Genomic DNA, 57,671 nt, shown 5'->3' with positions numbered 1-57,671 from the left:
TTTTTGAGCACTGCGAACGCCTGAATGACCTCTAACGGCATTTTCTCCGAGCCAATCGGGAAATTTTCCTTACTGCGCTGTGTTTGCGCTCCCCACAAACGGTCTGCCGGTACTTTGATTTCGCCCAACGTATCCTTCTCAATGCGGTAGTTCAACTCATTTCCTCCTCTTGGCCTATGTAATTCAGACAAAATATGGTGATCTTCCTTGCCTATTATACATTAAATTTCAAATGTTATCATATATTTTGCAAGCGCTTTTTTACGATAAGGCCAGAGGAGACAGAAGGAAAATTAAATTATAAGCTTGATTACTAACCTTAGCTAATCGTGATATTCCTTTTGGCTTGGACTTCTTTTCTGCCCAGCAGCTTGTTTAGGGCATCGATATAAGCTTTCGCGCTAGCTTCCAAAATATCTGTACTTGTGCCTCTTCCCAGTGCTGTGTATTCACCTTGCCTCAAAATAGCGTGTACCTCCCCCAACGCATCTTTGCCATAGGTTACAGACTGGATGGAGTAATCCTCCAGCTCCACCATTTCACCACTGGCCTTGTCTATCGCATTGAAAATCGCATCAACAGAACCATTCCCCATCGCTACTTCATCAATCGATGTACCATCTTGCTTATTCAACCGTATGGAGGCGACCGGGACCGACTGATTACCATAAGACACCTGAATAGAATTTAATGTGTAAATTTGAGGAGAGGCATTGCGGCTCTCATCCATCAGAACGAGCAAATCTTCATCCAGCACCTGTTTTTTCTTATCCGCCAAGGCTTTAAATTTGCGGAATGCCTCCTGAAGCTGTTCCTCTGACAACATGTCAAAGCCCATGTCCGCCAGCTTTTCCTTAAACGCATGACGTCCTGAATGCTTGCCTAATACCAGTTTACTTGTCTTGAGACCAATCCGCTCAGGGGACACAATCTCATACGTTGTACGCTCCTTTAGCATGCCGTCCTGGTGTATACCGGACTCGTGTGCAAATGCATTGGCCCCAACAATGGCCTTGTTTCCAGGTACCGACATTCCCGTACGTTTGCTTACCAATCGACTGGTGGCATACAGTTCCTCCAAAACCAGACTCGTTTGTGCACCATACAGCTCGGTTCTCGTGTCAAGGGCCAGCGCAACCTCTTCGATTGGTGTATTCCCGGCTCGCTCACCGATGCCGTTGATGGTACCCTCAAATTGATCTACCCCATTACGTATAGCAGCCAACGTATTAGCTGTTGCCATGCCGAGATCATCGTGACAGTGTGTGCTCAGCTGTATTTTTTCGATACCAGGTACTTGTTGTTTTACAACTCTAAACATTTCTCCAAACTGATCTGGCGAGGCATATCCCACGGTGTCGGGTAAATTGACGACTGTCGCCCCAGCGCGAATTGCCATATCTACAACTTCACAAATGAAGTCCAGTTCGGTACGACTGGCATCCTCCGCCGAAAATTCTACCTTGCTGAAATACTTGCGCCCATAACGAATAGCAGCGGCAGCAGTCTCTAATACTTTCGCTTTATCCATTCGCAGCTTGTGCTGGCGATGAATTGGCGAGGTAGCCAGGAACAAATGAAGACAAGCGTCCTCTGCTCCCCGTAGAGCTTCTCTGACTGCATCAATATCCTGCTCTTTCGAGCGTGCAAAACCAACCAGTGTTGCTTGGGTGACCTGTTTGGCAATCTCCTGCATGCTGATGATCTCACCAGGTGAGGTTGCTGGAAAGCCAGTCTCAATCCGATCTACGCCTAATTTCTGAAGCTGAAGAGCGATTTCCACCTTTTCTGTGCTGGTTAAGCTAACCCCTGGTGATTGTTCTCCATCTCTTAACGTTGTGTCCAACACCCATATTTTACGCATACAGATACCACCTTTGGTTTGATTTTAGGAGATGCTCGTTGATTGAAGGTTTTTAGATCGTTTTATTCATCTGATCATCTGATGTTTAAGAATAAAAAAATTAAGAACTTCCCATATGCTTTTGCAATTCAAGCTTGGTGCCGTCCAAATGCTGAATACTATACAGCTCGGCAGCCTTGCCATCCTGATCTAAGATCGCTTCATAAATTTTTTCATGCTGAAGTGTAAAATGATTTTGCATCGCCGGATCCGTGATAAGATTGTTCAGCGCCTTGCGAATAGCCTCGACAAAGCTGCGGTAGACGTCTGTAAGCACCTTATTGCCTGTAGCTGCTGCAACAGCCAAGTGAAAAGTGATATCCGCATCCAAGTACCCTTTCATATCTCCAGCAGCCAATGTCGCAGCTCGGCGGTCCAGCGCTTCCCGCATTAAGCGTAAATCTTCGTCATTACGACGTAACGCAGCTAATCTGGCAATCTCCAGTTCCAAGACGCTCCGCACTTCATACACCTCAATAATTTCGGCACGGCTTAGTCGGTAATCCAATGGTTCTTGAGAAGTCGTCGGTTGGCAGACAAAGGTTCCGTGGCCTTGCTTTTTCTCTAATAGACCGGCATGCACCAGCACACTAACCGCCTCACGAACGGTAGATCGTCCGACTCCAAAAAGCTTCATAAGCTCGGGCTCGGTTGGAATCTTAGTGCCCACGTTCCATTCACCAGCAGCAATTTTTCGTTGCAGCTGCTCAGCCACTTCATCGGCAATTTGCTTGCGTTTGATGGCTTGAAAAGGCACTGTTTCATAATTCATCTGATCATCTCCTGTTTCGTATCATACTATGACCCATTGCTTTCTGCAACCTATTTCATCTTTCTATCCCCATCATTTTTTAAAATGAGGCCATACCATCCGAAAAAGCCTGCACCGTCCATCACGATGCAAGCTTAGTAGGATAAAGAAATATTAAGATTTCGTTTTATTAGGAGTAACACAATACAGACGGCTGGTTGCTTCGAAAATATGCCCCGGCGCCAGTGCAATTAATCCGATGTCTTCCGCAGGCAAGTCTGGTCGATTTGGTGCATTAATCATGTTCATTTGCGGTTCAGGACAGATGAATTCCTTGTTCGCTTTGTTGTTCCAGATCATCCAATGCTTATAAGCAGTGCCTACATCGTATACGAGAGTAGCACCTGTCTTGCTGTGTGTGAGTTCCATGTAGTTACGCCCATTTTGCGGAGCCGCCGTATAATGATTATCCATAGAGGCAAAATAAGGACTAACTCCTGTTGTCTTCATCAGTTCCTCTTCTGGTGATAACGGTTGGAACTGTCCCGTGGCCAGTAATCGATCTGTTAGCTCGCGCCGTTCACCGATCGTAACCTTAATCTTGTAATCCTCAGGCGAGCTATCGGGTACAAACGGAACCCGAATGGCTGTGTGAAAGGCAAACAAGTTGGGAATCGGTTGATCTCCTTCGTTATGAATCACATAACGCTGATGCAGGCCAAATTCGTCAAGACTGTACGTCAGCTTAATTGTAAAGGTGAAGGGTAGATAACGGAACATAGGATGCCCTTCCCTTACATGTTGATTCATTACCACATAACTACCTTGCTCCCCGGAACCATAGTTTTCAACTTCCCACCGAACGGTGTGCAAAAAGCCATGCAAATGGTTATGGGTAGCCTCTTCATTAATTGGCAGCTCATATGTAACCCCATTCCACAGGAATTTTCCGTCCTCATAACGATTCGGAGGGAACAAAAACGGAATTCCGTAGACGGATGGGCTTTGTTTAAAAGCCTCTATGCTCTCAGCATCCGGCTCACGCAGAAAAGAATATCCCGTCTCATTGTCACGAAAAGAAATCAGATTTGCACCGTTTCCTGGCAGGGCAACCGCTTCATATCGCCCAAATTTAAGACGAACCGCCGGTATTCCATAATAAAGATCACCAATTGCAGTATGCTGTTGTGTCATCAAAAATCCTCCTTGATGAAATGACGATGTTTAATGAAAGCGTTTAGCTTTTGGCTTGACTATACCATGTCCAGCAAAAAAATTCCACGACAATACAAAAAACGATGCCCCGCAAGGCATCGTCCTTCACACACATGACTACACATAGCGGCCCTGCTTGGGTACTGCCATGTGTTCAAAATCTCTAGCTAGTCGATCCAGCTGATTTGTCAGCTCAGTGCCATGCATGTAATGTCCATGCCCTGTAACTGCAATTGCAGGCTTTAAACCGGCCAGCATCTTCACTGACCGCTGTGCAGCTTGCCAATCTGTTGTAAAATACGCAGGCGGCCCGTGGATTTCTTTTTCCTGTAAAAGCACAGCCAGTGCTGATTCCTGCTTTACCGTGATAAAAGCGTCACCGGCCACCATTAAGCGTCTCCGCTCATGAAAAAGCGATACATGGCCAGGCGTATGTCCTGGTGTATGAAGCCACTTCCAACCAGGGGCGCCAGGGACACTGCCATCTTGGGGCAGCGAAGTGATGCGATCATCGAGATCTATAGCATCATTGGGGTACAAAAAGGAAATGCCCGACATCAAACCTCCCCCCACACTGGGGTCAGGTTTTTGATAATCTTTCATTCCTGTTAAATAAGGTAATTCCAAAGGGTGTGCGTACACAGGTGTACCCCAATGCTGTACCAACTCAATAACCGACCCTACATGGTCGAAATGACCATGAGTAAGTACAATAGCAACCGGAGGCCCCGTAAACCGTTCCTCAGCCAGGCGAATAATCGAGTCTGTGAATCCTGCCATTCCCGTATCCACCAGCACCCAAGATCGGCTTCCCGGCTCTCCGATAAAACACACATTTACAAACAGCGTCCGTAAGCTCAGGAGATCGGGAGCAGCCTCTTCATTTGCCGTCATTCCTTCGGTGAACAGATGATTTGCCAAAGCTTCACCCTCCTATTCACATGGAATTTTCTGTTATACTCGACCTTTAGGCTTCCCCCATGTCAGCAGATTATGCGGACACTGCTAAATATAATCCGCTTGTCACGAAAATAGACCATGTTTACATTACTCAGGTAATTTACTCCATGCGGCATCCAGCAAATAGTCGAAAAGATCATCGTTCTCTTCAATCCAGCTATCCATTTGTAGCATCTCTTCCTCCAGGCGTGGCTCTCCCGCAAAATGAAGACTATAATCCCACTCTTTTCCCTTTTTACTGTGGAAGGTAATTTCATATATAGAGCTCTGTCCGTCCACTCCAAATACTACTTGGCCTAAATATACACCATTCTCATCCCTTGTCATTTGTGCCTGCTGAATATGTACTTCTTTCAATTCCTCAGATGAATTTTGCTCTGTCATTTATTTATCCGCCCTTTCATTTTTACCAAAAAGTACCAAAACTGATTTGTGAACCTTTTCGTTACATTGTACAATATATAAGCTATGTGTGGAATTTGCAAAAAAACTGTGCAAGTTACCCTATTCTTATTTGAGGCTTTTTCGTGAAATGGAGGAAAGTTACATGTCAGATTTTCAACAAAAATTGCAGAAATATGCGGAATTAGCTGTTCGTGTGGGCGCTAATGTCCAACCTGGGCAGACACTTATCGTTCATGCGCCAATCTTATCTGCCGATCTCGTGCGACTAATCGTTAAATCAGCGTATACTGTCGGAGCCAAACTGGTTAAAGTAAAATGGAGTGATGAGACGGTTACCCGATTACAGTATGAACTAGCTCCTGATGAAACATTTAATATTGCTCCCAAATGGTACGCAGCTGAAATGACTGAAGAAGTCGAAAATGGCGCTGCTGTCCTTCATGTTCTTGCAGAGAATCCGGATTTGCTCCAAGGGATTCCGTCCAGCAGAATTACGGCTGCCCAGCGCGTGCGATCACATGAATTGCGGCAATACCGTGAATACCAAATGGCTGACAAGTTCAGCTGGTCTCTGATTGCTTATCCTTCAGCAGAATGGGCAGCTAAAGTATTCCCTGATCTGCCAGCTTCCGAACAAGTGGATAAGCTGTGGGAAGCCATTTTTAGCACTGTACGTGTGGATCTGGACAACCCTGTGGAGGCATGGAATGAGCATCTGAAAACCCTCTCCAGCAAAGCTGATATCTTAAACTCCAAACGCTATAAAAAGCTGCATTATCTGGCCCCAGGCACAGACCTCACCATCGAACTTGCAAAAGACCATCTGTGGGTAGCAGCCGAAAGCGTCAACCAACAGGGACATACTTTTGTAGCTAACATGCCTACTGAGGAAGTATTTACAGCTCCACTTAAAACAGGAGTAAACGGTAAAGTCAGCAGCACCAAGCCTCTCAGCTATAGTGGCAATATCATCGACAACTTTTCACTGACCTTTGAAAATGGACGTATTGTCGATGTACAGGCTGAAACCGGCTTGGAGACTCTCCAGCATCTCGTAGAGATGGACGAAGGTTCACACTACCTGGGCGAGGTTGCTCTCGTGCCCCACAAGTCACCGATCTCTGACAAAAATATTTTATTCTACAATACATTGTTTGATGAAAATGCCTCGAACCATCTGGCTATCGGTAATGCTTATGCATTTAACCTTAAAGGCGGTAAGGATATGACTCAGGAGCAGTTGGCTGCCAACGGTCTGAACTCCAGTTTGACTCACGTCGACTTTATGATTGGTTCAGGTGAAATGGACATCAACGGCGTTACTGAAGACGGTACTGAGGAACCGATCTTCCGCAAAGGAAATTGGGCGATTTAACATGGCAAAAAAGGCTCTCACCACTTCATGCGGGAGAGCCTACTTGCTTGATCTTTTAGGATATGCTAAAACTATTTTTACAACGTATTAATCCAATAATTCGCTGCAAGTCCAAATACAATTTGGACTACGCTGATGATGAAAAAAACAATAAAGCAGCTTACAACTCTTCGATTAATGGTTTGATGTAAGGATAAAGATGATTTCACATAGAACATGCTACCTAATATCCCTAAACACAGACCAAAAACGCCTGCAAATAACCATCCTATAACCAAGCTGACCACGACAAAAGCCCAACTCCAGCCCGGAGCCTTACTTACTGGAACATAAGGTTGGTTGGACCCAAGATATATACCGTCCACAGCCAAATCTGCTTTGTTGCCAATGACTACAACATTCACAGCTTTCTCCTTCAATCTTATTGGAAAATCAATCAAGTTTAAAAATGCGTTCTGGCTTTTCACCTTCTGCTCGCTACCATTCACAATGACTTTTCCACCATTAAAGCCACGCTTGTACTCAATCGTATATTGAGTACCTTGATCTTCTACGTTCCATTTTGCCATCGCTAAACTCCTCTCAAATTTTAGGGGAGCCGTAAATATACTCCCGGCTTTTCCTAATTATGTACCATGAAAATCATACCATAAGCTGCAAGTTAAATAATGGAAAAAGGCCGCTTATTAGCGACCTCTGAATCTACTTTATTAGTATGGGGTTAGTTTCTATGACCAATTTTAGCCTTGTAGGCAACGGAATACTGGTCAGCCGCTAAGATTGCATCAAGCACATCATCTGCTGTAACAGCAAATGGTAAATTGTGAGCCGTTTCGCCTTCTTTGGTAGCAGCCTGAGCTACCCGGTACAAATCCTCTCGGGAGGCTTCCTGCAGCTTAATGTCTTCCAGCGTAACAGGCAGATCCAGTTTTAAATAAAAATCAATATACCGCTCCACTTCAGTTAAAGGTCTCTTTTCCAATGCAAGCTGTACTAAGGTGCCAAAGGCTACTTTTTGCCCATGTGTCAGGTGATGAATATCTCCCTCCAGCACAGTAAAACCGTTGTGAATGGCATGTGCGCCTGCCAAGCCCCCACTTTCAAAGCCCAAACCGCTTAGTAGCGTATTGGCTTCCACCACCGCTTCAAGCGCCGGTGTAACGACTTTGCGTTTCACAGATTCATAAGCTTGTAGTCCGTAATCGAAAAGAACTTCCTCGCACTTGGACGCAATGGCTTCTGCCGCCAGGGTTGGCAAGCCGCCTGCCATAGTTGTAGCACGTGCTTCAATGACTGCGCGAGCTTCAATCCACGTTGCCATGGCATCCGCAATGCCTGAGGAGAGGAACAAAGGCGGCGCTTGAGATATGACTTTCGTATCGACCAGGATTAAGCTCGGATTTTTACTGAAAAAGGAATACGTATCAAATGCACCCTCATCGGTGTACAAAACAGATAGTGCACTGGTGGGTGCATCTGTAGAAGCGGTCGTTGGAACAATCACAACCGAGGAACCAAGTAGCTCATTAACGGCTTTGGCGGTATCCAGCGTTTTACCGCCACCTACACCAATGACAATATCGACCTTGTTGCTTCGCCCCTCATCAGCAATACGGTTTACTTCATTTTTGGATGCTTCCCCTTGAAACTCAACCTTTATCGCAGTAATATCGGCCTGTTCCAGACTTTTGACTACCCGATGGGCTGCGATCTCCCAAACCAGCTTGTCCGCAATAACCAAGGCCGTATGACCTAAAGGCTTAACATATTGACCTGTTTTATCAATCACATTTTTCCCTTGCACATATTTACCCGGACTAATAAATATTTTTTCGCTCATCGTTCAACTCTCCCTTCCAAGTTTGTACCATCTCTATTATACGGCTGAAAGGGCACACATCTCAATTTCAAAGCCAAGATCTTCTATCATTTGATGATCAGCGTTAACTTCTTGGCCTTCTGTCGTTAAATAATCTCCTACAAAGATCGAATTTGCTGCATAAAGAGATAGTGGTTGTAATGAGCGTAAATTCAATTCCCGTCCACCTGCGACGCGTATTTCCTTGGATGGACAGATGAACCGAAACAGTGCTAACACCTTCAAAGCTTGGATCGGCGAGACCCGCTGTGCTTCTTCCAAAGGAGTTCCGGGGATTGGATTCAGGAAATTAATCGGAATTGAGTCGGCATCCAACTCTCTTAAGGCATAAGCCATTTGAACGATTTCCTCATTCGTCTCCCCCATACCGATAATCACTCCTGAGCATGGAGACATTCCGTATGATTGAGCCATTTTCACAGTTTCGATGCGTTGGTCATATGTATGTGTGGTCGTAATCGAGGGATAGTTAACCTTGCTTGTATTTAAATTATGATTGTAACGGTGTACCCCTGCATCTGCCAATCGCTGTGCTTGATCTCCCTTGAGAATCCCCAAGCAAGCGCAAATCTTGAGCGGCATGGTACGAGTAATTTCCTGCACAGCATCAATTACCTGATCCAGTTCTCGATCTGTCGGACCTTTGCCAGAGGCTACAATGCAATATGTCCCTGCTTTTCGTGCTATGGCTTCTCTCGCTCCAGCCAATAGTGATTCCTTGTCCAGCATACTATACTTGCTGACAGGTGCTGTGGAAACGATGGATTGAGAGCAGTAACCACAATCCTCTGGGCACAGACCGCTTTTGGCATTCATGATCATATTGAGCTTTACTTTTTTTCCGTAAAAATGATGCCGCACCTGAAATGCAGCTTGCATAATCGATAATAATTCCACATCGTCCGCTTCCAGTACAGCCATTCCTTCTTCCTGTGTCAGATGGCTGAAACGGATCGCTTTTTCAGCCAGCAATCCCCAATCTACACCCTTATCTACACCTTGATTGAATAAATTCATATTTTATCCTCCCTTATTTAAATGATCATGTAATCAGTCGAGATTTCAGCTTAAAGAAACCCGCCCCATTGTCAACTTAATAAAACTCTATTAGGTTGACAATAACACGAATATCATATCAATTCATATTCTTTATGTAAAGAAGACAAATTAAAAAGCGACCCCACATGATTGAGGCCGCTTTCCATATTTATTCCATTAAGAGACTCCTGCTTCCTCCACGACGATAGGCTGTTTAATTAGCCGAATACGTGAAATCCGCTTGTTTTCAACTTCTTCTACAATGAACATACATCCTTCAAACACTACAGACTGGCCTGGCTGTGGAGGAATAACCTCAACATGTGAATATAGCCAGCCCCCTACTGTATCATAATCCTCATGATCAAGATCCAATCCAAAGCGATCGTTCACTTCATCAATTAATAACATACCGTCAATGGAAAATTCATCGTCATTAATCCGCTCACAACTCGGACGTTCCTGATCGAACTCATCCTGAATTTCACCGACGATTTCTTCCATTATATCCTCCAGCGTTACCATACCCGATGTGCCGCCGTATTCATCAATCAAAATTGCAATCTGCGTCTTGCTACGTTGCATGCGTTTGAGCAGATCACTAATTTGCGTTGATTCCGGAACAGCAAGGATCGGTCGAATCATCGTACGAGTATCGAGCGTGTTCGCACGTAGAAGATCTTTAATATGGATAAAGCCGATAATATGGTCCTTATCTTCGGCGCAGATTGGATAACGTGTTCTCATGCTTTCCGTCGCAATCGCGAGATTTTCTTCTGTGGACTCATTACTGTATAAACAGATCATCTCCGTGCGCGGAATCATGATTTCCCTGGCGGTCGTGTCGGCAAAATCAAATATATTATCAACAAGCGCCAATTCCGTATTATCAATTAGTCCGCTCTTATTGCTTTCTTTCATCAGAATGCGTATTTCATCCCCTGTATGCGCGGAATCGTCGTATTCGGATACCGGCTCCAGACGGAATAAACGCAGCAAGCTGTTCGCCATTCCATTCAACGCCCATATGAATGGATACATCAACTTGTAAAACCAAGTCATCAGCATGGCTGAATACAGCGTAATAGTTTCAGCTTTACGAATAGCTATCGTTTTGGGTGCCAATTCACCCAACACAATATGCAAAATCGTAATGACAATAAATGCAATGACCACGGCAGTACCGTGCACATATACCGCTCCCAAGCCAGCGGCTGTAAATACAGGTTCAATCAAATGTGCGATGGCCGGCTCTCCGATCCATCCCAGTCCTAATGATGCTAGGGTAATGCCCAATTGGCAGGCAGACAAATAAGCGTCCAGATTGTGTATCATATTGGCGGCGTATACGGCCTTTTTGTTGCCCGCCTCCACCAAGGTTTCTATACGGCTGCCCCTGACCTTAACCATGGCAAATTCCGCAGATACAAAAAAACCATTTAATAATACTAATGCAAAAACAATAAATAAGTTAAACATACTCGGTAAAGGGTCACTCAATATGCTCCCCATCAGCCGTCATTACGGCAGACAGGCGCACCTCCTTCGGATAGTTTCATCATAGACAGAACGATAACACATCATAAGCAGCGTCAACTTCCCAACACATTCACCCCTTCCGGCTTCCCTAAGCCATATTCCGCATAAATGATTCAATCATTTATCAGCTTATATTTAATTATATAACTATACTCTATACAGTCAAACCACAAGCCATGTCAGAAAAATCAACTCCTCTATCATTTAGGTCGGAAAGCTCTCGTTTTCGCCTGTTACCACCAAGAAAGCAACTATATTTGAGAAAGAATATAAACAAAATACATCCCCTGCCGTCTGGCAGAGGATGTAGACTCATATATATGAAGGCATCAGCGAACCGGGGATGATCCCGGGTTCCCGATGACGCCGGGATATTGGTACAATAACGGCTCGTCAAAAGTTGCATAATCCAGGTTTAACATCAGTAAAATAGTCCGTTTGCCTGTCGCCGGATCACTAATAATAATGTGATCTCGACCAGCTGCTTCCAGAATACCCTTGAATATTTTCGCATTCCATTCACGGTTATTTTCATAGGTCATATAAAAAGTTCCCGTTTTGCCCAAATTCAAGCGTAAAATATTCTCGATGTATGATTGCTCGTATTGCGGAGTCTGAACCTGCACTACCGAACCCGTTGGTGTCATAGGGCTACCACTGCTTACTGAAGGTGGAAAGCCAGTCATAGGCTGCATGGTTTGGACTGGAGCCATCCCTCTTGGCCATTCGGGGTATCCATTGCCGGAAGCATAGGGTACGGGACGGTAAGCTTGCTGTGAAATCATGTAAATTCCTCCTAAAATGGTTTTAATTTAATTTTAAATCTTCGAGCCATTCTGAAAGGTGTCTAATATACATTAGGGCAGTCCTCTTCAGTCGGGCTAAAAAAGCAGTGGGCTTTAAAGCGCCCGGTATTGGTCTGGTTATACCAGGTATCCGGACATTCTCCAGCTGGTCTGAAAAACCACAATGCATTGGATGCCGGACGTATTTTTTCACCATTGACTACACGCTGGGCAAGTCGAACGTCCCGATCACGAGCTCTCTGATAAAAATACCCCTTCTGAGTAGCTTCAAAACCTCCGGGACTTTGAAACACCATGTCATTCATGAGGCGTATCCCTTGGAAATCCAGGCAATTGGCTAAAATTCGGTTCACACCGACGTTGCCAACCATGAGCATCCCCATCTCGCCTTCACCTTCAGCCTCAGCCCGCATCAGCCGGGCAAGGGTCCTCACATCTTCTGTGCTGGTCTTGATTACAGCCACCGCGTCCCCTCCTTACTTCTCAATCACATACCCTATCCTATGGTACAAATGCCCAATAAGTGACAGTCCAAAAAATAAAAAAATAGCCCCAGGCGGGGACTACTCTTTTAGGCTTTTATCAAGGCTCGTAAATCATTTTACGCGTCATCCCGCCATCAACCACGAGATTCGTACCTGTTACAAAATCATTGCCGGGTTGTGTCAAGTATAGACAGGCTCGTGCGATGTCTTTAGGAGTCCCTACTCGACCAGCCGGATGCTGTTGATGGTCTTCCGCACGCAATTGCTCGTAATCCCCGGTTTCAATCCATCCTGGACTGATACAATTGACTCGAATCCGGTCCTTTCCTAGCGATATGGCCATCGCATGTGTAAGGGCGACTATAGCTCCTTTGGATGCCGCATAGGCTTCCGTGTCCGGCTCTGACATGAAAGCTCGTGTAGAGGCCATATTAACCACTGAGCCACCTTCCGCGTTTCGCTTCATTATCTTAGCTGCTTCTCTTGTTGCAATAAAACAGCTGCGTACGTTTGTATTCAGAATGTCATCCCATTCTGCTACAGTTAACTCATATGGAGATTTCCATCTGGACACGCCTGCATTGTTAATCAACGTATGAATCGTACCGTATTCTTCTTCCGCGGCACGGATCAGCGCTACAAGATCTTCTTCCTTGCGCACATCACAAGGAATAAAAATGGCCTGCTGGCCTTCGTTCCGGGCGGCAGCAGCAGCTGCCGCGCCTTCTTCCTCATTGTGGTCAGCAAACACGACTCTGGCCCCCTGAGCAGCGTAGGCAAAAGCGACCTCTTTACCGATGCCATGCGCTGCTCCTGTTACTATAACAACTTGTCCTTCAAATGACACGACTCATTCCTCCTCTGCACTACTCTGTTTTAGTATATATGTACCAAAATGTGCCGTACAAGAAACATGCACAGCCCCCTACCCTGGTTCCTCGCAGAAGGCTGTTAAATGACCATGAACATTTTGACTGAATTCTACATTTTAACCTGCTCCAAGCTATAGCGATTAAGACGCTGAAACCCGATATACCTTGTACCTTGAAAAGTAAGCCGTCCCTCATCCCCTTCAGCACATTGACCGTATTCTTCCCCAGATACCTTGAACTCCATTCTGTCGCCACTCTCCACCTCAAAGGTTACATAATAAAAGGTATACGTCCGAGTCCCTTGTTCCTCCTGGCGTCTTTGTTGGAGATGTGTCCTTCTGGCCGTAATTCGGGAACCCACCGTCAATACAGGCTGTCGTTTGTTCCTGCTCCATTCCATGACTTCCCTGCCCGCAGACAACACGACAATACCCAACACAACTACGAAAAATACGGGCAATACCGTACCCAGCCAATCGAACATCCATAATGACTCAAATCCCATGCACCGCACTCCTCTCCGCCAGGCATTCCACAGAGAAACCACCGGGCATCCTGACCTGCCTTTAGCCTTCGGTAACAGTATATGTATGTTGCCGCCCAAATTTGATAGCAACCCTTAAGAACGCCAAGAGCCTCCACGGAATAATCCGGGAGGCTCAAAATATGGCGATATCAGAATAGCTCATCGATTTACACATGTACAAGTTGGAGATAACGTTGTGTTTCATCCAGAACTTCATATTCTTCTTCGGCGTAACGCTCTGCGCATTGCTTGCAGTCCTCTTCAGTCGTGCAACCGTAGGCATCCTGACAAGTGTAGCAAAATTGAAGGTAGTATTGGGTTAACATATGATCCTGATTCGCTCTCATGATTATCACTCCTATCGTTGTTTACAGGTTTAGTATAACAGTGGCTCATTTGTTGGTTTGTGATTTTTTTCACATGTCGTCATATAAAATTTAAATTTTTAAAAATAAAACGCCCCGGGGTATTTCCAGGGCAATTACTTTTTTTATGATTATAAAATTTTCCAGTTTACACCGCCGTCTGTTGTTTTTAACAGCAGTGATTTCTTGTCGTCGAGTCGTTCCAAAAGCAGCCAACCTACTGATGAAGAAGCAAAACGCAGCTTGACTGATCGCGGATAGTCTTTTAGCTTCGAAGGCAGCACCTTATTGCCTTTGAGACTGATCCACGTCTTCCCTCCATCCATTGTACGGCTCATTCCGTTATCGGTTAGGACCCACCCTTCCTTATCACTTAGAAAGGTACGCCCGGGAGTTATAGAACTACTATTACTACTCAGACCCAAAGACACATCGTTCCATTGTGTTCCTGTACTATTCGTAAACAGTCCGCTATATTTTACACCTTTTTCCCCATAGCAGAGAACCGGAATCCAAAATGAGGAACTGTTGCCTTCAAGAGACTGCTGAGCTTCTGCCTTGGACTGAGGGCAACCCTGCATGCTGTTAGCAACTGGGGTCCACGTTTTCCCTTGATTCGTAGTTTTATACAACTTCACCTTGCTGTCCATATTGATCGCCACAAAACCCTGATTGTCGGGAGAAAAGCTCATCCCTGCCATACTGCCTTGATCGGGTAAACCTGAGCCTGATTTGCTGGATGTCATACCAGAGCTCTGCGCAACTTTATTCCACGTGGCTCCTCCGTCCGTGGTGTGATACAGCATTTTTTGTTGATCACGCTCATTCAGTTTGGTATAAGCCATGATCCAACCTGTGGTAGGATTTACATATTGTATCGAGCTTACATGGGCTCCGCTAGGTAGTGCTGATACATCCCAGCTCTGCCCTCCATCCGCTGTTCTTAGAATGACCGTTGCAGTTTGGTCCAGATTTTGACGGACGACCCAACCGTGACGGGAATCTGTGAAACTGATATCCTTGCCATATTCAAGCTTATCTTGAAATTGGACGTTTTCGGAGGGGGAAATATTATTCCACGTTTTTCCACCATCATGAGTATCATAAAGCCGAAGCTCATTACGGGTAACTCCCCAAACTAACCCTTTATTGTTATCGATTAAATGGAAATCTGCAATTCGTGTCTGTACCACATATTTTGCGTTTGGATCCCCTGCCTTTGGGGTTACCGGCGGATTAATCGTTATCGTCTGTCCCTGGTCATCTGGTTCCTCAATCGGAGGTTTAGTTACAGTTTTTGGGGTTTCAGCAGAACAGGCCGTTAGCAAGATGCCCGTCAACAGCACTGCTCCTCCCAAGAGCGCACGCCAGCGCAGTTTCATATCAAAGTCCTCCCTCGATGGCATGCGGTAATCACGTGCCAAAAGCTTATCTGAAACAGAATTATACCATAAACGACCCTATGTGACACTTTTCGCGCAATGACAAAAAAAACCGGCTCCTTCACAAAAGTGCAGGATACCGGCTTATTTTAATCTAAGATAAAATCAGGATTTACGGTTCAACAAACTCTTGTGATACCCATAGAAGAAATAAATCAGTAATCCGAGTAGTAGCCACACAATAAATCCGATCCAGGTGCTGATATGAAGCTGAAGCATCAGACCGATACAAACCAAAGCACTCAAAAGTGGGAGTAACGGAACCCATGGTACGGTAAACCCTCTTTTCAAATCGGGACGTGTTTTACGCAGAACAATGACCCCAACCGAAACCACAGCAAAAGCAAACAGGGTCCCAATACTCGTCAGATTGGTCAGTGCGTGCAACGGGAACAATCCGCTGGCCAATGCAATAATGCTGCCCACCAACCATGTGCTTCGAATCGGTGTTTGAGTTTTGGTATTTACCTTAGATAAAAAAACGGGTAAAAGACCATCGCGCGACATGGAAAAAATTAATCGCGTCTGACCATACAACAGCACCAGTAAAACAGTCGTCATTCCCGCAATCGCACCGAGTGAAATTAATCCTGCTACAAAATCCTGATGAATAAAGCGAAGAGCAAACGCAACCGGATCGCTAACGCCCAACTGCGTATAAGGTACCATTCCCGTTAGCACAACGGAAACAGCAATATACAGTATCGTACAAATCGCCAGAGAGGCGATAATGCCGATGGGCATGTTCCGCTGCGGATTGCGTACTTCTTCGGCTGCAGTTGAGATAGCATCGAATCCCAGATAAGCGAAAAATACGATTGCCGCAGCACTCAAAACACCGGAAAATCCATAAGGCAAAAATGGTGTCCAGTTGGCAGGCTTAACATAAAAGATTCCAATTCCAATAAACAACAGTACAACCCCAACCTTGACACAAACCATTATAAAGTTGAACCGAACCGTTTCCTTGGCTCCTAGACTTAGCAATAGTGTGATAAGCATGATGATGCACACGGCTGGTAGATCAATAACGGTTCCCTTGGTCGAATCGAAGGCTGCGGTTAAAGCTAACGGTAGATGGATATCAAATCCGGCCAGCAAGCCTTGAAAGTAAGCAGACCAGCCACTACTCACAGAGGCGGCGGCCACTCCATATTCCAGAATCAAGTCCCAACCCAGTACCCAGGCCAGAACTTCTCCAAATACAATATAACTATATGCATAAGCGCTCCCTGCCGCGGGAACTGTAGAGGAAAGCTCTGCATAACACAAGGCCGCCAGTACACAGGCAATCCCTGCAATAACAAAAGATAGCATCAAACCGGGACCTGCATTTTCTGCTGCTGCCTTGCCAGTAATAACAAAAATCCCTGTCCCGATGATGCATCCTACTCCCAGCATGGTGAGATCAAAAGGTCCCATGGTTCTCTTTAAGCGACCTGTAGATCCGCTTTCCTCATGCGGGAGCAAGCCTGTCTTTTTTCGAAATAAGTCCATATTACTAATCCTCTTTCCATAATTTCTTACGTCAATATCGATGCTGCAACGCTTTAGTGCATGTTCCTATCGTTCGATTAATTATTAGCGAGCTAGCCTTTGAAGTCAAGGAAAAATGTCATATTTCTTTACTGCGGGTAATTATATACGGTACACTAAGTCAGAAACATAAATTTTAAAGTAATACCCCAAAATGGAAAGGTATACAACCCGAGAAGGAGATGAGGATTTAATGAGCTTAAAACCTTACAAACGAAGTAGAGTAGCTATTGTCGGCATGGGAGCGGTTGGCACAACAACTGGCTACACCCTGCTGCTGCGCCAACGCATGTCAGAACTTGTCTTTATTGATGTCAACGTCAAAAAGGCAAAGGGGGAAATGCTCGATATGAATCATGGACTTCCTTTTCTCGGTGGCGTTAAAGTGTGGGCGGGTGATTATGAAGACTGCCGTGATGCAGATATCATTATCGTTACAGCAGGGGCTTCACAAAAACCTGGTGAGACACGCATCGATCTGCTGAAGCGTAATGCCGAAATTTTTGAAAGTATTATTGATAATATTGTCAAGGTCAATAACCATGGTATTTTGCTGATCGCAACCAACCCGGTTGACATTCTCTCCTACATCTCTTGGAAACGCAGTGGTTGGCCCTCAAGCAGAGTTATTGGATCGGGTACATTGCTGGACAGCGCACGGTTCCGCTATCTGATCGGGAAGGAAAAGGGTATCGACCCACGAAGTATCCACGCTCATATTATTGGTGAACATGGTGACTCCGAATTGCCTGTATGGAGCACAGCTAACGTTGCTGGAACACCTCTGGAACTAGGTGAAGAAACGAAAAATGAAATTTTTGAAAATACCAAAAATGCTGCCTATGAAATTATAGATGCCAAAGGCGCAACATCTTATGCCATCGGACTGGCTCTCGACCGCATCGTAGCTGCTATACTTGGGGATGAGGGGTCTGTACTTAATGTGTCCACCCTGCTGGAAAATTATAACGGTGTATCTGATGTTTATTTAGGCGTACCAAGTATCGTGGATCACAATGGAGTACGTGAAATTTTGGATCTTCCGCTCAATGACGAGGAACGTGCAAGGTTAATTCAATCTGCGGACAAGCTGAAAGATCAAATTAGCAAAGTGCATATGTAAGCCAAGAAACATAAAAGCTATACAAAAACAGGCCTCACAGCGGATGCATCCGTTGTGAGGCCTGTTTATTATCATATAATTCCGTTTGTCGCCTTGCTACCGTAACTAATTACCAAGGTGGCGTATCGCCATCCATACCCTCATTTTCATATTGCCGTTTCTCTTTGAGCCGCTCAGCCACCGTTTCAAAGGATTCAGGTTGAAGCAGCTCAATCGGTGAAAATCCCTTTTCAAACGTAAATGCGTCACCTTCAATAATAAGTGCATATCTATCATGAAGTTTCGTGATATGCAGCTTGGCACCAAAATCGGATAGTAACCCACGTACAACCGTGTCATCCAGTTTGAAACGAACTTCAATTTCCGGTTTTAGCTCGACAATATGCTGCGCTGCTTCTACGACCTGAAGGGGGTCCCACTTCCCTTGCAAATCCCGTTTTTCGCTGGCCGCCCATAGCTCCAGATCTCGCTCTTCCTGCTGTCTTTCCTCATTAGATGCATCCGGCCATTTGGTTTCTACATAGTTCTGAACAAAGCCCAAAACATGCTCATTAACGATTTCCGGCATGGATTGCTCATAAGTAACAAATTTTAGAAAGTCTTCAAAATACCGTGCATGCGAAGACTGGTGAATTTTAAGCTCCCATTCATCGTTCATACCCTCCTCTAGCATGTAAGGATACATGATGGATTTCATATTCCGGGCTGAAATGGCCATTTCGACTTCACTGACCAGGCTACTTTCAGTAATCCGTGCAATTTTAGGTTCAAAATCACATTTGAGTACAAAAATAAACGGGTCGTCAGAGTGGGTATTCAATGTGGCCTGTACTATGATCAGTGCTCCACCTCTTACCGCGCTTGTATCCAGATACATTCGCACCAGGTCATCACATGCATTTTTAAAATCTTCCTTATCCTCTGCTGCACGTAGTCGGGCAAACATATTGAAATTCGGATTACTGCTTAGTTCATGTTCTGGTTCGACGATAAAGCGGCCGATTTTGGTCGGCGCCTGCTCTGTGCTGGGGTTTTTTTCAACCTTTCGCTTACTTATACGAGCAAATTCCCCATCCAGAAATTTTTTGACATCACTCTCGTCGTAATCGTAGTCATCCATTGTAGCATAATGCTTGTAGGACTTACCGCCTTGTCCTTCTTTCCCGTCTACCTGAATAACAAAAAAAGATAAAAAGTCCACTTGAAAGTTCATTTTACGTTTTATACGCTCCTTTTCAGGCATGTACGCGTAATTATATCACTATGATTTTAAAAGGTACATCAGGATTCAGATTCTGATAGATAAAGGCTCGCTACAATGTTTTCATAATAAATATTATGTAAACCTATTTTCCATTTTAATATTTCCTCGAATTTGCAACTATGTAGTGACCCATTCCTTTTCTATATTAATCCGTATTTTTTCACATGATTGACCACTTCCTTCTCCCTGCTTTGTCTATGATTTTTAAAAAAACATTTGACTAAATAGCAGTATTTTTATTATATTATCTATTGTTATATAGACAAATATTAATTTTGTTTATAAAAATGCAGATGCTAAGGGCTAATCCCCTGAACAACAGAAAAGGAGAGATTGTTGTTGTTTAAAAATCCATATATAAGGACCATTATCGCCTCCAATGCACTGCTCAATTTGGGCATCTGGGTGCGAAACTTTGCCATACTGTTGTATGTAACAGATCTGACTCATAATGATCCCAAATACGTGTCACTCATTTCAGTTGCTGAATTTGCGCCTATCTTTCTGTTTGCCATCATTGGGGGCACGTTCGCGGATCGTTGGCGGCCTAAACGGACAATGGTTAGTTGCGATCTGCTGTCGGCCGCATCTATTTTTATCGTGTTGCTCGCATTATGGTACGGATCATGGCAGGTGCTTTTGCTATCCACTTTCTTTTCGGCCATTCTATCTCAATTTTCTCAGCCGTCCGCGATGAAAATATTTAAGCAGCATGTAGCCCCAGAGCAGCTTCAGGGAGTGATGGCCCTTTTTCAGTCTCTCATGGCATTGTTTATGGTTATCGGTCCTGTGATCGGTACATTTATTTATCAGCACTTTGGAATTTTCGTTTCATTGTCTATAACCGGGATATTGTTTCTCATCTCGGCGCTTGTTTTGACTCGTATTCCACAAGACGAACAAGTACTTGAGATAACCGATCAACCAGCTCATTTCATTCAAGAGCTTAAAGAAGGAATACGTTATGTATGGAATAACCGCACACTTCGCACGCTTGGCGGAACATTTACCGTAATTGGGCTGGCAGTCGGACTTATTCAACCATTAATGATTTTTGTTGCCATCGAGAATCTTGGGCAAAATAAGGAATTCCTGCAATGGCCATTAATGGCGAATGGAGCAGCTATGCTGGTGGGAGGTGCCCTGATTATGGGGGTTGCCAAAAGAGTACAGCCGCAATTGCTGTTGGTGACCGGACTTTTGATTAGCACACTGACCACCTTTGGAGCCGGATGGTCGCACAATATTGTGTTGACAATGGCATTACAAGTATTCAGCGGCCTATTTTATCCGTGCATCCATATTGGTATCAACACGATGATGATGAAAAATGCCGAAGCTGCTTTTATCGGTCGCGTCGGCGGTGCCCTCTCTCCCCTATTTTCCGGGATGATGGTCGTTGGGATGAGCATCGGCGGAACACTCAAAAGCGCATCCTCCCTGATCACTGTATATACGGTGAGTGCCGCATTATTTTTAGTCGGAGCGATGCTGTTGTTACCACTCCTTCGTGACAGACAGCCTGTACAAGCTGTAACATCCGCTGACTCTAAATAAAAAACCATAAGAAACGGCCCTGGGATATATGACACGCCATATATCCCAGGGCCGTTTTTTAAATTCAAATTAAACAAGTCGACCTTGACTTTAATACCTGTATGATCGTATATTATGGATATATCTTCAATTAAGGGAGAGATTTTAATGTCGGTGAACGTTCTTAACTAAGCAATTGCATATTCAGGGAAGACCATCAGGTGCTTGTGCCCTTCTGGGACAGGTTTGTTTCTTGCTGAGTTTTTACCCTGGTATTAGTTAAGAACATGCGGATATCATAAATCGCCTTAGGGATCATTTTCATTTAGGCCTTATTCCGTGCTGTGTTCAGCACGGTTTTTTTTGTTTCCAGCTTCGTTAACTCCTTTTACACGTTTTCCTATTTATAAGCCAATTAGCTGATATGTTGGTTGGCCTGTAGATTAAAACGCAGAAATGGAAAGAGCATATGCTGGAATATAGGCTTATTTGATGATACATTCCCTCTCCCTTAAAGGGCGGAGAATGAACGTTTGTTCATTCTCCGCCCTTTTTTATTTTCCAGAAAAGTTTGTTGAAAGTCCTGCTAAACACAACTAAAAGGAGAGATTTATTCATGAATGAAACTACAATGCTGCGTTTGGAATATGATCGGATTAAAACAAGAGTATCTGAATGTGCCTTTTCGTACTTGGGTAAGCATCATGCCGCTACCATGCAGCCAATAACGGATATCCGTACCATTCGAATTCGTCTTAATGAAACGAACGAAGCTTTACAGCTCATTCGTCATGGAGCTAGCGTCCCTGTTCCTTCATTGGAAGGAATGGAGCACATACTTCACCTCTTAGGAACCGGCTATATGTTCAGCGAGCGTGATTTTTCTCATTTGGCTCAATTCATTAGAAGTTGCATGCAGTTGATGAAATATATGCATGCCAAAGCGGATGTTGCTCCAACCGTCAGTGCTTATACCTCATCCATGTATGGCATGGAGACATTCCTATCTGAAATCGAGAGATGCATTTATTCGGGTCGAGTGACGGATCACGCTAGTAAAGAACTAACTAAAATTCGCAAAAAAATTGCAGTTACTGAAGAACGCATAAAGAGGAAATTGGACTCTCTTACCAGCCGTCACCGATCCATCATGCAAGACAATATGATCAATCAACGCAATGGCCGTTACGTGCTTCCAATCAAAAAGGAATTCCGCAAACAGGTGAAAGGCAATGTACTGGATGAATCAGGAAGCGGCCAAACCGTCTATGTTGAACCTGCAGAGATCGTAAATCTGCAATTCGAACAGAGCGCAAACATGGCAGAAGAATCAAAAGAAGAAATGAAAGTGCTGGGAGATCTGACCGCAATGGCTGAGTCATACAGCCGGGAGCTAAGCATTAATACAGAGACAGTAGGTGCACTGGATTTTTTATTGGCTAAAGCCAAATACGCGATGACTCTGGATGCTGTCTCTGTCGAGCTTAACGAAGACGGGATTATAAATCTTCATGGTGCACGCCACCCGTTGATGGCTCATACGATGGTGCCGCTTGATTTCTCAATCGGTGAGAGTTATTCATCGCTTATTATTACCGGACCGAATACAGGCGGGAAAACGATGGCCCTCAAAAGCGTTGGTCTGTTAACACTCATGGTGCAATCCGGCCTGCTGGTACCTGTTTTGCAAGGCAGCCGCATGGCTGTATTCGAGGACATTGTGGTAGACATTGGGGATGGCCAAAGTATTGAGCATGCTTTGAGCACCTTTTCTGCACATATCCGCAACATGATTGACATTTTGGAAACAGCGGGCAGCTCTACTCTGATCCTAATCGATGAAATGGCCTCTGGTACCGATCCGGGAGAAGGTGTAGGCCTATCAATCGCACTATTAGAGGAATTTCATCGTCGCCGGGCGACGGTGGTGGCTACCACCCACTTTAGCGAAATCAAGCATTTTGCTGAAAACACACCCGGATTTCAAAATGCTCGTATGGAGTTTGATACCGAAACGTTGCAACCCTTGTACCGACTTCGCATCGGGGAGGCCGGGGAAAGCTACGCGTACCAAATTGCTCTAAAGCTGGGCATGTGGACTCGTATTATCGAGCGATCTGAAGCTATTTCTGCTGGAAGGACGGCGCAGAATTCACAAAAATCGCATGTTATTCCTCCTCCTTTTGAGGATAAAAAGTCTGATGATGTAGATAGAATCTCCCTTGAAAAAGCGTCTTCAGACCAAACAATCGCAAAACAGACGAAACAAGAACCTCCTCTCCAATCCAAACCATTTGCCCTGGGAGATAGTGTGTATGTCGGCTACCTGGATCGAACTGGAATTGTATATAAAACCGAGGATGAGCGAGGTAATGTCGGGATTTTGATTCAAGGACAGAAACAGATCATAAACAAAAAGAGACTTGTCCTTCACATCGCTGCTACAGAATTGTATCCAGACGACTATGATCTGGATATTGTTTTCGAAACCAAGGAAAATCGCAAAAAACGAAAGCTTCTCGCGCGCAAGCATGTTCAGGGGCTAATCATTGAATCTCCTCCGGAAAATGAAAAGTAAACGCATGTGCAGGTTCTTCATGAGAAATACGTGCTTCGGAATGTTATATGTATGAAATAAACATAATATATATTATGTAAACTTAATGAATACAAAAAGGCGTGTCTTATGCTAAAGGCACGCTCTTTTGCTTGTGTACTGCATGTAGTTGCATCTAATTAACAATAATTAACATTAATGCTTTTGTAAATCCATCATTTTCTTTATTGTTAATAACACACCATTTTCTTCATTGGATTTGGTAATAAAGCTTGCTGCATTTTTAGTGTTCTCACAGGCATTTTTTACAGCAAAGCTGTATTTGGCAATGCTCATAAGCTCTACATCATTTTCACCATCCCCAAAAGACATGGTTTCATCCTCAGTAACACCCAATATCTCTTGGAGTTTTCTTACCGTCTCCCCTTTATGAGTATGAAGCGCTGTTATATCCAGCCAATTTGCTTCAGAATCGACAATATAAATTTGATCTAGCAGTGCCTCTTCAACATGTTTTCTTAACAAGGAACTTCTCCCGGAAGGATCGTAAACAGTTATTTTTAGAAAGTTGCTATTTATTTGATCAAACGAATCAATCTTCCTAACTTCCTTATAAGAGCCCTTCACAATTTTATAATACTCTTCTTGAGTATGAGAAGGAACATAAGCTCCTTCTGTTGTACATGCTATGATAATAAAATCCTTAGCAAAAGCTTCTATTTGATTGATCGCTTGTAATGCTATATTACGTTCAATTGTAAACTCTTTTACAACGACTCCATCCTTTTTAATGCGAGTCGCGCTGTCCCCCAAAATCCAGATCCCTTTTCCATGCTCACCAAACAATTCTTCGACTCTTTCACATTGCTTACCTGTACAAGCAACAAAGGAGATATTATTTTCTTGCAACTCTTTATACACCTGATTAAATAATTCAATGTCAAACGTGCCACTATTGTTCAGAAAAGTACCATCCAAATCACTTACTACCAGTTTAAACATAAATAAGCCTCCCTTAGTTGTTTGATACACTCATTGTCAGTTCATACTTACGGTTTTTTATGTTCATTCCAGGGATCAACATCAAAGTCTCTATTAAAATTCTCAAACTTACGTGCTGCAAGCTTTTGCACAAAAGAAGAATGAGCCAAACTACTGATTATGAAATACGTAATGCATAAAACAGTAACGCATAAGACTCCTTCAGTCCCCACATTGTCGCACTCCCTTCTGTCGTATCTGCAACTTTTATACAACATCTAATCCATTTAAACAGCTCGAGACTGGTTCAGTCCACTTCATAAAATATTTAATTAAAGACATTAATAAAGTAAGTAAAAAAAGATCCTTTATTAAGTGATTATAAAGCTATTCAAAAAAATCATCGATGGAACGGTAAGGTTTTACTTCCATAGGCTGTCTTGATAATGCTAAGCCCCAGTAAGCACCACACCATATAACTAAACATAATAAAATGAGTGAGATCATAGAGTTCTCTCCTTTCTCTTTTAGGGTATACATTTACTTTAGCTGATGAAACGCGTTTCAAGTCAAGTTGTAATTTGTCTTAACCCTTCAAAACTCTTTTTTTCACTATACGATTCACTTGTTCTGAACTGAGCAGCATAAAAAAAAGGAAAACAAGGACTGCAACCGGAAAAAAATGAATACTTACCTGAGATACTATCAGCCCAACAATGGGCGGGAGTAAGGTTGTGCCTGTATAAGCAACTGCCATCTGATAACCCATGAGTTTTGCGGAATTTTCCTTACCGAACCGTGTTGGCGTTTCATGAAGAAGTCCAGGGTAAATCGGTGCAAGCCCTAATCCAATAAGGATAAAGCCCGGTAATAAAAAGGCAGCGGGCAACGGAAGCAGCAAAATGAGTCCTCCTGCAACAGCAGTAAGTTGACCAACCCGGATTAAGATACGATTATTTATTTTTAAAGTTACAAACCCCGTAATCAGCCTACCTACCGTGATTCCACCGTAGTACAAAGATACCCAACCAGCAGCAGTTTCAGCTGAGATGTTTCTAGCCCCTACCAAATAGCTGGCTCCCCATAAACCTACCGTGGCTTCTACACCACAATAAAACAAAAAAGCAACGAGCGTGTTCTTAACTCCTTTCATTCGAATTAGATTTTGTTTGGGTGTGTTCTCACCTTGTGCGATATTGTGATCCATCTGTGAGTAGTCTGATTGAGCTTCAGGAATAATCGGACCTTGTATTGCGGTAACACGTTTCCATAATGGCAGTGTAATAAGCAAAATAATAACAAGTCCCCACTGAATCATGGATACGGCTGTATAGCCACTTCTCCATGAATTGTAGTTCGAAATGTAGAAAGACATAATGATTGGTCCCATCGTAGCTCCAACACCCCAAAAACAATGCAGCCAGCTCATATGATGTGCCTTATAATGAGTAGCCACATATTGATTGAGTGCTGCATCTACAGCTCCCCCGCCGAGGCCAAGAGGAATTGCTAAGAGTACGAGCCAGAACAATGAAGGTGCAAAAGAAAACCCAAGTAACGCTCCTGCAGTCAAAAAGCAGCTCATTAGAGTAATTTTGCCTGTACCTATTTTTTCAATGATAGTTCCACTAGCTAGACTTGATACAATGGTTCCACCTGCAACGACCATGGATACTATTCCGGCTGACCCAAAGGCAGCTCCCAGTTCCGGCCACATCACAGGCCATGCTGCCCCAAACAGGGAATCCGGGATTCCCAAGCTAATAAACGCTAGATAAATAATAATCAGAAACCAGGTTGCCATCATGTCTCTCCTCCTCTGCTCAAACAATAGTTGTCGTTATTTAAAAACAATAATAGGACGTTCTAATTCTTTTAGAGTTAACCCTCTCAATCCTGTTTTAAAATCCTCATAAAATAAATCGGAGAGAACAATCTTAGGGTACAAAGGCATTTCATGCTTAGCTTTGTAGGTTTCCAAAAAATGAAGGAAAGACTCTTCTTCTATATTCTCTCTATAGACCACAATTTGATCAGGATCAAATATAGATTGTAATGTTTGAATTATTTCACATATACTATTGAAAAAAGCTTCTCTTCCCTTACTTTCATCCCACACTATAGACGGGAGGAATTTGATTTCACCAGCCAATCCATGTTTGCCCTTTAAAACTCCATTGCGTAAATAAATCCCCATCCCTGGTGGAGAATTTTCAGGAAAATAGATAGCTAGCACACATTGATCTTCATCTAACTGTTCTCTGTAAACGTATCCACACACAGCCGCATTTACATCATTCTCCACCATAACGGGCAAACCAAATTTGCTCTGCACATCCTCTGCCAACCGGATTCCATTCAATCTTTCATGACTGCTGACTGTAATCTCTCCATCAACCGATTGTCCCGGGATTCCAATACCAATAACCTTAATAGAGGGATAAAGGGAAATGATATCTTGAATCGTGGAATAAAATTGTGCAGCATCAAAAATTTGAAAAGGATGTTCTTCTTTCATGAGAGCGTCCTCGTTTAAATTAACGACTGTGGTCGATACTACATCCATTCCTTGTTTTTCATTAATATGTATAATCAGTGCCAGACTATGCTCATAATTAAAACGATAGGTTAATGCATGTCTACCACCGTTGGAAGGGACAATCTCATCTTCAAAAATCTCTCCATTATTAAGCAATTCCTGCATTAGCGTATTGATAGTAACCACACTTAAATCAGTCAAGGCAGCTAATTGAGGTTTTGTAGCCTTGCTAATCTGCTTCAATACTTTCCGAACCAGATTCAGATTTATTTCTTTAATTAAATTTGTGTTTGCTTTTTCCATACCGGTGCTCCTTCTTTTACAAAATTAGTGGGACCACTTTATAAAGATACTTTACGAAGTGGTCTCACTAATTTTGTAGCAAAATATTACCTTTGTCAAGACCAGAGTATACTGGCTACTAAATAAACAAAGCTGTCAAAATCAGGACAAAGCTTATGATAAAGAATACAACGTTCACAATATTAAGGACGTAGTATCATGAATTTAATTTACAAGTCAGCTTCAATTATTTTTATTTGGTTTACGTAATAATAATTATGTAAACCAACTTCGAATTAACTATACAATGTAATCGTGGAATATACTTACAATCCCATTATAGGTATCTGAATATCCAGTTTATCCATCGCTTTTTCCTTTTCCCGATCTGTGACATGTGTATATACCGTGGTGGTCTGAATGGATGAATGCCCCAGCAGCTCCTGTACTGTACGCAGATCTGCTCCCTTGCGTAATAGCATCGTGGCAAATGTATGTCTTAGCTTATGGCTGGAATAAGCCTCCCGACGCTCTAAGCCCTTATCTTGCTGGAATCGTTCGAACGTTTCTGTAGCAATCTGTTGGATAGAGCGTACGGCCAGGCGGCGGCCTTTTTGGGATACGAACATCGCGTCCTCTTTACTTCTCCACGGAGTCAATCTTTCCTCCAATGCATGCTCTACAAAATCACAAACGGCCGTCGGTACTGGCAGGGTACGCCACTTACGTCCTTTACCGAACACATCTAATGTGCGTCTTTCTCGGCTGTAATCTGAGACATTCAACGAATGAACCTCCCCCACCCGCAATCCCATGTAGACCATGAGCAGAAAGATAGCCATATTACGATTTGCATATTTTCCTTCGACTGCAAGCAAAAACGACTGAATATCCTTCTCATCCAGATAGACTGGCATACGGTTCTTTTCAGTTTTAGCTTTTTTGATCCCCGCTGCCGGATTTGTGCTGCATAACTCAAATTCCTGTAGCGCTCTAAAAAAACTGTTCACCGCTGCATGCTTCCGGTTCCGTGTACTATCTCCGGCGCCCCCCTCCCGCGCTTTAGACAAATACGACATCACATGAATCTTTTTCACCTGGTCAAGTGGTTTATCACGCAACGTACGTAAAAACTGTTTTACATCCCCCATGTAATTTTTTTGCGTATGTATCGTATACCCCGCATCCTTCATCCAAATCAAAAAAGCTTCCAGTTCTTCAGCATACACTTCATCAATTTCTTCTATCGTATCTAGCTCCATATGTCGTAATTCTTTTTTCATTCCGCTTGCCCCCATTTTCGTTCAAATTTCAAAATATGCTGTAAAATCATCAATTTCGTCTGATTTTTATCGACAATCCAATCGACATCTTATGCAGGAGAGCAACTAAAAGTCGTTTTAAACCTTAACTGCGTATAATTTATATTATACGCAATTTTTTTGAGCACTTTTTAAGTATAAATAAAGCTCTCCCCTCTTGTCCAGCCTGGTATTCACTCTAAATAGCAAGCAACCTTGAATCTCTAGCATCTACTTGATCTCCAACATGCAGTTTTTTTGAATCTCCTCAACGACCGGCTTATACTTATTCTTCTTTTGCTCATCTGGTTATATTTAGCACGAACTGACCTGCCTGATGGTAAATTCCTGCTAGACGCCTGTATGCCTTATCATTTAAACTATTAAAAATTAATTTTCAAAAGAATGAGTATATTTACATAATATTTATTATGTAAACCAAGATTGGAGGATGATTGTATGATCAACAAATTGTATTGGTTACCGGTCGGTCAGCTTGGTATTGATCGCTCCTCACTCAACCATCATGCACAGCCTGGTGAACTGGTGCGCCTGCAAATCTGGTCGTATTTGTTGGAGACGGATCATGGTCCGATTCTCATTGATACTGGCATGCCGGATTCGTTTATTGATAATCCGAATTATTTTAAAGGTACACCGTTTGAAGGGCGCTTCATTCCACATATGACAGCAGATGATAGGATCGTAGCAGTACTGGATCGGATCGGCTATCAACCTGATGATATCTATGCCATAGTAATCTCTCATATGCATATGGATCATGCCGGAGGCAATCCGCATTTTCCGAATACACCAATTTATGTGCAGCAGACTGAAGCAGACGCTGCGATTGGTAATCTGGCGTATGCGCCACCAGAATGCGTGCAGGCGGACTTGAATTACCGACTGCTCCAAGGGGATCATGAACTGGTTCCAGGCTTGCAACTGCTCTATACTCCAGGTCATTCGCCGGGTCATCAATCCGCACTGGTCACAACAAAGGAGTCGGGTCCGGTCATGCTGACGATTGATGTTGCCTACACACAGGAGAATTACACAAACGACATACCGTTTGACGGCTTTAACCGTGAACAGGCACGCCAGTCAATCGCCCGCATTCAGCAGATTGTGCAGGAGATTAAGCCGAATTTTCTGTTCTTCGGGCATGATCCCGAGCAAGTAGCCGTTCGCCCAGTATATCCGCAATACAAATAATGATGGTAAAAGCAACTCTTCCTCACTGTCCAAGCTGTCCAACTAATAAGTGATTCCATATACATGAACCTAATTGTTCCTAATCTCCTGTTATCGCCAGCATAAGGAAGGATATCTAAGAACTCATGGGGTGAGTAGCTGTCGACACGGTATGGATGATGAGGATAAGTATTTTGCTATCTCATTCCGTTTTCCCTTGATCATCCAGCACGATATACTTAAATAAGTCGAAAGGCAACCTTATTTTCCGTCTATGCTTATTTCTAAAATGTAGATTTATTCATGACAAAGGGAGTGTTCATTTATTTATGAGTACCGAAATGCTGGAACGTCGAAGTGAAATTTTAAAACGAAACATCCATCAGCTGCTGGTTCAGGAAAATCAACACGGCGTAACACGGCAGGAAAATTACACGTTGCATAAAATGATCAGAGAGCTGCATCAAACCTCTCATGCCTTAAATGCTTCTCGTTGAGATGAAAGGCTGCTACATCAAATAAAAAAATAACCTTCAGCCCCACTTCCTCAGTGGTGTTGAAGGTTATTTTTTATGTTATCCTTTGGAGCGACTCAGCAAATATAAGAAGTACGGCGCACCTATGATGGCTACAATCAAGCCCGTCGGAATTTCTTTCTGTAAAGGTAAGGATCGTGTGATCGTATCTGCTACGAGCACCAAGAGTGCTCCGACTAAAGCACAGGTTATCAGCAGCATTTTATGCTTTGGCCCTACCAGCTTTCTTGCCAAATGCGGAGCCACCAATCCGACAAAACCGATTCCACCACTAACCGACACACTTGAACTGGCCAGTCCAACCGCAGCAGCCAGGAGGAGAATACGTTCCTTTTCGATAGGTGTACCTAATCCGGATGCCGTCTGATCCCCTAGATTAAGCACATCCATTACATTCGCTTTATAGTATGCAAAAGGAAGTAATACAATCAGCCAAGGCAGCAGAGCCATGACGAATTTCCAGTTAGAACCCCATATGCTTCCTGCTAACCAATTGGCTACAAATGTGTAGCTCTCAGGTGTCAATTTGAGAGTCATCATGATCATGGCAGCACTGATGCCCGCCGCTACCCCAATCCCGCTCAGCAATAGCCTTGTCGGAGAAATGCCTTCGCCTTTTTTGTAAGAAAGAGTATAGATCAAAATAGCAGCTGCTCCCGATCCGACGAGTGCAAGAGCGGGAAGTAAAAATAATGAATTCATAGTTTGCATCGACGGGAAAAGCAATACAAACAACATAACCATCAGCCCGGCGCCTGCATTAATCCCCAGAATACCAGGGTCCGCCAGACTGTTGCGCGATACTCCCTGCATGATGCAACCGGAAACAGCCAAGCCTGCACCGATCAGAATGGAAATAACCATTCGAGGCAACCGGAATTCAAATAGAATTAATTCCTGCTGTGGAGTCCCTTGTCCGAACAAGGTTCTAAAAAGCTCCATTGGCGACAGCCGGATCGTTCCCGTATTCGCGCTTACAGTGAATGCAGCAATGAGCAATACAAGCAAAATGATAACAACGATCCAATCATGGATTTTTTTACGGTGACTTGCTTTGGCTATAGCCCCGTTCGCAACGTTACTCATCTTATAGTGCCCTCCTTTCTTTGCGTGCCAGATAAAGGAAGAATGGAACACCAATTAAGGCAATAAGTACGCCCACTGGTGTTTCCTCAGGTGCGTTAATCATACGGGCCGCCAGATCAGCAAACACGATAAGTAAGGCTCCCATAATAGCCGAGCAAGGAATAATCCAGCGATAATCCACCCCAACCAATTTGCGCGTGATATGGGGAATAATCAACCCTACGAAACCTATAGAACCCACCAACGATACTGCGGCGCCTGCAAGAATCAATACGAGAATCATCCCTGCAACCTTAACCAGCCCAGTTCGCTGACCAAGACTCAATGCAATTTCGTCGCCTAGACTAAGCAACGTAATGGAGCGTGATAGCATAAGAGCACCGATAAAAGCTGCCACAACCCACGGAACGACAATGCCTAGCTGAACCCACTTGGTCCCGCTAAGTCCTCCAGCGTACCAAAAGGCCAAATCTTGTCCCACATTAAAGTATAAACTGATCGTATCTCCTAAGGCAGACAGCAACGCCGTGACAGCTGCACCTGCCAACACAAGACGAACTGGCGTAATACCTGATTTGGAGATTGCGCTTGTACCATAAACCATCCCAACCGCCAACGCTGCACCCACAAAAGAATACAACATTAATTTCAAAAAGGAAGTACCCGGAAAAAGAGCAAAGCAAATGGCCATCGCCAAGCTGGCACCTGAATTTAACCCAAGCAAGCCAGAGTCCGCAAGCGGATTGCGGGTCATCCCCTGCATAATGGCTCCTGCTACGGCAAAACAAACTCCGATTAACACACCACCTAGAATTCGAGGTAGACGAATTTCCCATATAATTTGATGGCTTTGCAGCTCAGGATTAAAATGAAAGACGGCGTTCCAGACCTCTTCCAGTCGGATGGGGGCTGCACCAAATGATAAGGACAGAGCAATACCGAATGCTAACAGTGCTAATCCGGCTGTCAGGATAAGCGAAACCGCCCATGGCCGCGAGTGGAATGGAGTCGGCGGCTGATTTTGATTACTTTGAGCAGGACTATCCGAAGATTCTGATAATTTCATAACTGTGGTTCACCCTTACTGTTGAATAGTATGTAGACTATCACGAAAACCTGTAGTGAAGATGATGCTTGATAATGAGAATTATTATCATGCAATCTTTAATATTGTAAATTAATGCGGCAACGGCTTCAATAACAAAATTTCGACGATTCTCTAGTTACTTCTGTGAAGCGTTTTCTTTATTCCGCTGGATGATCATATCTGCCAATTCTTCAGCTTGCCCCACAAAAGCGATAGGATCGAAGTACCAGTATTGATCCTCCTGTTGCTCAAAAACCTTTCCATTCCGAACCGAACTCAGCGATTTCCATATGCTGTCTCCTTCATATCTGCTCAAATCCTTGTTAACCGTCAGGAAAATGTAAGAGCCAGCATATTGATTAATAACTTCCGAAGCTTTTGATCGTATTGGGCAAGCCACGTTTTGGCTTCCTGCTCTTTTCCCATCTATCCAGTTAATATTTCACACTTCCCACAGGTTTAATTCCTAGTGCAAGTCGTCTCCTACGTTCCATACTGAGCTTGATGCAGGCGGCTATACGCACCTTTTACGGCCATTAATTCTTCATGTTTTCCTTGCTCGGCAATCCCTTGATCTGCAACTACAATAATGCGATCAGCATTTTTGATCGTTGCCAGACGATGTGCAATCACGAGTGTCGTGCGACCTTGAGATAGCTCTGTTAGGGCCTGCTGAATTGCAGCTTCTGTCTCTGTATCCAATGCCGATGTCGCTTCATCCAAAATAAGAATGGGCGGATTTTTCAGAAACATTCGGGCAATGGACAAACGCTGCTTTTGACCACCGGACAGCTTTACGCCTCGCTCACCGATCATCGTATCCAGCCCTTCCGGATACGATCGAACAAGATCTTCAATTTGGGCTCGACGGGCAGCATCCCAGATTTCCTTTTCTGAAGCATCAAGTTTCCCGTAAGCGATATTTTCACGAATCGTTCCATCAAAGAGAAATACATCCTGCTGTACAATACCAATCATGGATCGCAGCGAATCCAGCTTCATTTCGCGGATATCCATACCGTCAATCGTAATTCTGCCCTCCTCGACATCATAAAAGCGGGGAAGCAAGCTGCAAAGTGTCGTTTTACCTGCTCCAGAAGGACCCACAAGCGCTACGGTTTCTCCCGCATATATGGATAGGTCTACTCTACGTAGTACCTTGTCTTTATTTTCATAGCCAAATGTTACCCCTTCAAATTGAATATCCCCGTTGAGGTGCTTAACGGTCTTCCCACCTGGCAGATCCTCTACGTCAGATTCACTTTCCAGCAAATCCAGGTAGCGGCGGAAGCCGGCGATTCCTTTAGGATACGTTTCAATAACAGAGTTAATTTGTTTGATAGGTGCGAGGAATACATTAGACAGCATTACAAATGCGATAAATTCCCCATAGGACATCTGTCCCTCTATAACAAACCATGTTCCACATACAAGCACAAACAATGAGACTAGCTTCATCAGAATAAAGCTAATTGAAGAATTCCATGCCATTATGCGATAAGCGATTAGCTTTGTTTTACGAAACCGTCCATTATTCTCAGCAAAACGCTCCATTTCATGTGCTTCGTTAGAAAATGCCTGAACAACGCGGATACCGCTAACGTTATTTTCAATCCGGGCGTTGTAATCCGCAATATCAGAAAACATACGATGGAAAGCTGCATTCATTTTGCGGCTAAAATACAAGGACAGGTAAATCATCAGTGGAACAATAATAAATGTCAGCACAGCTAATTTCCAGTTAATGCTGAGCATAATACCGAAAGCCCCGCCCAGAGTCATCAGTGCAATGAACAAATCCTCAGGTCCGTGGTGGGCAATTTCTCCGATATCCATCAGATCGTTGGTCATGCGCGAGACCAGATGCCCTGTTTTGTTATTATCAAAAAAGCGAAAGGATTGCTTTTGTACTCGATCAAACAGCTTTTTACGCATATCTGATTCAATGTTAATTCCCAGCTTGTGTCCCCAATAGGTAACGACATAATTCAATCCGGCGCTTACAACATAAATCCCAAGTAGAGCTAGACAGGCAAATAAAATCCATTTCCAGTTACCGCTGGGCAGCAAATCATCAACCACCCGATTAACTGCAAGCGGAAAAACCAACTCCAGTAGAGCAGCTAGGATGGCGCAAGTAAAATCAATGATAAACAACGTCCGGTAAGGACGGTAATACTCGAAAAATCGTCTAAGCATATCCCTTCTCCCTTCTTATTCATTGAACTCATTTATTTAGTACCCGCGATAAACATCTTAATAGCTTCATCCAGTGATTGATCGATAGCCAGTGGTGAGTAGGTAAACCACGGATCAGCCTTGATAAAATACACTTTGTGGTTTTTGACAGCCGGGAGATTTCTCCACAGCGCACTTTGTTCAATTTCCTTCAACATCCCGTCCTTAGTCGCTTCATCGTAAACCAGCATAATAATACGATCCCCTGACAGTTCAGGCAGCTTTTCCATCGAAATGCTATCATATACAAAGTTATACTTCGGGTCCTTTGCGAGCTTTTGACGTATGTACTCTGGAGGATTCAATTCCAGTGAACGGTAAATGACATGTCCTACATTTCGCGCCCCGTACACTCTTAGCACGTCCTTACCGTAGGTCATATAAATGGTAACCGTTTCATCTTGTTTAAATTTTCCAGTCAGCTTCTTTCGGCCTTCTTCAGCCTTTTGGTTGAAATTAGCAATCCACTGCTCGGCTTCCTTGTCCTTACCCAGCACGGCTGCGACATCCCGCAGTTGCTTAAATACATCCCCACCTCCAAACGAAACAGACACAGTTGGGGCAATTTTCTCCAGCTGCTCTTTCACTTCTGGCGTGGTCTCTTCTGTTGCTATGATTAGATCAGGTTGTAGCTCCAGTACCTTTTCCACATTCGTCGGGTTCCCAATATCAGCAATCCCGTCAATCTTACCTTTTAAATAGTCGCCTTCTAACACATGAGAAGCAGCCCCTACTGGCTTCACACCTAGAGCCAGCATCGCGTCCAAGTATTGTGTCGTGACGACTCGCTGTGGATTTGCAGGAATGTGGACCTTTTGGCCAGTGGCATCCACATATTCGCGCATGGCAACCGCTTGGGATTGCCCGTTAAGAGTATCCGTTCCGCTCTTTTCATTGGTCTGATTATTACTAGCTGTGCTTCCACATGCAGCCAATACAAGCATCAAAAAACTGACAAGACCAAGCGTGATCCCTATTTTTAAGCTGTACTTTTGTTGCAAAATATTAGTCCCCCTTAGTTACATGCTTTTATGAAATGATAGTGATTCTCATTATCATACAATTGTTATTCTATCTTTTACCGTCCCTTCTTACAATACAAAAATTAAAAACTTCCATTTTAGTGTACATATCGCCCTGGTAAAACATCAAAAAAAAGAACTGATGCATATTTTTGCATCAGTTCAAAAGTTTAATATATTGGTTCACGTGCTCGCTTTTATTTGGATTGATCCACTAGCTCCAATTTGGCGGGAATGGATTTTTTAACGGTTTTACCTTGAAGTACATCCTTGGCTGCTTGCACTGCCAATTGTCCAATCAGCTCAGGTTGCTGAGCCACGGTGGCGGTCAGCTTCCCTTCCTTAATAGATTTAAGCGCATCCTCGTTACCGTCAAAGCCGATGACTGGAATTTTCTTACCAGAGCTTTGAATCGCCTCGATCGCTCCCAATGCCATTTCATCATTGTGGGCAAATACAGCCTGAACGTCCGGGTTGCCTTGCAGTAGATTTTCCATCACATTCAAACCTTTGGTCCGATCGAAATCAGCCGATTGCTTGGCAATGACCTTCAGGTCCTTATCGGCTACTTCATGGAAGCCTTTCCCGCGTTCGCGGGTAGCCGATGCACCTGGGACGCCTTCCAGCTCAATGACCTTGGCCCCTTTTCCGACTTGATCAATTACGTATCTGGCTGCCATCCGTCCTCCTTCGACGTTGTCGGAAGCAACGAGTGCTTTGACATCTCCTTTATCAGCAGAACGGTCCAGCGTAATTACCGGAATGTGCAATGCATTCGCGGATTGCACCACCGTGGAGATCGCCGATGAATCTGTCGGATTAATAAGTAACGCGTTGACTCCCTGTTGGATCAGATCATCCACGTCATTACTTTGTTTCGCAGAATCATTTTGTGCATCGACCACAATAACCTGCATTCCTTGCTTTTTGGCCTCTGCCACAACTCCGTCTTTGAGAGAAACGAAAAATGGATTATTCAGCGTTGAGATCGACAAGCCGATTTTAATGTCCTTCAGGTCTGCAGCGGCTTTAGGTTTCGCCCATTCGGGCGGCTCCAGGGAACACCCTGTCATAAGCAGGAGCAGCAAGGCAGTCATGATTAATGTAAGCTTTTTCATATTTGTGTGTCTCCTTCTACGCAGATTAGGTGTATTATGCAGATTTTTTACGGTCAATCAATACTGCAATAGCAATGACGATCCCTTTTACGACCATTTGATAAAAAGAGTTAACCCCCAGCAAATTCAAGCCGTTGTTTAGGGTACCAATGATAAGCACACCAATTAATGTACCTACAATTCGTCCACGTCCTCCCGATAGGCTAGTTCCACCTAGTACGACAGCCGCAATGGCATCCAGTTCATAAGAAGTACCCGCTGTTGGCTGTGCCGAGTTCAAACGTGAGGTCAAGATAGCACCTGCCAATGCAGACAGCATTCCAGCCAAAGAGTAAATCCAGATTTTCACACGTGGTACTTTAATACCGGATACAATCGAAGCTTTTTCGTTGCCGCCGATGGCATACGTTTTGCGTCCGAATGGTGTTTTATGCAAAATGATCCACAGGACAGCAAAGGTAATGAGCATCGTAATCGCCGGAACCGGAATGCCAAACTGGTAGCCACGACCAAACAATTGAAACACCAAACTGTCTCCAAGTCCCGTAATAGGGTTACCGTTGGTATAAACCAGGGTTAATCCTCTAAAAATAGTCATAGTTGCGAGTGTGGCGATAAACGGAGCCATTTTACCTTTGGTAATCATCAAGCCGTTGACCATACCCATTACGCCACCCAATGCACAACCAATGATAATTGCCAAAATTGGGTCGAAGCCGGCCAGCATCATATTTGCGACAAACGCACTGGATAGTGCTAATATGGAGCCGACGGACAAGTCTATTCCACCTGTGAGAATAACGAAGGTCATACCGAACGCAATCAATGCATTAATAGATACCTGGCGCAACAAATTCAGAATATTAAGCGGTTCCAAAAAACTGGGATTTAAGGCCGATACAATGATCACCAAAATAATGAGCCCCAACAATGGGCCAAGCTTCTGTGTGATTTGTGATATTTGGATGCCTTTGCTACCTTTTGCTTCATTCATAGTTGTCATATTACTGTCCTCCTGTAGCTAGCGTCATAATATTTTCTTGTGTGGCTTCTTCCCTGCTCAGCTCTCCGCTGATCTTTCCCTCGTGCACCACGACAATACGATCACTCATGCCAAGTACCTCGGGAAGTTCTGAGGATACCATGATAATCGCGACTCCACGTTCGGTCAGTTCGTTCATCAACTGGTAGATTTCCCGTTTGGCTCCCACATCCACGCCTCTCGTCGGCTCGTCAAGAATGAGCACATTGGGACCAATCCCTACCCATTTGGCAATAACCACCTTTTGCTGATTGCCGCCTGACAAACTGCCAACCGTTGCTTCGGCTGATTGGGTTTTAATTTGTAAGCGCTTAATTAATGTATTAACAAAATCCATCTCTTTTTTGCCTGAAATAAATCCTTTTGATGTAAAACTGAACAGATTCGTCAGCACCATGTTTTCCCGAATGGAAAAATCCAGCACTAAGCCCTCATCTTTACGGTCTTCTGTAATGAAGCCAATCCCTAGTTTCACTGCATCATCTGGCTTGCGAATAGACACCTTTTTCCCACGTACGTGTATCTCACCACTATCCAAAGCATCCAGTCCAAATAACGACCGCATGATCTCGGTCCGTCCCGAGCCCATCAAGCCTGAAAAACCTACGATTTCCCCAGAGCGCACAGTAAAACTCACATTATCAAATAGACCTTTATGCGATGCGTTTTTGACCTCTAGCACCACTTCTCCCAAAGCAGGCGTTCTTACCGGGTAGCGTTCAGTCAGCTCTCTGCCAACCATTTTCCGTACAACCTCGTCAAAATTCGTATCAGGGATTGCTTGAGTATTTACGGTTTTCCCATCACGCATAATGGTAATCCGATCACAGATTGTGAATATCTCCTCCATCCGATGGGAAATATACACGATTGAAACACCATCTTTTTTCAAGGAGTTGATAACCTCGAACAGCTTTTGAATTTCCCGTTCGGTTAAGGCTGCTGTTGGTTCATCCATTACGATCACTTTAGCATCCGTCATGAGTGCCTTGGCTATTTCAATCATTTGCTGTTGACCCACTGAGCACTCGCCTGCTTCACCGTTCAAAGGAAGGTTTACTGAAAGCTTGCTAAATTGTTCATTTGCTAACGCTTTCATTTTAGAGCTATCTAGTAATCCCCACTTGGAAGTCATCTCCTTGCCGATAAACAGATTTTCCAGTACCGTCATCTCCGGCCACACATTCAGTTCCTGGTGAATAAAAGCAATCCCTTTTTGCTCCGCTTCCTTGGGGTTGGCAAAATAGGTTTCCTGACCGTCAATGATGATCGTTCCCTCATCGCGTCGATGCAGTCCGATTAAAATATTCATCAGCGTTGATTTGCCTGCACCATTTTCACCCATGAGGGCATGTACTTCTCCTTCACGGAGATCAAAGTCAACACCACTTAGGACCTGATTGGTTCCAAAGGCTTTGTGAATTCCTTTCATTTGAATCTGCATGCTGTCCCCCCCTTTTCATTCCACACTGATTTATCCAAAATGAACTCCTGCCTGTAAAATACAATTGGCAAACGGGTTAGCTTCTCCTGTACGAATGACAGCTTTGGCTTGCCGGGTTAATTGCTTGAATTGCTCATGCGAGCAAAAATCAATGACGGCAGTCGGCTCAGGAATCTGTGAATGCTCTGGTTGCTCCCCTGCAAAGGTACGCATTATATACTGCAATGCTGGTTTATTTTCTTGTTTGATTTCTTCGGCCAGGGTTACTTTTTCAATCACCATGTCTGCGGCAATAACATCAACAACGTCCTGAAAGGACGGAACTCCCAGTTTCAGCGCCAAATCAATTTTGGTAACGCCTTCAGGAACAGGTAAGCCGGCATCAGCCACGACAATAAAGTCCGTGTGGCCGAGATCTGTTAGTATTTTGGAGATATGACTATTTAAGATTCCATGTTTCTTCATTATAATTGTTCCTCCACTTCACGACGGGTTGGCATTCCACCTTGTGCTCCAAATTTGGTAACAGACAAGGACGCAGCACGATTAGCAAATTTCACACTGTCGGCCACCGATTTTCCTTCAGCTAGCGCCACTGCAAAAGCAGCGTTGAACGTATCTCCTGCACCTGTTGTATCCACAGCTTCTACCTTGTAAGTGGGAACCACAACTTCCTGTTCTCCGTCGAAAAACCGTACACCATTGCTGCCTTCCGTTACAAACAGCTTGTTCGGATATTTGCGCAAGGCATCTTGAAGACTCATATCCTTAAACATGATGGCAGCCTCATGCTCGTTTGGTGTAATGTAGGTTGCATTGGCAATTACGCTTTCCTCCACCTCACGAGCCGGAGCTGGATTCAGTAACAAGGGGACCTGATACTTCGCACAAATTTTACTTACATAGACAACGGTCTCCGCCGGTATTTCCTGTTGAATTAACACAATATCCGAGTTTCGAATGACTTCAAGCGCTTCTTCCACGTAAGTAGGTGTAACTTCGTTATTTGCTGCTTTTACCACGACAATACTGTTATCACCCTCGGCCAGTATGATATGCGCTGTACCGCTTTCCATGTGTGTAACCGGTTTCACATGGTTAATATGAACATGATTCTCTTCAAAATTGCGTAAAATATGTTGTCCAAAATGGTCATCCCCTACACGTCCAATCATCGTAACATCCGCGCCGAGTCGTGCTGCGGCTACTGCCTGATTGGCTCCTTTACCTCCGGGTACTGTTTTAAAGCTTTCTCCCAGTACGGTTTCACCAGCACCGGGACGCTTGGACGAAGTCACTACGAGGTCCATTGAACTACTTCCGACAACAGAAATTTTAGCCATTATAATCCACCTTTCTCGTCGTTTCCCGTTCGATAAATTTGACGGGCAATTGTATGCTTGAATAGGTAAGTACTTTCGTATGAAGATTAGGTACACTTGATTTCGACGCTTGCGCCTGTTCAATCAACTGAATGAGCAGACCTGCCGCCTCCCAGCCCATTTCATAAGCAGGCTGCCGGATCGTTGATAATGGCGGAAATAACAAGCTGCTTAATGGTATATCATCAAACCCGATAATTTGAACATCATCCGGGATTTTTTTTCCTAATCTATGTGCCTCATGCATCACGGCGGTAGCTACAATGTCGTTGCTGGCAATAACTCCGTCCGTATCCGGATACTTGCTGAACAGCTCTTTAGCCCACGATTCAGCATCCTTGAAGGAAAAGGACGTTGTCTCGACGACATGATAAGCAATACCGGAATGCTGAAGCTCTTCCACCGCCCCGCGAAAACGATCTTGTGCTGGACGAATATGAGCAGGACCCTGCATGACTGTTATGTGTCTGCTGCCACGAGCAACCATGGCCTGAGCAGCCAAGCGACCGCCATGAGCTCCATCCGCATAAACGGAGAGACTGTCACTGGAAGTCCGATCGAGAAAAACGACTGGTATTTTCAGTTTGGCGTAACAGTCGGCAGTAGGGTCATTGGTAGATGAAATAACCCCAACCACATTATTCTGAACAAAAGTATCCATGTAATCTAATTCTTTTTGGCGATCTTCATCACTATTACCGAAGATAATCCGAAAATCATTTTCCTGCATTCGATCCTCCACCCCACGAGCCAACAAGGGAAAGTAAGGGTTTGTAATATCCGGCAGCAGCAGGCCGATTAATCTGGATTTCTTTTTATACAGAGAACGTGCAACTTCATTAGGCTTGTAATTTAGCTGCTTCACCGCAGCTTCAACCTTTCGCCGTGTATCCTCGTGGACATATCCAGTTTCATTAATAACTCTGGATACGGTCGCTACGGAAACACCTGCAAAACTAGCTACCTGCTTAATTGTTGTCATATTGTAGGTTCAACTCCATTTGTGTAACCGGTTACAGATATAAAATATCACAGCAATTATTTTTTGACAAGTATTAATTATTTGCAAGTCGAATACTTTAGCCGTATAATTCTTTTTGTAACTGATTAAGTTTCACCTTTTTACTACTCTAAAGTAGGCTGATTGACCCCAGTTGCTCAATAAAATATGTATACATGGAGGCATTTCTCTAATGAATATCGAAGTTTGGTCTGATTATATGTGTCCGTTCTGCTATATTGGCAAACGCCGCTTGGAGCAAGTCCTTCAGCAATTCCCACACCGCGATGAGGTCCAATTGACATTCAAGAGTTTTGAATTGAACCCTAATGCTGTGAAAGATAGTGGTAAAACGATCAATGAAGAACTATCAGCAAAATATGGTGTCAGCCTGCAAGAGGCTCATGCCATGAATGATCGCATGACCGAAAACGCACGTTCTGCGGGCCTGGAGTACAATATTCATGCCATGGTGCCGACAAACTCTCTTGATGCTCACCGTCTAACGCAATGGGCTCAAACTCAAGGCAAAATGCTGGAACTAAGCGAGCGTTTATTTCAGGCCGTCTTTATGGAAGGCAAGCATACTGGAGACCGTGAAATACTGGCAGCATTGGCAGCCGAGGTTGGTTTGGATCATAACGAAGCCGCTGCTATTTTAGCCAGTGACCGCTTTACTGATGAAGTTAGAGCTGATGAAGCTGAGGGTGCTAAGTTAGGCGTACAGGGTGTGCCATTCTTTGTATTTGATCGAAAATTCGCTGTTTCCGGTGCTCAGCCGGAGGAGGTATTCCACGATGCGCTTCAAAAAGCCTGGGATGAACGTTCACCTTTCACTATGATCAGCGGCAGCTCGTCCAAACAGGATGCAGGTGGTGTATGTACCGATGAGGGTTGCGAGCTTCCAAACCGTGAGAGCTGATCAGTCGGCGAATTCAATTTCTCTCTAAACAACTTATAAAAAAGAAGCGTGCCACCACCCATTTTAAACCTGATGGCGGCACGCTTCTTTTTTATAATGATTTAATCATTCCACCGTCCACAAGAATGGTGCTGCCAGTCAAATAGGATGAAGCCGACGACGCCAGAAAAGCAACGACTTTACCAAACTCTTCAGGCTCTCCGTATCTTCCTAGTGGAATGTCCTCTTCTGCTTGTTTGCGAACTTGATCCGGCGTCTGATGAGATTTTTCAGCTCGATGCTCGTCCAAGCTACGTACGCGATCCGTTGCAATTCTCCCTGGTGCTACAGTATGTACCAGAATATTATAAGGGGCTAATTCCATTGACAATGTTTTCGCCAATCCAGCGACCCCGGTACGTAGTGTATTGGAAATAATAAGGCCCAGAATCGGCTGCTTAACGGATGAGGAGGCGATGTTCAAAATTCTACCGCTTTGTTGTTTTTTCATGTAGGGTAACGCCTCACGGATCAACCGGATATGACTAAGTAAATTTTGCTCAAAGGCCTGCATCCATACTTCATCTGAAAAATCATCAAAGGTGCCCCCAGGGGGACCGCCCGCATTGTTGACCAAAATATCGATGGTGCCAAACCAATCAATTGTACGGCGGATAGCTTGGGAAATATGTTCAGGCTTGGTAACATCACAAACTACATATTCAACGCGACCACTCGCTGTTTCCTGTAATTCAGCCTGCGTCCGCTGAAGCTCTGCTTCATTTCGTCCCGAAATAACAACATTTGCGCCCTCATGTGCCAATTCGCGTGCGCTTGCCTTGCCAAGTCCTTTACTTGAGCCTGCAACAAAGGCTGCTTTTCCCGTTAATCCTAAATCCATCTATGACACTCCCTTTTCTTAGATTTATATATTTAATTGTACACATGACCAGCACATAATGCGAATAGCTCGGCACAAAATAGTAAAGCAAAACAAAAAAAAGGACCTGACATTTAGTCAGGCGCCCTTTCTGTATACACCATTTGTTGGCAGTACGTTATAATGCTTCTGATGTTGTCGGCTGTTCATATACAACAACGGACTGACTCTCAGGCTCCCATTTAACATTTGCTCCCAGAGCCTCTCCGATTACCCTTACAGGTACCATTGTAGTTCCGTCCTCTATGGATGCTGGCTGCTCGACAGAATACGGCTGGCCGTTAATATATGCTTTGGAGCTATTTAAGAATAATTTGACGGACACACCGTTACGTGTAATAGTAACTGCCTTTTCCTTCGGATCCCAGGAAACCTTGGCATCCAAAGCCTCTGAAGCTGTTCGGAACGGTACAAGTGTGGTACCATTGCGGTTAATCGGTTCGGCATTGTACTTTTTACCATTTACAAACAGCTTCATACCTGATGAACGTCCAGCCTTCTTCGAGAATACATCCAGCTTTTTATAGCTTTCCAGATTGGACACATCAGCCAATACTGCCTCCTCCTGCATGTAAACGGCATCTATTACATTTCCGTTTTCAGCCAGTAGCTCAGCAGCCTTGGTTAAGGCTTTGTCAGAATTGTGGATCAATTCAAGTTCAGTTACCTGCTCCGGGGTCAAACGTTCCGGATATTTGGTAAGCAGCAGATTCGCAATAACCGCTCCTGCCGGCTTATCTTTTGTATTTTCTACTGCATGAAGCAGACCGTTATACCCGTTGTGTCCCTTGCGATCATGATGATCTTTGGACTCAACGTATGTATCGTCCGTTACTGCAACAGGGCTATTCTTTTTGATTTCATCGTGTTTTTCTTTTTTACTGCTCTTTTCATTCCGGTCTTTGTCAGACATCTTTGCTTCCTGTTTGTTCTCATGATCCTTTCCATGCCCCTGTTTGGCTTCAGCGACTCCCGCTGTCAATCCCAAAACCAGTATGCAGGCTAATAAAGTTGTCCATGTGTTTCTCATGATGCGATTCTGTAGTAAAAGACCAGGTTAATTGTAACCTACATCTATTAACGGCTTCTATAAGCTAAATATGAAGTCCTTTTTAACTTGTGTGCATTAGTAGAGGCTGATGGCTAACCCATTACCATAAATTTTATTATGCGCGGATCTATTTCCACAGTATAATGAAAAATGCACATGCATTTTAAAGATTAACCTTTACATTCGCATCCTAGAAAGAAGAGGAGACAGACATGTTCGGCACCATTCTTTTAGACGTTGTTTTACCTATTTTTGTCTTGATCGGTTTTGGTTGTATCATGCAATATTATTTCCGGCTGGATTTGTATACCTTAGCTAAAATCAATTTTTACTATATCACCCCTGCAGTTGTGTTTACTGGTCTTTATCACTCTGAAATTTCTTTAATTCTCATGGGTGAGGTTTCACTTTTTTATGCTCTGTACATAGCTATTTTGTACGTAATCAGCACTATCGTTGCCAGATCTCTGAAATATAGCCCCGGCATGCGTGGAGCCTTTACAAACAGTGTAATGTTGGATAATTCAGGGAATTATGGTCTACCCATTAATCAGTTGGTGTTTAAAGGCGATCCACTGGCCATTTCCGTCCAAGCTCTGATTATGACCTTTCAAAGCTTTGTTACATTCACATACGGTACCTTTGTTGTACAAAATGGCAAGGCCAATACACGGAAAATTTTAATTAATTTTTTGAAAATGCCTGTACCCTACGCGCTTGTGCTAGGCTTGCTTCTAAATCTACTACACAGTCCATTGCCTAATTTACTGGCTGAGCCTTTAAATTATATTAGCCATTCGATGGTCGCAGTGGCTCTGCTTACTTTGGGAGCGCAAATTGTGCAGTATCCTTTCCATTTGCGCCGGACAGCCGTGTATATCAGTATGGTATTACGCCTGATTGCGGGTCCTATAGTTGGTTTTATGCTCGTGTTTTTCCTAGGTTTGAAAGGAATTCCTGCTCAAGCACTGCTCATTGCATCAGGTATGCCTACTGGCGTTAACACAAGTATTTTGGCAGAAGAGTATAAAAATGAACCCGATTTTGCGGCTCAGACCGTATTGCTTTCTACGATTGTGAATGTCATTACGATGACACTGTTAATTTCAGTATCCCGCCATCTTACTTGAGGTTTATGATCAACATAAGAATTAGATTTGTGACGCTTGTGTCTGAGGACATAAGCGTTTCTTTTTGAACAAAACAAGAACATACGTTCTGAATGTATCTTTTTTTCTGTTTAAGGTGGTGTGTTTGTGTTCTGGAGATGGTATGCGAGAAGGAGTTTTTTTTCTATTATGAACTTTTCATATAATGAAATGATCATTATTTAAAGTTTTAAAACTCCACTCTTTCTGTTTTCAACTAAAACTTGCTTTATTTTCAGAAAAAACTGAGGAGAACTAAATCCCAAAAAATAAAGCCAGCTCGCTCATTAGAGCGGCTGACTTTAGATTATTTATATGAGGACAGACTTAGGGCTCAATTCCCCATTGCTTGATCCCAGACAGGTAAGCGGTTATTTTAGTAGAATCTTGTAAGCTGCTTGCTGTAGGATTAAAGGAATAATCATCAGTTTGAGTATAACTACTCCAATCCGTTTTGGATATCCGCGTTTGTAGCTCAACACTTTGACCAGGCTCTAAAGAACCCGCTGCCGACTTAAAACCAATTTCTGCATAAGAATCTGCACCTGGCTTTGCATTGGTTAATGTTCTGAAGTTAGCAATCACATTCTCTGTACCGATGCTTGACCAATCCGTAAAGAAGTTCTGTGATTTCTCCCCGTTTATGGTGTAATAATAACGCAATGTTACGTCTGCTAGGGAAACAGGCGAGCTTCCTGTATTGGTTATTTTAAACTTGGAACTGATCGTATTACTTGTTGCAGATACATTTCCATTAAAGGATTGCACCTTCAGGACGCCCTCACCTGTTCCCGGCTCACTTGGCGTATCCCCCTTCACCGTGATCGTGAACAACGCATCATTGCCTGTACTAAAATGGAAGTTGAGCGTTGTCTCTCCTCTAGGAAGTTTAGATAAATACTTGTTGGTGAGAACGACTGTGTCTTCATTAACCATATAATCTTCACCCTTGCTCAGTGTGATGCTCCCCTGCTTGATCGCATCTAGAGTATTACCGTTAAGTGTTAGTTTGACAGTAATATTGCTATTGCTGTGATCCACTCCATAAGTTGCAGCCGTCGGTGTAATACTTGCTTGCCCGGTCGATGGCTGATCCCCCCCTACACGATCTGCCACCAGAATGCCGCGCCCATTCGTTCCCAGATAAGCCCGTCCGTAAACCCGAGGATCCCCAATAATTGTAGTCACACGAGCATATTGATGCTTGTCATCATTTATGCGCACCCAGTTTGCGCCAGCATCGTCCGAACGATAAAATCCACGCGTGCCGTCAATTTTACCCACGATAAACACTGCTGCATTCGTACGATTGGGTGCTGCCTTGCCAAAGCCTACAAAATCCGCCTCCTGCACATTTTCAAGCTTGGTGAATGTAACACCTGAATCCTTGGAATGCCATAAGCCATATGGCCCTCCGTCCTCGGAGCCTCCGGCAAACCATACATCTCCTTCCGCTCCTCGTACAGCACCAATATCTGCGTTCCCTGCACTTGGTAACCCAGTAATTGTGGATGCGGTAAAGGATACGCCCCCATCAACACTTACATATATTCTTCCAGCAGAAAACGCGTAATATTTGTTAGGATTTACTCGGTCAGAGGCGATTTTTGCATTGGCTGGAATCCCCGTGCTTGCTATCCATGAGTTGCCCCCGGTTTTGGAATAAAACACACCTTTGTCCGATGTACTCCACAGCAATCCATTACCATTTGCCGCTACCGCGATACTGCCTCCTCCTGCTGTACCTGAAGGCTCACTATTCGCTTTGTACCAGTTCGCTCCCCCATCATTGGATAACCCAATGGATTTGGCATTTGGATCTTTTTTATAGTCCGCTTTACCCACCCGGGCCATAAAAGAAGGATTCAACTCAGCATAATCAATGCTTTCGCTACTTGTAAAGGTTGGATTATCCAGCATTTTAGCAGGAGCCTTGAACAGATCATCATGTCTGAATCCGGAGACATCCCCTACTGCACTCACCAGAGGAGCCCCAGTAGGAGGGCTTACCAGATCCAAAATCGCCGTTTCCTCTACTCCTTTAGCGGCTACCGAAATATCCAGCTTACCTCCCTTGTCCCAATTGGTTAGATTATTAGAGCCATAAATCGTAGCTCCTGTTCCATACAGCATATGATCTGAATTAAATGGATCTATTTCCAGATCTCCAATCATCCAGCCCAGCTTGGGCGATACTTCCGGCGGAGCTGGATTGGCATTGAAAGTCAGCCAAGGCGCAGCGGATATATCCAGATTGTACTTCAACTTGCGAGTCGGATAACCATCAAATTCCCAAATAGGGCTCCAGGTTGCCCCACTATTCGTACTGCGGTAAATCGTTTCATCCGGCCACCAGGCATTCAAGGTTGCAACCATAAGAGTACCGGGCTTCTGGGCATCCACCGTCAGTCCACCATACCCAAAATGATTGTCCGCGCTGCTACTGGCAACGGGGCTAATGTTAGTCCATTGTCCACTAGTTGTATTCAATTTCCACAGTTCACCCTTGGTTCCATCATACGGTCCAGCTCCATCGCTGTATGAGATATACAGATTGCCATCTGACGATAACACGCCGTGATGTGGCAAATAACCTGTAGGCTGTCCCGCTATAGCGGACCAGGTTGTCCCGCCATCTGTACTGCGGTAGACGCTTTGCTTTTTATCTGCAACTCCCACATAGATGGTCTGAGTTGCTTTGCTAGAGGAGCCTGTTTTTTTGTCAAAGGTGATCCAGGCTAAACCAACAATGTCACTGGTATATTCATTGGAGGGGTCCTGTACATACGTCCCCGGATTCGGGAAACTGCTCACCTTGCTCCAGGTTGCCCCGAAGTCGGAGCTTTTCCATAGTCCGTTACCACTTCGTGCACCGAAGAATAATATATTGTTCTTATTCGGATCAATTGCCAGACGTTCACCCATCGAGCGTCCCGGCATATTGCCACCTACCTTAATGGGAAGCTTTGTAGTCTGCCATGTATTCCCCTTGTCGGTGGAGCGCATAATTTGCCCGTTATGTTTATCCCAGGAATTCGTATACGTACCTGTAGCTATATATACACGATTCGGATCCACAGGATCGGTGGCTAGTGCATCGACACCATTTTTGTTCCAATCCTCCCAGCCCACAGAATCCGTCAGCGGAATCCAGCTTTCATTGGCAGGATTCCAGCGGTAAGCTCCTCCAATATCTGTACGGGCATAGATCAGATCCTTTTCTGTTTCGTTAAAAATAATACCAGGTACAAAACCACCTCCACCGCCTGTAACGACACTTTTCCAAGTATAATCGTCACTTGGAGCAGCATGGGTGGGTGCTGTTATACCTGTCCAGGAAGCACCCGCTACTACAAGCGCCAAACATGCAATTCTTAACCTGCTTTTCGCCTTAGTCAATGAATTCAACCTCCTTTTTCTCTGTTATCATTTGAATGGGCAAGTCATATCAAACATAGGTTCTATTAAGCTCACCTCCAGTAATCTGAAAGATATACAGCACTCCATTGTTAGCGCTTACATATGTGTCTGCTCATTAGATTCGTCATCTTTTTCTCATTTCCTTGTGTGGAAAATCAAGATAATGCCATATGATCTCCTGCTTGATAACTTCTAATATGAGAAAGGTCTTTCACTCCCAATTGATACCTTTTGTAATTTGTTGTTATGAATTTTTCATATAGTGAATCATTCATTTATTTTGCATTCTTTACAAGTGTCAATTCACTTTGATTTACAGTAAAAAACCGCGCTATGCGCGGTCCCAGCTTTCATGAATGCTATTGTTAGTCATTAAAAGATCCTTATTATTGCAAATATTCAAACGCCAGTGCTAAAAAAATATGTCCTGAGATAAGCAACGCCCGCTCATCAAAATCAAAGCGAGGATGGTGATGTGCAAAATGCGTTCGTTCATCCTCATTGCGAGCACCCACATAAATAAAAGCTCCAGGTCGTTGCTCTAAATAATAGGCAAAATCCTCTGCTCCCATGGCCGGTTTTAAATCCAAAAAAGCATCTGCTCCATACTCTCTACTAACGAGTTCACGCACACGTTCAGTTTCAGCCTCTGCATTCACCAGAGCAGGATAGCCATTCAAATAATCGATTTCGTATCCTGCATGATAAGCCTCAGCTAGACCTTTTACAATACTACGAATTTCGTTTTCGACTTCCTTGCGCACTTCCTTATTAAACGTACGGACGGTCCCTGCAATTTTCGCCTTATCTGCAATTATATTAAAGGCAGTTCCCGCTTGAAATACTCCAATCGTTAGTACTGCTGATTCGATAGGGTCCACTCTACGACTTACGACCTGCTGCAATCCGTTTACAATTTGACTTCCAATAACGATGGAATCCACTGTCTGATGCGGTCTGGCGCCATGTCCGCCCTTGCCGTTGATTTGAATTGTAAACGCATCAGCAGCGGCCATTGCCGGCCCGCTCTTTAATCCGATTTTCCCCAGTGGGATCTCCGATGCAAGGTGAATACCATATACTGCTTCAACTCCATCCAGACAGCCATCCTCAATCATGAATTTGGCTCCGCCAGGCGGTTTTTCTTCGGCATGTTGAAAAATAAATACAAGCTTCCCCTTCAGTGTCTCACGGTGATGGCTTAATACTCGTGCCACGCCTAGCAGCGCAGCCGTATGCCCGTCATGTCCACAGGCATGCATGACACCAGGAACGGTCGATTTATAAGGCGCTTCCTTTTCATCCTGAATGGGAAGTGCATCAAAATCAGCCCGAAACGCAATCGTTCTACCTGGCTGGCCACCCTCTAAAACACCGAGCACCCCGTTACCGCCGACATTTGTTCTGACCTCAATACCAAAAGAGCGTAATTGATCGGCAATAAATGCAGATGTATTCATTTCCTCAAAAGAAAGCTCTGGATGCTGATGCAGATGTCTTCTCCACGCAATCAGTTCTTGTTCACCATCTTTTAGTTCCTGAACCCATTTCTCTAACATATTGCCCTCTTTTCCTATTGAATTTATATACTTCCATCCTTATCTTACCATGAATGGGATGTAGAATACAGTCCCGTTTCTCCATACCCCAAACGGGTAAATCATCGAAGACGTCGTTTACGTGAAATCTTTTTACCCCAAAATGGAGATCATGTCAAAGAAGAAAGATCATATAAACTATGTAACAAGGTCAGACCGCTTATTATTAACGATCTCATTCAGTCCTGAATTGGGAGACACACGTAGACTGGAGCGAGGTGACAGTATCGTATCGGAGATGTCAATGAAATAGGTCTTGTAGGATTTCTACAAGACCTATTCAGGTTTTCTCATACCATTCACAATTATTTCAATTCCTTGCTTAATGGAGCCATCCAAATCACTTGCTGGTTGGTTTAAAAACAACCATAAGAACCGCAGCTAGGTCAACATTTACACACCATCGTTCAAGCGATCAATAATTCTTTAAATTTCCTTAGTCTTTGGCAGCAAGTGATTCTCCCAAAATGATTCGGAAATCTTAGAATACCTGATAATGTTGATATCAATAACGACAACATCTGTTTACCGAAAGGGGGCAATTCGCTGGAAAAAATCACTTGCAAGTTCGTATAGGTCCTCGTTCATATAGTTTAACAGAGCCAAAAATAAAAAGCCGGGGTGATTCGGGCTTTTAGAGTAAAACTACTCAAAGAAGCATTGAACTATATCTTGGGATTAGGTAAAGATGAAAGTTCTTCCTTTTTTTTATCAAGCTCCTGCTCAATCCTTAGTAGCTCCTCTTCCGCCTTCCGATAGGCTTTTTCAGCTTTTTCAATCTGTTGCTCGTATTCCTTCCTACGCAGCATGGGAATTAAGACACAATCGTACACCGATTCGTCTCCCTGCTCTCGAATCACAGCATTTAAAAGTACGGGAAGTGTTCTGCCGCTACCCGTTTTCATCATTAAATATATCTCATCTACGTGATGATTAAGCCGAATCAACGGTAAAAAATAAACCTGAAAGAAAATTTGGCTGGGCCGATTTAGCAAGGATTCAAAACTGATACCGTTTACCCCTTGTTTTTCATATTCTAACAAGCGGCAAAGGGTTGCATTGACGATGCGTATTGTCAGATTTTGATCCATCGACAAATAACCGCAGGGGGCATGATCCAACCGTTCGTCCATATTATGTGTGCAACTCGCTTTCCTGTATTGAATCGATTGAGGCAAGATATTCGCTGATGAGTCTAATGGTTTCATCCGGATGGCTTACGTGTGGACAATGACCAGTTGCATCCATCAGTCGGAACTCGCTTTCCTTCATATTCTGGTGGATATAGGCTCCAGCTTCCATCGGAACGATTACATCATCGGAGCATTGCAAAATCAACGAAGGCACCACTACCTTGCCGAGTTCCTTACGGTAATCAGATAGAAACGTTGCTTCCGCAAAACGACGGGCTACCTTAGGATCGGTTGCGCAAAAACTCAACTCAAGATCTTGAGATAATTCCGGCCGGTCTGTATTCCCCATAATGATAGGAGCCAGATAGCTCGCCCAACCTTGAAAGTTTTGATCCATCAAGTCCAATAAATCCATCAGATCTTCCCGTTCAAACCCGCCGATGTAATCAGGTAAATCGTTCAAATATCGTGAAGAAGGACCAATCAGAACAAGCCGATCAAAGTATTCCGGTCTTTGAATAGAGGCCAGCATACCGATAGTAGCACCGACGGAATGACCCACTAGAATGGCATTCTTCAATTCGAGCGCTGAACAAATGTCTAAGACATCCTGGGCATACCCGTTCAGATCATGATAAATACAAGGATTATAGGCCTGCATATCGGACTTTCCCGAACCTACAAAGTCAAACAATACCAGCTTGTACTTCTCTTCGAAAGCTGGTGCGACAAAGCGCCACATGTTCTGGTCACAGCCAAAGCCATGGGCGAATATAAGAGTCTTGGAACCAAAGCCCCTTACTTTGACGTTGTTTCGGATGAGGACTTGTTGGCTATCCATCGACTTTTCCTCCTGGTTACGATAAATTCTGTTCAATAAATCATTATACCACTATATCAAGATTTTTAAATTTTTTCTGACGGGCCTAATCATCTGCTTGACTCTTATCTGCGGTTCCACAAGAAGCTACGCATATCATTGGCTTAAAGGCTAGCTACCGATTCACCGGTTTGATTTATACAACGAAGAACCTAAGCTGGATTAAAGAGACTAACACCAGTTGAGTTACCGTCGCCAGTTTGCAGCTCCATTATCCATTTTTGTTGCATTATCAATACAACTTTGACATAAGAGCTTATCTTTGAAGGGAATCAAATTCTCAAGTGAACCACAAAAATTATAGACTGGTGTATTTTTTTGAGTACAATTTGATTAGAGTTAAAAAAGAACTCAATAGTATCACCCGGATTATGTTGTTTATTTGGAATAAACTTTCCTATCCTTATTCGAGCCTAAATATTCAACGATAGAAGAAGGTAAATTTGTTACAAATCAAAATTCATAAAATTAGTAAAATACTGTTTAGTATGTTTTTTCGGAATTAGGATTAAACTGCCTGTTAGCTCTTAACAGAGTACCGATAGTCTACAATGTAGTATAGTGCTTAAGATCAAAAATAACAGCACTAGCAAACCGTTTAAAGCAACTTGATTTCCAACTTCTCAAAAAACGTAAACCGTCTAATTTGAGTATACATAGGAATATGTATAACCCCCCTATAATTACTTAAATTGACAATACATACTGATACTAATTGTGTGGCAGCATGCATTGTTATAAAACTAAAGTTCCCAGTTATTTGAACAGGCTGTCAAAGCGGCAGGCTTCAAATTCTTAATAACCATAAAGTCATGAAAACGCATTTTCTATGCAAATAAAGTAAACTTTGTAAAATGAAATATTTATTAAAAGGTAGGAGCAGGTAATTCATCAATTTTTATACGAAGTAAACTGTAAGGTTGTTGTCGCAGGTCTTTTCCATAATGAAATCTTGCCTGCCGATGTAATTGGTTCACAATAACATATAAGTATTGATCTGGACCAATAGAAAAAGTATCCGGCCATAAAATTCTGGGATCATGGGCGATGGTTTCCATGATTCCATTCGGCAATATCTTTCGAATACTATCGTTTTCATAATCTCCAGCATAAACATTTCCTTTTGCGTCCGTGATCATCCCATCAGATGCCCCCTTCTCTCCCCAATACTGCACAAGATCACTTAACTTGAAATCCGGTATCGTTCTGTCTCTTAACGATTCTGTTGAGATCGAGTATAGCTGGCGACTGCTTAATGGACAATAGAATAACATTTTTCCATCAGGGGAAATGGCTATACCATCAGAGGCCAATCGGAAGGGAGATGTCGAACCATCCGCGTTTCGATTCATCAAAATTTTACCTTCCACTTTCGGTACAAAATACGGATCGGGTGAGGTTGAGCTTGCTCCATGCAACCGTCTATACGAATTTCCGTTTTCTAAATTTATGACGATAATAGCGCTTGGACCATTGGCAGAAGAATCCGTTATATATGCGTAACCTGCTTTACCTACACGAAAGTCAAATCGGACATCATTCAGATACGTTGTCGGCAAGACTACATCATCTGCAAATGTATATACTTTTCTTATTGTATTTGTTTCTAAATCTACCGCGACTAATTTTGCTCCTCCTTTAATTGGCTCAGAAAAATTTGGTGCAGCCGTGTCCAGTACCCACAGGGTTCCCCTTCCATCTGCAACAACACTTTGGACACTGATAAAGGACATACTGATATTCAAAGGATTTACCAAATTCGTTTCTAAATTAGGATAAGGCTGCAACTGACCCTCAACAATTTCCGCTACCGTAAATCTAACGTCATCTCCCCATTTCGGAAAGCAAATGAAGATACGCCTGGTTTCTGACACACTAACGCCTGTAGGCATAGCTCCATAAAATGAATAAACGAGTTCTAACTTACCGAAATATTCTTCCATAGGTAACATAGGTTTTTTGATATCCTCCCCACCATATTTGATCAGATATTACCTATAATATGTTTAAAACTTTTTCTAATGCCTAGCTCTTAATGATTCTTTTTCAAAACATAGACGCAGAGTAGAGTAACCCTTGCTGGTTGTTGCGCCTCAATTTTATGATGCCGACCAGTTTGTAGCTGGTTAGTCATCAACATCCGTGCAGGTAAGTGGCATCATGCGACGCATTGGCAATGCGGATTTCACTTTGCTGCCTGTAATACTAATCTTTTGAATGAGTGTGCGGTGCTCAAATACGTAGATGAGCTAATTTTTGTAGATATAATTTCTAAAATGAAGATAGGCTGACTTCAGGAAGAGATCAAAGCCGGCATATTGTATAAATGGAGATTCACTGCTTAATAATAACGAATTTAATTAAGTTTTTTGAAAATGTCCAAGACATCTCAAAAAACAAAAGGCTTCGGCGCAAGCCGAAGCCTTTTGACGGTGACTCTCCGTTGTCTTTGGCAAGTAGTTCGTCTGAAAGTCTAACTGAGCCAAGAGCCTTTTATTGTTGGTCCGGCAGACGTAATGCGTTTGCTGAAGTTTGCGCTTGATCTAAAAATTCCTCTGCCTGAGTTAATTGCCGCCGGGCCGTCTCCAAAGCTTGTGAATTTGTTGCCGCGTTAGAATTACTTATCGAGTTCATCGCCTGATTTAAAGCCGTTTGCACCTCAGAAACCGCGTTAGAAGCATGTTGCTCCAGCGTATTGCCGCTCGAGTTAAGTGCACTTTCTGCCGGTTTTCTTGCACCTTCAGTGGCTAGATCAATTTTGTTTCCATTAGGCAAGGTGTGTCCTCCTCCCTTAAGCAAAGATCATTAATTTAAACAGTAATAAGTATGCGGTTGATATTTTGTTTGTATTCCTGCGACTAAATAGGAATATATGGATCACACAATTCCAGCAATCAGTTTTAGTATAAGATGCGATGCGTTGGGAAATCTAACTTTGGTGAAAAAAGGAGGTGAGAATTTGTCAATGAATACTCCAGCGTTAGCGTCGCACGAATCGATGGAACTGCATGAAGCGTTAAATTTTAAAACGCTCTGCCTCGCTAAGTCAAAACTTATGCAGGGCTTGGTTTTTGACCAAGAGTTAAAAGCGTTAATGCAGAAAGACGTAATTCAATCCACACAACAGTTGGCTGAACTGCAAGCAATCTATGCAAGAGCTCCTTTCCAAGCACCTGTTCCGAATAGCCCAACACCTATAACACATTAAAGGGGAACGCAAATGAATACCGATTATTTAGACCCAATTAATTCATTAAACATGCCGGAAATGGCAGATATGACTTTTGCAATGGACTTCCTTCTTCGTGCCAAGGAGGGTGTGCGAAATTTGTCCATCGCCCTGACAGAAACCGCTTCTCCAGATGTAAGAGCGCTGCTGCGCAATCATCTTAAGCAAGGGATTGCAATGCACCAAGAAGTCTCAGAGCTCATGATTCGCAAAAAATGGTTTCATCCCTATGAGCTTAACGAACAGTACCAACTCGACCAGCTTTCGGCGAAAAATACGGTGATGATCGGGCAGATGAATTTGTTCCCGGATGATACGTCGCGTAAAGGGATGTTTGATCGGACCCCAGATGAACATATTGGAGGACATGAAGCATGAAGGCGGTAACATATCAAGGGATTAAAAATGTCGTGGTCAAAGAGGTACCTGATCCGAAAATTAAGAAACCGGACGATATGATCGTAAAGATTACCAGTACCGCCATTTGCGGTTCTGACCTTCACCTTATTCACGGGATGATCCCTAACCTTCAAGAAAACTATGTCATCGGGCATGAACCGATGGGGATCGTAGAAGAAGTAGGCCCCGGTGTGACAAATGTAAAGAAAGGCGACCGAGTAATTATCCCGTTCAACATCGCATGTGGAGAATGCTTTTTTTGCAAAAATCAGCTGGAAAGCCAATGTGACAAGTCAAACGAACACGGGGATATGGGCGCATATTTTGGCTACTCCGGAACGACCGGCGGATACCCTGGCGGGCAAGCCGAGTATTTACGAGTTCCGTTTGCAAATTTTACCCACTTCAAGATTCCTGAAAACTGCGAACAACCGGATGAAAAGTTAAGCTTGATTGCCGATGCCATGACAACGGCATTTTGGAGCGTAGATAACGCCGGCGTAAAGAATGGAGATACGGTCATCGTGCTCGGCTGCGGTCCGGTCGGACTTCTGGCCCAGAAATTCTGTTGGCTGAAAGGAGCAAAGCGGGTCATAGCCGTCGACTATGTCGATTACCGCTTACAGCATGCGAAGCGAACGAACCATGTGGAAATCGTAAACTTCGAACAGGATAAGAATATCGGCAACACTCTCAAGGAAATGACCAAAGGCGGTGCCGATGTTGTGATTGATGCAGTAGGAATGGACGGCAAGATGAGCGATCTCGAATTTCTAGCCAGTGGTTTGAAGCTGCAAGGTGGCACCATGAGCGCATTTATCATTGCGTCTCAGGCTGTCCGCAAAGGCGGGACCATCCAAGTCACTGGGGTATACGGCGGACGTTATAACGGATTCCCACTCGGCGACATCATGCAGCGAAATGTTAATATTCGTTCCGGACAAGCTCCGGTCATTCACTACATGCCGTATATGTATGAGTTGGTTACTTCGGGCAAAGTGGACCCTGGAGACATTGTTACGCACGTCATTCCGCTCAGCGAGGCCAAGCGGGGCTATGAAGTGTTCGATACGAAAACGGACAATTGCATCAAAGTTGTCTTAAAGCCTTGAATATGGATAGATACATGGGAGGACAATCCGA

Annotated in this window: 52 protein-coding genes (1 of these 52 only partly in view); 11 read left to right on the top strand and 41 right to left on the bottom strand. The window is 43.8% G+C overall.

Annotated elements, in window-relative coordinates:
* The 6 genes from fumC to ACQQ6X_RS22405 form a co-directional block, all read right to left on the bottom strand.
* On the bottom strand, positions 1-155 hold the beginning of the coding sequence (fumC, locus tag ACQQ6X_RS22430) for a class II fumarate hydratase (protein ID WP_305167099.1). Its footprint begins 1,234 nt before the window's first position; only the first 155 of its 1,389 coding nucleotides appear in the window; it begins with the start codon at positions 153-155; its stop codon lies beyond the left edge, outside the window.
* A gap of 164 nt (positions 156-319) precedes the next feature.
* Positions 320-1,864 (bottom strand): 2-isopropylmalate synthase, encoded by a 1,545-nt coding sequence (locus ACQQ6X_RS22425; protein WP_305167098.1) that lies wholly within the window; start codon positions 1,862-1,864, stop codon positions 320-322.
* A gap of 100 nt (positions 1,865-1,964) precedes the next feature.
* Positions 1,965-2,675: a FadR/GntR family transcriptional regulator gene (locus ACQQ6X_RS22420; RefSeq protein WP_305167097.1), complete on the bottom strand. Its 711-nt coding sequence runs from the start codon at positions 2,673-2,675 to the stop codon at positions 1,965-1,967.
* Positions 2,676-2,828: 153 nt separating this feature from the next.
* On the bottom strand, positions 2,829-3,848 hold the full coding sequence (locus ACQQ6X_RS22415) for an aldose 1-epimerase (protein ID WP_305167096.1): 1,020 nt from the start codon (positions 3,846-3,848) through the stop codon (positions 2,829-2,831).
* Positions 3,849-3,986: 138 nt separating this feature from the next.
* Complete coding sequence (locus ACQQ6X_RS22410) at positions 3,987-4,790, bottom strand: MBL fold metallo-hydrolase (protein WP_305167095.1); 804 nt, start codon at positions 4,788-4,790, stop codon at positions 3,987-3,989.
* A 126-nt stretch (positions 4,791-4,916) separates the two neighbouring features.
* Positions 4,917-5,213, bottom strand: coding sequence for a hypothetical protein (locus tag ACQQ6X_RS22405; RefSeq protein WP_064797102.1), 297 nt, complete (start codon positions 5,211-5,213; stop codon positions 4,917-4,919).
* Positions 5,214-5,376: 163 nt separating this feature from the next.
* Here ACQQ6X_RS22405 and ACQQ6X_RS22400 point away from each other — a divergent pair, with 163 nt between their 5' ends.
* Positions 5,377-6,609 carry an aminopeptidase gene (locus tag ACQQ6X_RS22400; protein ID WP_305167094.1) on the top strand — a complete coding sequence of 411 codons (1,233 nt, stop codon included), beginning with the start codon at positions 5,377-5,379 and terminating at the stop codon, positions 6,607-6,609.
* Positions 6,610-6,686: 77 nt separating this feature from the next.
* Here ACQQ6X_RS22400 and ACQQ6X_RS22395 read toward each other — a convergent pair whose 3' ends face one another.
* The 11 genes from ACQQ6X_RS22395 to ACQQ6X_RS22345 all read right to left on the bottom strand — a co-directional run bounded on the left by ACQQ6X_RS22395 (position 6,687) and on the right by ACQQ6X_RS22345 (position 17,058).
* Positions 6,687-7,178, bottom strand: coding sequence for a hypothetical protein (locus ACQQ6X_RS22395; protein ID WP_149033225.1), 492 nt, complete (start codon positions 7,176-7,178; stop codon positions 6,687-6,689).
* Between the two features lie 152 nt (positions 7,179-7,330).
* The gene (locus tag ACQQ6X_RS22390; RefSeq protein ID WP_305167093.1) at positions 7,331-8,449 is read right to left on the bottom strand and encodes a glycerol dehydrogenase; all 1,119 of its coding nucleotides are present in this window, start codon (positions 8,447-8,449) and stop codon (positions 7,331-7,333) included.
* A 36-nt stretch (positions 8,450-8,485) separates the two neighbouring features.
* Positions 8,486-9,505 (bottom strand): biotin synthase BioB, encoded by a 1,020-nt coding sequence (gene bioB / locus ACQQ6X_RS22385; RefSeq protein ID WP_305167092.1) that lies wholly within the window; start codon positions 9,503-9,505, stop codon positions 8,486-8,488.
* A 198-nt stretch (positions 9,506-9,703) separates the two neighbouring features.
* Entirely contained in the window at positions 9,704-11,005 is a 1,302-nt protein-coding gene (locus tag ACQQ6X_RS22380; RefSeq protein WP_196771876.1) for a hemolysin family protein, read from the bottom strand.
* A gap of 389 nt (positions 11,006-11,394) precedes the next feature.
* On the bottom strand, positions 11,395-11,850 hold the full coding sequence (gerQ, locus tag ACQQ6X_RS22375; protein ID WP_305167091.1) for a spore coat protein GerQ: 456 nt from the start codon (positions 11,848-11,850) through the stop codon (positions 11,395-11,397).
* Between the two features lie 62 nt (positions 11,851-11,912).
* The gene (locus ACQQ6X_RS22370; protein ID WP_149033229.1) at positions 11,913-12,335 is read right to left on the bottom strand and encodes a cell wall hydrolase; all 423 of its coding nucleotides are present in this window, start codon (positions 12,333-12,335) and stop codon (positions 11,913-11,915) included.
* 118 nt (positions 12,336-12,453) lie between these two features.
* Positions 12,454-13,203, bottom strand: coding sequence for an SDR family NAD(P)-dependent oxidoreductase (locus tag ACQQ6X_RS22365; protein ID WP_305167090.1), 750 nt, complete (start codon positions 13,201-13,203; stop codon positions 12,454-12,456).
* Positions 13,204-13,337: 134 nt separating this feature from the next.
* Positions 13,338-13,733: a DUF2500 domain-containing protein gene (locus tag ACQQ6X_RS22360; protein WP_013371386.1), complete on the bottom strand. Its 396-nt coding sequence runs from the start codon at positions 13,731-13,733 to the stop codon at positions 13,338-13,340.
* Between the two features lie 188 nt (positions 13,734-13,921).
* Positions 13,922-14,101: a hypothetical protein gene (locus ACQQ6X_RS22355; protein WP_063210535.1), complete on the bottom strand. Its 180-nt coding sequence runs from the start codon at positions 14,099-14,101 to the stop codon at positions 13,922-13,924.
* A 149-nt stretch (positions 14,102-14,250) separates the two neighbouring features.
* On the bottom strand, positions 14,251-15,501 hold the full coding sequence (locus ACQQ6X_RS22350) for a YCF48-related protein (protein WP_305167089.1): 1,251 nt from the start codon (positions 15,499-15,501) through the stop codon (positions 14,251-14,253).
* A gap of 165 nt (positions 15,502-15,666) precedes the next feature.
* Entirely contained in the window at positions 15,667-17,058 is a 1,392-nt protein-coding gene (locus ACQQ6X_RS22345; protein ID WP_149033232.1) for an amino acid permease, read from the bottom strand.
* 232 nt (positions 17,059-17,290) lie between these two features.
* Between ACQQ6X_RS22345 and ACQQ6X_RS22340 the strand changes: the two genes are divergently transcribed.
* On the top strand, positions 17,291-18,220 hold the full coding sequence (locus ACQQ6X_RS22340) for an L-lactate dehydrogenase (protein WP_305167088.1): 930 nt from the start codon (positions 17,291-17,293) through the stop codon (positions 18,218-18,220).
* Positions 18,221-18,329: 109 nt separating this feature from the next.
* Here ACQQ6X_RS22340 and ACQQ6X_RS22335 read toward each other — a convergent pair whose 3' ends face one another.
* Positions 18,330-19,433, bottom strand: coding sequence for a DUF3900 domain-containing protein (locus tag ACQQ6X_RS22335; RefSeq protein ID WP_305167087.1), 1,104 nt, complete (start codon positions 19,431-19,433; stop codon positions 18,330-18,332).
* Positions 19,434-19,823: 390 nt separating this feature from the next.
* On the opposite strand from ACQQ6X_RS22335, the gene ACQQ6X_RS22330 reads away from it, so the two are divergent.
* Both ACQQ6X_RS22330 and ACQQ6X_RS22325 read left to right on the top strand, forming a co-directional pair.
* Complete coding sequence (locus tag ACQQ6X_RS22330; RefSeq protein WP_305167086.1) at positions 19,824-21,041, top strand: MFS transporter; 1,218 nt, start codon at positions 19,824-19,826, stop codon at positions 21,039-21,041.
* Between the two features lie 595 nt (positions 21,042-21,636).
* A complete protein-coding gene (locus ACQQ6X_RS22325; protein WP_305167085.1) occupies positions 21,637-23,598 on the top strand; it encodes an endonuclease MutS2 in 1,962 nt (653 codons plus the stop codon).
* A 174-nt stretch (positions 23,599-23,772) separates the two neighbouring features.
* Here the strand turns inward: ACQQ6X_RS22325 and ACQQ6X_RS22320 are convergent, their stop codons facing one another.
* The 4 genes from ACQQ6X_RS22320 to ACQQ6X_RS22305 form a co-directional block, all read right to left on the bottom strand.
* Complete coding sequence (locus ACQQ6X_RS22320; protein ID WP_305167084.1) at positions 23,773-24,579, bottom strand: Cof-type HAD-IIB family hydrolase; 807 nt, start codon at positions 24,577-24,579, stop codon at positions 23,773-23,775.
* A 565-nt stretch (positions 24,580-25,144) separates the two neighbouring features.
* Positions 25,145-26,365, bottom strand: a complete 1,221-nt coding sequence (locus tag ACQQ6X_RS22315; RefSeq protein WP_305167083.1) for an MFS transporter — start codon at positions 26,363-26,365, stop codon at positions 25,145-25,147.
* 33 nt (positions 26,366-26,398) lie between these two features.
* The gene (locus ACQQ6X_RS22310) at positions 26,399-27,400 is read right to left on the bottom strand and encodes an ROK family protein (protein ID WP_305167082.1); all 1,002 of its coding nucleotides are present in this window, start codon (positions 27,398-27,400) and stop codon (positions 26,399-26,401) included.
* 305 nt (positions 27,401-27,705) lie between these two features.
* Positions 27,706-28,662, bottom strand: a complete 957-nt coding sequence (locus ACQQ6X_RS22305; RefSeq protein WP_305167081.1) for a tyrosine-type recombinase/integrase — start codon at positions 28,660-28,662, stop codon at positions 27,706-27,708.
* Positions 28,663-29,139: 477 nt separating this feature from the next.
* Here ACQQ6X_RS22305 and aiiA point away from each other — a divergent pair, with 477 nt between their 5' ends.
* Together aiiA and ACQQ6X_RS22295 are read left to right on the top strand one after the other, a co-directional pair.
* Complete coding sequence (gene aiiA / locus ACQQ6X_RS22300) at positions 29,140-29,895, top strand: quorum-quenching N-acyl homoserine lactonase AiiA (RefSeq protein WP_305167080.1); 756 nt, start codon at positions 29,140-29,142, stop codon at positions 29,893-29,895.
* Between the two features lie 308 nt (positions 29,896-30,203).
* Positions 30,204-30,371 carry a hypothetical protein gene (locus ACQQ6X_RS22295; RefSeq protein ID WP_167669746.1) on the top strand — a complete coding sequence of 56 codons (168 nt, stop codon included), beginning with the start codon at positions 30,204-30,206 and terminating at the stop codon, positions 30,369-30,371.
* Between the two features lie 78 nt (positions 30,372-30,449).
* On the opposite strand, the gene ACQQ6X_RS22290 is transcribed toward ACQQ6X_RS22295, so the two are convergent.
* The 11 genes from ACQQ6X_RS22290 to ACQQ6X_RS22240 all read right to left on the bottom strand — a co-directional run bounded on the left by ACQQ6X_RS22290 (position 30,450) and on the right by ACQQ6X_RS22240 (position 41,811).
* Positions 30,450-31,496, bottom strand: coding sequence for a FecCD family ABC transporter permease (locus tag ACQQ6X_RS22290; protein ID WP_305167079.1), 1,047 nt, complete (start codon positions 31,494-31,496; stop codon positions 30,450-30,452).
* A gap of 1 nt (position 31,497) precedes the next feature.
* On the bottom strand, positions 31,498-32,562 hold the full coding sequence (locus tag ACQQ6X_RS22285; protein ID WP_305167078.1) for a FecCD family ABC transporter permease: 1,065 nt from the start codon (positions 32,560-32,562) through the stop codon (positions 31,498-31,500).
* 157 nt (positions 32,563-32,719) lie between these two features.
* Positions 32,720-32,983, bottom strand: a complete 264-nt coding sequence (locus ACQQ6X_RS22280; RefSeq protein ID WP_305167077.1) for a hypothetical protein — start codon at positions 32,981-32,983, stop codon at positions 32,720-32,722.
* Positions 32,984-33,066: 83 nt separating this feature from the next.
* Positions 33,067-34,782, bottom strand: coding sequence for an ABC transporter ATP-binding protein (locus ACQQ6X_RS22275; protein WP_305167076.1), 1,716 nt, complete (start codon positions 34,780-34,782; stop codon positions 33,067-33,069).
* Positions 34,783-34,814: 32 nt separating this feature from the next.
* Entirely contained in the window at positions 34,815-35,822 is a 1,008-nt protein-coding gene (locus ACQQ6X_RS22270) for an ABC transporter substrate-binding protein (protein WP_305167075.1), read from the bottom strand.
* Between the two features lie 218 nt (positions 35,823-36,040).
* Positions 36,041-36,961, bottom strand: a complete 921-nt coding sequence (gene rbsB / locus ACQQ6X_RS22265; RefSeq protein WP_305167074.1) for a ribose ABC transporter substrate-binding protein RbsB — start codon at positions 36,959-36,961, stop codon at positions 36,041-36,043.
* 34 nt (positions 36,962-36,995) lie between these two features.
* Complete coding sequence (gene rbsC / locus ACQQ6X_RS22260) at positions 36,996-37,964, bottom strand: ribose ABC transporter permease RbsC (RefSeq protein WP_063210572.1); 969 nt, start codon at positions 37,962-37,964, stop codon at positions 36,996-36,998.
* A 1-nt stretch (position 37,965) separates the two neighbouring features.
* Positions 37,966-39,447: a sugar ABC transporter ATP-binding protein gene (locus ACQQ6X_RS22255; RefSeq protein WP_305167073.1), complete on the bottom strand. Its 1,482-nt coding sequence runs from the start codon at positions 39,445-39,447 to the stop codon at positions 37,966-37,968.
* A gap of 30 nt (positions 39,448-39,477) precedes the next feature.
* Positions 39,478-39,912, bottom strand: a complete 435-nt coding sequence (gene rbsD, locus ACQQ6X_RS22250; protein ID WP_305167072.1) for a D-ribose pyranase — start codon at positions 39,910-39,912, stop codon at positions 39,478-39,480.
* Positions 39,912-40,790, bottom strand: a complete 879-nt coding sequence (gene rbsK, locus ACQQ6X_RS22245) for a ribokinase (RefSeq protein WP_305167071.1) — start codon at positions 40,788-40,790, stop codon at positions 39,912-39,914. The genes rbsD and rbsK overlap by 1 nt, the downstream gene beginning before the upstream one ends.
* Positions 40,783-41,811 carry a LacI family DNA-binding transcriptional regulator gene (locus ACQQ6X_RS22240; RefSeq protein ID WP_149033249.1) on the bottom strand — a complete coding sequence of 343 codons (1,029 nt, stop codon included), beginning with the start codon at positions 41,809-41,811 and terminating at the stop codon, positions 40,783-40,785. Before ACQQ6X_RS22240 ends, rbsK begins: the two co-directional genes overlap by 8 nt.
* Before the next feature lie 211 nt (positions 41,812-42,022).
* Between ACQQ6X_RS22240 and ACQQ6X_RS22235 the strand changes: the two genes are divergently transcribed.
* The gene (locus ACQQ6X_RS22235) at positions 42,023-42,751 is read left to right on the top strand and encodes a DsbA family oxidoreductase (RefSeq protein ID WP_305167070.1); all 729 of its coding nucleotides are present in this window, start codon (positions 42,023-42,025) and stop codon (positions 42,749-42,751) included.
* A 91-nt stretch (positions 42,752-42,842) separates the two neighbouring features.
* Here the strand turns inward: ACQQ6X_RS22235 and ACQQ6X_RS22230 are convergent, their stop codons facing one another.
* Together ACQQ6X_RS22230 and ACQQ6X_RS22225 are read right to left on the bottom strand one after the other, a co-directional pair.
* Entirely contained in the window at positions 42,843-43,631 is a 789-nt protein-coding gene (locus ACQQ6X_RS22230; protein ID WP_305167069.1) for an SDR family oxidoreductase, read from the bottom strand.
* A 157-nt stretch (positions 43,632-43,788) separates the two neighbouring features.
* Positions 43,789-44,700: a copper amine oxidase N-terminal domain-containing protein gene (locus ACQQ6X_RS22225; protein WP_305167068.1), complete on the bottom strand. Its 912-nt coding sequence runs from the start codon at positions 44,698-44,700 to the stop codon at positions 43,789-43,791.
* Positions 44,701-44,933: 233 nt separating this feature from the next.
* On the opposite strand from ACQQ6X_RS22225, the gene ACQQ6X_RS22220 reads away from it, so the two are divergent.
* Entirely contained in the window at positions 44,934-45,851 is a 918-nt protein-coding gene (locus ACQQ6X_RS22220) for an AEC family transporter (RefSeq protein WP_305167067.1), read from the top strand.
* 345 nt (positions 45,852-46,196) lie between these two features.
* Here ACQQ6X_RS22220 and ACQQ6X_RS22215 read toward each other — a convergent pair whose 3' ends face one another.
* The 6 genes from ACQQ6X_RS22215 to ACQQ6X_RS22190 form a co-directional block, all read right to left on the bottom strand.
* Complete coding sequence (locus ACQQ6X_RS22215; RefSeq protein ID WP_305167066.1) at positions 46,197-49,268, bottom strand: X2-like carbohydrate binding domain-containing protein; 3,072 nt, start codon at positions 49,266-49,268, stop codon at positions 46,197-46,199.
* A gap of 407 nt (positions 49,269-49,675) precedes the next feature.
* Positions 49,676-50,848 carry a M20 metallopeptidase family protein gene (locus tag ACQQ6X_RS22210; protein ID WP_305167065.1) on the bottom strand — a complete coding sequence of 391 codons (1,173 nt, stop codon included), beginning with the start codon at positions 50,846-50,848 and terminating at the stop codon, positions 49,676-49,678.
* Between the two features lie 704 nt (positions 50,849-51,552).
* A complete protein-coding gene (locus ACQQ6X_RS22205) occupies positions 51,553-52,020 on the bottom strand; it encodes a PAS domain-containing protein (RefSeq protein WP_305167064.1) in 468 nt (155 codons plus the stop codon).
* A 1-nt stretch (position 52,021) separates the two neighbouring features.
* Positions 52,022-52,861 (bottom strand): alpha/beta fold hydrolase, encoded by an 840-nt coding sequence (locus tag ACQQ6X_RS22200; RefSeq protein WP_305167063.1) that lies wholly within the window; start codon positions 52,859-52,861, stop codon positions 52,022-52,024.
* A 905-nt stretch (positions 52,862-53,766) separates the two neighbouring features.
* Positions 53,767-54,852, bottom strand: a complete 1,086-nt coding sequence (locus ACQQ6X_RS22195; protein WP_305167062.1) for an L-dopachrome tautomerase-related protein — start codon at positions 54,850-54,852, stop codon at positions 53,767-53,769.
* Positions 54,853-55,393: 541 nt separating this feature from the next.
* A complete protein-coding gene (locus ACQQ6X_RS22190) occupies positions 55,394-55,675 on the bottom strand; it encodes a hypothetical protein (RefSeq protein WP_305167061.1) in 282 nt (93 codons plus the stop codon).
* Positions 55,676-55,865: 190 nt separating this feature from the next.
* Here ACQQ6X_RS22190 and ACQQ6X_RS22185 point away from each other — a divergent pair, with 190 nt between their 5' ends.
* Genes ACQQ6X_RS22185 through ACQQ6X_RS22175 form a run of 3 tightly spaced genes read left to right on the top strand, consistent with a single transcriptional unit; the run spans position 55,866 to position 57,640 of the window.
* Entirely contained in the window at positions 55,866-56,108 is a 243-nt protein-coding gene (locus tag ACQQ6X_RS22185; protein ID WP_305167217.1) for a spore gernimation protein GerQ, read from the top strand.
* A 12-nt stretch (positions 56,109-56,120) separates the two neighbouring features.
* A complete protein-coding gene (locus ACQQ6X_RS22180) occupies positions 56,121-56,507 on the top strand; it encodes a spore coat protein (protein ID WP_149033260.1) in 387 nt (128 codons plus the stop codon).
* Entirely contained in the window at positions 56,504-57,640 is a 1,137-nt protein-coding gene (locus ACQQ6X_RS22175) for a zinc-dependent alcohol dehydrogenase (RefSeq protein ID WP_064797161.1), read from the top strand. The genes ACQQ6X_RS22180 and ACQQ6X_RS22175 overlap by 4 nt, the downstream gene beginning before the upstream one ends.
* The last annotated feature ends 31 nt before the right edge of the window (positions 57,641-57,671 follow it).

The organism is Paenibacillus ottowii, from assembly GCF_050516475.1.
Taxonomy (GTDB): domain Bacteria; phylum Bacillota; class Bacilli; order Paenibacillales; family Paenibacillaceae; genus Paenibacillus; species Paenibacillus ottowii.
Note: the sequence above shows the minus strand (reverse complement) of the source record. Positions and strands in the feature narration are given on the sequence as shown.

Bases quoted from the DNA above. Each gene is read 5' to 3' on its own strand.
- ACQQ6X_RS22295 (WP_167669746.1), top strand. From the start codon at position 30,204: ATGAGTACCGAAATGCTGGAACGTCGAAGTGAAATTTTAAAACGAAAC.
- ACQQ6X_RS22305 (WP_305167081.1), bottom strand. From the start codon at position 28,662: ATGAAAAAAGAATTACGACATATGGAGCTAGATACGATAGAAGAAATT.
- rbsC (WP_063210572.1), bottom strand. From the start codon at position 37,964: ATGACAACTATGAATGAAGCAAAAGGTAGCAAAGGCATCCAAATATCA.
- ACQQ6X_RS22275 (WP_305167076.1), bottom strand. From the start codon at position 34,782: ATGCTTAGACGATTTTTCGAGTATTACCGTCCTTACCGGACGTTGTTT.
- ACQQ6X_RS22380 (WP_196771876.1), bottom strand. From the start codon at position 11,005: ATGTTTAACTTATTTATTGTTTTTGCATTAGTATTATTAAATGGTTTT.
- ACQQ6X_RS22200 (WP_305167063.1), bottom strand. From the start codon at position 52,861: ATGGATAGCCAACAAGTCCTCATCCGAAACAACGTCAAAGTAAGGGGC.
- ACQQ6X_RS22230 (WP_305167069.1), bottom strand. From the start codon at position 43,631: ATGGATTTAGGATTAACGGGAAAAGCAGCCTTTGTTGCAGGCTCAAGT.
- ACQQ6X_RS22185 (WP_305167217.1), top strand. From the start codon at position 55,866: ATGAATACTCCAGCGTTAGCGTCGCACGAATCGATGGAACTGCATGAA.
- aiiA (WP_305167080.1), top strand. From the start codon at position 29,140: ATGATCAACAAATTGTATTGGTTACCGGTCGGTCAGCTTGGTATTGAT.
- ACQQ6X_RS22240 (WP_149033249.1), bottom strand. From the start codon at position 41,811: ATGACAACAATTAAGCAGGTAGCTAGTTTTGCAGGTGTTTCCGTAGCG.
- ACQQ6X_RS22355 (WP_063210535.1), bottom strand. From the start codon at position 14,101: ATGAGAGCGAATCAGGATCATATGTTAACCCAATACTACCTTCAATTT.
- rbsK (WP_305167071.1), bottom strand. From the start codon at position 40,790: ATGGCTAAAATTTCTGTTGTCGGAAGTAGTTCAATGGACCTCGTAGTG.
- ACQQ6X_RS22180 (WP_149033260.1), top strand. From the start codon at position 56,121: ATGAATACCGATTATTTAGACCCAATTAATTCATTAAACATGCCGGAA.
- ACQQ6X_RS22175 (WP_064797161.1), top strand. From the start codon at position 56,504: ATGAAGGCGGTAACATATCAAGGGATTAAAAATGTCGTGGTCAAAGAG.
- ACQQ6X_RS22225 (WP_305167068.1), bottom strand. From the start codon at position 44,700: ATGAGAAACACATGGACAACTTTATTAGCCTGCATACTGGTTTTGGGA.
- ACQQ6X_RS22220 (WP_305167067.1), top strand. From the start codon at position 44,934: ATGTTCGGCACCATTCTTTTAGACGTTGTTTTACCTATTTTTGTCTTG.
- ACQQ6X_RS22290 (WP_305167079.1), bottom strand. From the start codon at position 31,496: ATGAGTAACGTTGCGAACGGGGCTATAGCCAAAGCAAGTCACCGTAAA.
- ACQQ6X_RS22395 (WP_149033225.1), bottom strand. From the start codon at position 7,178: ATGGCAAAATGGAACGTAGAAGATCAAGGTACTCAATATACGATTGAG.
- ACQQ6X_RS22235 (WP_305167070.1), top strand. From the start codon at position 42,023: ATGAATATCGAAGTTTGGTCTGATTATATGTGTCCGTTCTGCTATATT.
- ACQQ6X_RS22415 (WP_305167096.1), bottom strand. From the start codon at position 3,848: ATGACACAACAGCATACTGCAATTGGTGATCTTTATTATGGAATACCG.
- ACQQ6X_RS22350 (WP_305167089.1), bottom strand. From the start codon at position 15,501: ATGAAACTGCGCTGGCGTGCGCTCTTGGGAGGAGCAGTGCTGTTGACG.
- ACQQ6X_RS22210 (WP_305167065.1), bottom strand. From the start codon at position 50,848: ATGTTAGAGAAATGGGTTCAGGAACTAAAAGATGGTGAACAAGAACTG.
- ACQQ6X_RS22390 (WP_305167093.1), bottom strand. From the start codon at position 8,449: ATGAGCGAAAAAATATTTATTAGTCCGGGTAAATATGTGCAAGGGAAA.
- ACQQ6X_RS22405 (WP_064797102.1), bottom strand. From the start codon at position 5,213: ATGACAGAGCAAAATTCATCTGAGGAATTGAAAGAAGTACATATTCAG.
- ACQQ6X_RS22310 (WP_305167082.1), bottom strand. From the start codon at position 27,400: ATGGAAAAAGCAAACACAAATTTAATTAAAGAAATAAATCTGAATCTG.
- ACQQ6X_RS22325 (WP_305167085.1), top strand. From the start codon at position 21,637: ATGAATGAAACTACAATGCTGCGTTTGGAATATGATCGGATTAAAACA.
- ACQQ6X_RS22205 (WP_305167064.1), bottom strand. From the start codon at position 52,020: ATGGACGAACGGTTGGATCATGCCCCCTGCGGTTATTTGTCGATGGAT.
- rbsD (WP_305167072.1), bottom strand. From the start codon at position 39,912: ATGAAGAAACATGGAATCTTAAATAGTCATATCTCCAAAATACTAACA.
- ACQQ6X_RS22315 (WP_305167083.1), bottom strand. From the start codon at position 26,365: ATGATGGCAACCTGGTTTCTGATTATTATTTATCTAGCGTTTATTAGC.
- ACQQ6X_RS22425 (WP_305167098.1), bottom strand. From the start codon at position 1,864: ATGCGTAAAATATGGGTGTTGGACACAACGTTAAGAGATGGAGAACAA.
- bioB (WP_305167092.1), bottom strand. From the start codon at position 9,505: ATGAATTTATTCAATCAAGGTGTAGATAAGGGTGTAGATTGGGGATTG.
- ACQQ6X_RS22335 (WP_305167087.1), bottom strand. From the start codon at position 19,433: ATGAACTTTCAAGTGGACTTTTTATCTTTTTTTGTTATTCAGGTAGAC.
- ACQQ6X_RS22400 (WP_305167094.1), top strand. From the start codon at position 5,377: ATGTCAGATTTTCAACAAAAATTGCAGAAATATGCGGAATTAGCTGTT.
- ACQQ6X_RS22195 (WP_305167062.1), bottom strand. From the start codon at position 54,852: ATGTTACCTATGGAAGAATATTTCGGTAAGTTAGAACTCGTTTATTCA.
- ACQQ6X_RS22285 (WP_305167078.1), bottom strand. From the start codon at position 32,562: ATGAAATTATCAGAATCTTCGGATAGTCCTGCTCAAAGTAATCAAAAT.
- ACQQ6X_RS22420 (WP_305167097.1), bottom strand. From the start codon at position 2,675: ATGAATTATGAAACAGTGCCTTTTCAAGCCATCAAACGCAAGCAAATT.
- ACQQ6X_RS22340 (WP_305167088.1), top strand. From the start codon at position 17,291: ATGAGCTTAAAACCTTACAAACGAAGTAGAGTAGCTATTGTCGGCATG.
- gerQ (WP_305167091.1), bottom strand. From the start codon at position 11,850: ATGATTTCACAGCAAGCTTACCGTCCCGTACCCTATGCTTCCGGCAAT.
- ACQQ6X_RS22360 (WP_013371386.1), bottom strand. From the start codon at position 13,733: ATGGGATTTGAGTCATTATGGATGTTCGATTGGCTGGGTACGGTATTG.
- ACQQ6X_RS22255 (WP_305167073.1), bottom strand. From the start codon at position 39,447: ATGCAGATTCAAATGAAAGGAATTCACAAAGCCTTTGGAACCAATCAG.
- rbsB (WP_305167074.1), bottom strand. From the start codon at position 36,961: ATGAAAAAGCTTACATTAATCATGACTGCCTTGCTGCTCCTGCTTATG.
- ACQQ6X_RS22320 (WP_305167084.1), bottom strand. From the start codon at position 24,579: ATGTTTAAACTGGTAGTAAGTGATTTGGATGGTACTTTTCTGAACAAT.
- ACQQ6X_RS22345 (WP_149033232.1), bottom strand. From the start codon at position 17,058: ATGGACTTATTTCGAAAAAAGACAGGCTTGCTCCCGCATGAGGAAAGC.